The sequence below is a fragment of the Gemmobacter lutimaris genome, from assembly GCF_003570715.1.
Lineage (GTDB): Bacteria > Pseudomonadota > Alphaproteobacteria > Rhodobacterales > Rhodobacteraceae > Gemmobacter > Gemmobacter lutimaris.
The window spans coordinates 113,035-170,705 of sequence record NZ_QXXQ01000001.1; the positions used below are offsets into that span (position 1 = coordinate 113,035).

Below are 57,671 nucleotides of genomic sequence, written 5' to 3' on the forward strand. Positions count from 1 at the left end.
CTGCACCATCGACCCGGTGCCTTTGTGGGAAATCCGCGCAAAGCGCGTGATCCACGACCAGTTGGAACAGCAGCTTTACTTCGACCGGGCGCAGTTGCGCTTTGCCGGGGTGCCAGTGTTTTACCTGCCGCGCCTGCGGATGCCCGACCCGACGCTGGACCGTGCGACCGGGGTGATGATGCCCGACATCCGCACCACCTCGGGGCTGGGGACCGGGATCAAGGTTCCGTATTTCATCACGCTTGGCCCCTCGCGCGATCTGACAGTCACCCCTTATCTGACCACCAAGAACGGCCGCACACTGGAACTGCGCTACCGCGAGGCGTTCCGCACCGGCCGGATCGAGATCACCGGCGCCACCTCGCGCGACGACATCCTGCCGGGCGAGGCGCGCGGCTATCTCAACGCCAGCGGCGATTTCGCCCTGCCCCGCGATTTCCGGCTGACCTTTCAGGCCGAGGCGGTCAGCGATCCGGCCTATCTGCTGGATTACGGCATTTCCGACAAAGACCGGCTGGACAGCCGGATCGAGGTCACCCGGACCCGGCGCAACGAATATATCTCGGGCCGGTTCATCAACTTCCGGTCCATCCGCGACATCGACGGCGTGCCCGAAAGCAATGCGACCCTGCCCACACTGATCGGCGACTTCACCCTGCACCGGCGGTTTTCCGGCGGCCCGCTTGGGGGGGAGGCGGGCCTGATGTTCCAGACCCATTCGCATTACCGCACTTCGACGCTGGATTATGACACCGGCGCGGATACCGATACCATCGCCGACGGGCGCGACATGTCGCGCGCCTCGCTGCGGCTGGACTGGCGGCGCAACTGGGTCACCGGGCCGGGCATTGTTGCCTCGACCATGGCCGAGGTTTCGGCCGATCTTTACAACATCCGGCAGGACGCCACTTATGGCGGCACCCACAGCCGGTTGCATGGCGCGGCGGCGCTGGAGTTGCGCTGGCCATGGGTCGGTGGCACCCGTGACGGCGCAACCCATGTGATCGAGCCGGTGATGCAGCTTGTCTTCGCCAGCCGGGACGGCAGCAACATCCCGAACGAAGACAGCGCGCTGGTCGAGTTTGACGAAGGCAATCTGTTCGCACTGGACCGTTTCGCCGGTTCGGATGCACATGAAGATGGCGCGCGGCTGAACGTGGGCCTCAGCTGGACCCGTTATGCCCCCTCCGGGTGGAGCCTCGCTCTCGCCGGGGGGCGTGTCTTCCGGCGTGAGGATTTCGGTCAGTTCAGCACCGCCTCGGGCCTTGACGGCGTGACCTCCGACTGGCTTGCCACCGCGCAGGTCACCGTGCCGGGCGGGCTGTCGCTGACCAATCGCGCGCTGTTCGACGGTTCTTTCGGCATCACCAAGGCCGAATTCCGGCTCGACCTCGACCGCGAGAAATACGCGCTCAGCACCTCCTACATCTGGTTGCAGGCCGATGCGGCCGAAAACCGCACGGCGGACACGCAGGAGCTTTATCTCGACGGGCGCTATGCCCTGACCGATACATGGACCGGCAAGCTGAGCGGCCGCTATGACTTCGAGGCCGACCGCGCCACCCGTGCCGGTCTGGGGCTGGAGTTCCGCAACGAATGCCTTCTGGTCGATCTTTCCCTCTCGCGCCGCTTCACCTCCTCGACTAGTGTGAAGCCAACCACGGATTTCGGCCTTTCGGTCGATCTGCTTGGTTTCGGCGGCAGCGCCAAACCCGGCCCGGCCAAGAAATGCCGCGGCTGACCCTGCCCCCGGACCACCGGATCGCCCCGAAGGACCATAGCCAAGAGACTGCCCGAATGACCCGAGTTCTGCCCCTTCTGACCGCAAGCTTCCTCGTGCTGGCCACCGTTTCCGGCCCGGTGGCGGCGCAACAGAACCTGTTCGCCCCGCGGATCATCATCAATGACCGGGCGGTCACCGAATACGAATATCAGCAGCGCCTGCTGTTCATGCAGATCCTGCGCGCGCCGGGTGATCTGGAAAAAGAAGCGATGAAGGGCCTGATCGAGGACCGTCTGCGCCTGCAAGAGGCCAAGCGTCTGGGCGTCAAGCCGACCGAGGCCGAGGTGCGCAAGGGCATGGAGGAATTCGCCAGCCGTGCCAACCTGTCCGCCGACGAATTCCTGAAAGTGATCGGTCAGGCAGGGGTTGCGCCGGAAACCTTCCGCGATTTCGTGACCGCCGGCATGGTCTGGCGCGAGGTGGTGCGGGCGCGTTTCGCTGGCTCCACCAAGGTCACCGAGGCCGAGATCGACCGCGCGCTGGAATCCGAGACCCGCAAGACCGCACTGACCGTGGCGCTGTCGGAATTGATCATCCCCGCGCCGCCCGGACAGGAAGATGCGGCCATGGCGCAGGCCCGCCGCATTCAGGGACAGGTCAATACCGAGGGCGGTTTTTCCTCGGCGGTGGCGCGCTATTCCGCCGCCGCCTCGCGTGACCGCGGCGGGCGTCTGGCGCCGATGCCGCTGAGCAACCTGCCGCCGCAGATCGCCAGTGTGATCCTTGCGCTTGGCCCCGGTCAGGTTTCTGCCCCCATCGCCATTCCCGGCGGCGTTGCGCTGTTCCAGCTGCGCGACGTGACCGCCTCGAAAGAGGCCAGCCCCGCCATGGTGCAGGTCGAATATGCCCGCCTGCGCCTGCCGAAAACCGAAACGACCGCAGCCGAATTCGCACGCATCCGGGCCAATGCGGATGTCTGCAAGGATCTTTACACCCCGGCACGCGGCCTGCCGGAAGACCAGCTTCAGTTCGAAACGAAGCCGATGTCTGCGGTGCCTGCCGATCTGGGGCTGGAGCTTGCGCGGCTTGATCCCGGCGAAAGCGTGCTGCGCGATCTGGGCGGTGCCACCGAAATGGTGATGCTCTGCGGGCGCCAGCCGGTCAGCGAAACGCCGCCGGATCGCACGGCGATCCGCAACCAGATCCTCAACCGCAAGGTCGAGGCGCAGAGCGACCTTTATCTGGCCGAACTGCGCGCCAATGCCCTGATCCGCGAGCCCTGAGCCATGGCCGAACGGAAGCCGGTGGCGCTGAGCTGTGGCGAGCCTGCGGGCATCGGCCCGGAAATCGCGGTGAAGGCGCGTGGTCTTCTGGGCCGTGATCTGCCGTTCTTCTGGATCGGCGACCCCCGGCATCTGCCTGCGGGAACGGATTTCACGGAAATCGCCCGCCCGGCAGAAGCGACGGAAGTGCCGCCAGATCGGCTGCCGGTCCTGCCACTGGCCTTTGCCGCCCCGGCCACGCCCGGCGTGCTGAATCCTGCCAATGCCGCAGGCGTCATCGCCGCAATCCGGCGCGGGGTCGAATTGGTGCAGGCGGGCGAGGCTTCCGCGATCTGCACCGCACCGCTGCACAAGAAGGCGCTGAAGGATGGCGCGGGATTTGCCTTTCCGGGTCATACCGAATTTCTGGCCGATCTCGCAGGCGGCGCCGATGTGGTGATGATGCTGGCCGCCCCGGAATTACGGGTGGTGCCGGTCACCATCCATATCCCGCTGGCAGAGGTGCCCGTCGCGCTGACCTCTGATCTGCTGGAACGCGCGATCCGCATCACCCATGCCGGGCTGGTCCGCGATTTCGGCCTTTCCGCGCCACGTCTGGCAGTGGCGGGGCTGAACCCCCATGCGGGCGAAGGCGGCGCCATGGGGCATGAGGATGCGTCCGTGATCGCGCCGGTGGTTACCCGACTGGCGGCCGAGGGCATGGCGATCTTCGGCCCGCTGCCCGCCGACACCATGTTCCACCCCCGCGCCCGCGCCGCTTATGACGTGGCGATCTGCATGTATCACGATCAGGCATTGATCCCGATCAAGACCGTGAACTTTGACGGCGGGGTGAATGTGACGCTGGGCCTGCCCTTCGTGCGCACCTCGCCCGACCATGGCACCGCGCTGGACATTGCCGGACGGGGTATCGCCGAGCCGTCAAGCCTTGTGGCTGCGTTGCGCATGGCGCATGAGATGGCGACGGCGCGCGGGCGGTAAGCACCGGGGCGCTGCCCCGGACCCCGGGATATTTGGACCAAGATAAAAGCAGGAGCCGGTTTCATGGCGACAATCGACGGTTTGCCGCCGCTGCGCGAGGTCATCCGGGCGCATGATCTGGTGGCGAAGAAGCAGCTTGGGCAGAACTTTCTGCTGGACCTGAACCTGACCGCCAAGATCGCGCGGCAGGCGGGTGACCTTTCGGGCTGCGATGTGCTGGAGGTCGGGCCAGGCCCCGGCGGGCTGACGCGCGGGCTGCTGGCCGAAGGCGCGCGGCGGGTGCTGGCGGTGGAGAAGGACGCCCGCTGTCTGCCCGCGCTGGCCGAGATTCAGGCGGCCTATCCGGGCAAGCTGGATGTCATCAACGGCGATGCGCTGGAGGTCGATGTGCTGGCGCATCTGACCCCGCCGATCCGGGTGGTGGCGAACCTGCCCTATAATGTGGGGACCGAGTTGCTGATCCGCTGGCTGACGCCCGCGAACTGGCCGCCGTTCTGGGAAAGCCTGACGCTGATGTTCCAGAAGGAAGTGGCCGAGCGGATCGTGGCCAAGCCGAAAGGCGATCATTACGGGCGGCTCGCGCTTCTGGCGCAATGGCGCTGCGAGGCGAAGATCGTCCTGCATCTGCCGCCAGAGGCTTTTACCCCGGCGCCCAAGGTGCATTCGGCGGTGGTGCATCTGACCCGGCTGCCGGGGCCGCGCTTTCCGGCGGATGAGAAGATCCTGAGCCGGATCACAGCCATGGCCTTCAACCAGCGGCGCAAGATGCTTCGATCATCCCTCAAGGGGCTGGGACCGGACATCGAGGCGCGGCTGGAGGCGGCGGGGATTGCGCCCACCGCGCGGGCCGAGGAAATTTCGCTGGAAGGGTTCTGCGCACTCGCGCGCGAGATGGCAAAATGAAAACGGGGCCACGCGGCCCCGTTTCTTATTCTGCGGCTTCCGGCTTTTCGGCCTCTGCCTTGGGTTTCGGCGCGCGCGGCTTGCGCGGGGCCGTTGCCTTGCGTGGCTTGGGGGCCTCGGCGGCCTCCGCTGCTGGCGCCTCCGGCACGGGAGTTACCGGCGCGGCGGCGGCAGGCTCAGGCGTCGTTTCTACGGCGGCGGGAGCATCGGCCGTGGCTTCCACGGCTTCGTCCCTTGGCGCACGACGGTCATATTGCGGACGCGGGCCGCGACGATTGCGGTCGCCCTCGCGGCGCTGGTTCTGGCCGGATTGCGGCTGCCCCTCACGCTTCATTTCCGGCGTTTCGACCAGCGTACTTTCCTCGTCGGCGGTCAGCGTCATGGCTTCGGCCGGAACCTCGGGCTGGTCACCTGCCCCCGGATCGCGGTTGTCGTTCCGGTCACCACGATCCTGATGCCGCGGATTGCCACCGGACTGGCCGTTGTTCTGGCCGCCGCCCTGGTGGTTGTTGTGGTTCTGATATTGCTGCTGGCGCGCCTCCTGCTCGGCCGCCAGTTCGCGCTGTGCCTCGCTGAGCATACGCGTGTAATGCTCGGCGTGCTGAAGAAAGTTCTCGGCGGCAACACGGTCATTCGAGAGCTGCGCATCGCGTGCGAGAATGAGGTATTTCTCGATGATCTGTTGTGGCGTGCCGCGCACCTTGCCTTCGGGGCCGGAGCTGTCGAAGACACGGTTGATGATGTTGCCCATCGTGCGCGGGCGGTTCGATTTCGAACGCGAGCGGGATTTAGAGGATCTCATCTTGTCCTATGATCCGGTGGTCCGGTGTGACTGGCTGACTTGCCGCCTGCCACGCGAGGGAAATATCCCTCCGGAGGTATGCTGTCATGCTTTCAGCTTGAAAACGGGGAGCGAACCTGTCGCCCCGCCGCTGTTCTTGGAGTAACCATGGGACGGGTCGCCTGACAAGCGGTAATTTCGCAGAAAATTGGGGAAAACTGCGTTTTTCGGCCAAAATGGCCGGAACTCGCCTGTCAGGTCGCAGCGATGGCTGCCACGATACGGTCACGCCCGTCCAGATCGGGCAGGATTCGCGGGTTCTCATACCCGCCTGCGACAAAAAGTCCGGCAACGGCAGGGCCTTGGGTCGGCCCGATTTCCACCATGAGCCGCCCGCCGGGGGCAAGATGCGCTCCGGCACCGGCCGCAATGGCGCGATACGCGTCCAGCCCGTCGCCACCGGGCGTCAGGGCCAGATGCGGCTCCCAGTCGCGGACCTCGGGGGAAAGCCCGGCCATTTCATCGGCAGCGATATAAGGCGGGTTGGAGACGATCAGGTCGAACCGTCCGGTGACAGGGGCGAACCAGTTTCCATGCAGGAAAGTGGCGCGGCCGGTCAGGCCCAGAGTGGCCGCATTGCCTTGCGCAACCTCCAGCGCGGCATCCGACAGATCGGTTGCCACGCCGGTTGCTTCCGGCCGTTCCGCCAGCAGCGTCAGCAGGATCGCGCCCGAGCCAGTGCCAAGATCCAGCACACGGGCGAAGGGGGCAGACAGCGCCTCGGCCACGAGGGTTTCGGTTTCAGGGCGCGGGTCCAGCACGTCGCGGGTGACACGGAAACTGCGGCCCCAGAACTGCCGCCGCCCGGTGATCTGGCTGACCGGCTGACGGGCGAGCCGCGCGGTCAGGGCCTGTTCCAGCACCATCGCCGCCGCTTCGGGCAGCGGGTCATGCAACGCCAGCATCACCCGGTCGGGTGCGGTTCCAAGGGCATGGGCCAGCAAGAGCCGGGCATCGCGCGCGGCGTCGGGCAGACCGGCGGCCGTCAGACGGGAGACGGCCTCGCGGTAGGACTGCGCGGCGGTCACGCTTCCATCTCCGCCAGCTTGGCCGCCTGATCGTGGGAAATCAGCGCAGCGATCACTTCGCCAAGATCGCCCTGCATGATCTGTGGCAGGGCGTAAAGCGTCAGGTTGATGCGATGGTCGGTCATCCGTCCCTGCGGGAAGTTGTAGGTGCGGATGCGCTCGGAACGGTCGCCCGAGCCCACCTGCGCCTTGCGATCGGCGGCGCGGGCCGAAGCGGCCTTGTCACGTTCCATCTCGAACAACCGGGCGCGCAACACCTGCATCGCAATCGCGCGGTTCTGGTGCTGTGACTTCTCCGACGAGGTGACGACGATGCCACTGGGAATATGGGTGATGCGCACCGCCGAGTCGGTGGTGTTGACGTGCTGGCCGCCTGCCCCGCTGGCGCGCATCGTGTCGATGCGGATGTCGGTGGCGGGAATGTCGATGTCTACGTCTTCCGCCTCGGGCAGAACGGCGACGGTGGCGGCGGAAGTATGGATGCGGCCGCCCGCCTCGGTTTCCGGCACGCGCTGCACGCGATGGGTGCCCGCCTCGTATTTCAGCCGGGCAAAGACACCCTCGCCCTGCACATGGGCGGTGAATTCCTTCAGCCCGCCAAGGTCCGAGACCTGCTGTTCCAGCACCTCGAAGCGCCAGCCCATGCGTTCGGCATAGCGTTGATACATCCGGGCCAGATCACCGGCGAACAGGCTCGCCTCCTCGCCGCCGGTGCCGGGGCGGATTTCAAGGATCGCCGGGCGCGCATCGGCGGCGTCCTTCGGCAGAAGCGCCAGTCGCAGCGCCTGCTCCATCACGGGGATGCGGTCTTTCAGGCGCGGAAGCTCTTCCTCGGCCAGCGCGCGCATTTCGGGGTCGGCCAGCATGGCCTCGGCCTCGGCCAGATCGGCCAAAGCACTGCGATAGGCCACGATTTCCGCCACCACAGGCTTCAGATCGGCATATTCGCGGCTGAGCGCGGCAATCTCGGCCGGGGCGGCGCCCTGTCCGAGCTTCGCTTCCAGATATTCGAAGCGGCGGGTGATCTGGTCGAGTTTTTCGAAGGGAACCATGCGACCGATGTGGCGCGAAGGCCGCGCGCGGTCAAGAGGCGGATGGGGGCAGCGCGGCCAGCCAGCGTTCGGCGCGCGCCCGGTTCACCCCCATGTCGGAATAGCCAAACCTCGCCCGCGACCAGAGCCGCAGGCTGGCGCCTGCCGGGGTGGCGAAGGTTTCCACCGTGATGACATCGGGAAAGCCCCAGAAGGCCGAACGCTGCACAAAGGTCATGCGTCCTTCCGCCGGGCCACCCGCGATCAGGGTAGTGCGCGGCTCGGCCAGCGCCACGGCTTGCAGCCTTTCGGCCAGTGCCTCGGGGGTCAGGCCGGGGAACACCGTGGCGGCAATCTCGCCGCCCTCGGGTCGCACCCGCACGTCATTCGGCTTGCCGGTGCGCAAAGGTTCGGCAAGGCTGACATGCCAGTCCGCCGGATCAAGCGGCGCGAACCGCACCGCGAGCGCGAGGCACAGCACAGCCAACAGCGGCAGGCCGAAGGTGACGGCGAGGATCAGTTTCATCGCCGGATCTTGGCCCAATGGTGCAGGCAGAGGATTTCGTAGGCGACATGCGCGCCTGCAATGGCCGTAGCCCCGGTGGTGTCATAGGGCGGCGAGACCTCGACCACATCGCCCCCGACGAGGTTCACCCCCGCAAGATCGCGCAGGATCGCCGCCGCCTGCCAGCTTGCCAGCCCGCCCCAGACCGGGGTGCCGGTGCCGGGCGCGAAGGCCGGGTCCAGCGCGTCGATGTCGAAGGTCAGGTAGACCGGATGGTCGCCGACGATCGCCTTCACCTTCTCGACGATCCGCGCCACACCGATTTCATGGCATTCGCGCGCGTCGATGACATTCATCCCCAGATAATCGTCGCAGAAGGTGCGAATGCCGATCTGGACCGAGCGTTTCGGGTCCACGATGCCGGTCTTGACCGCCTTATACATCATGGTGCCGTGGTCGATGCGGGTCAGATCGTCATCGGCCCAGAGGTCGGAATGGGCGTCGAAATGGATCACGCTCATCGGGCCGAATTTCTCGGCATAGGCCTTGAGGATCGGCCATGTGATGAAATGATCGCCGCCCAGCGTGATGCTGGCCGCACCTGCCTTCAGGATGGTGCGGATGTGATCGGTCAGCCGGTCGGGGAAATCCGCGACCTTGGCATAGTCGAAGGCGAGATCGCCGTAGTCGATCACCGCCAGATCCTCCAGCGGGTCGGTGCCCCAGCCCTGCGGCGGGTCATAGGGTTGCAGGCTCGACGCCTCGCGGATGGCGCGGGGGCCGAAACGGGTGCCTGTGCGATGCGTCACCGCCTGATCGAAGGGCACGCCGGTCACGGCAACATCCACCCCCGTCAGATCCTTGGTATAGGTCCGGCGCAGAAAGCTGGTGGCGCCGGCAAAGGCATTTTCAAAGGCATAGCCGCGCGGGCTTTTGCGGGTGAAGGCGGTATCGACTTCGTTCTTGGCATCTTCAAGGGCCATGGAACGCTCCTCGGGTCTGAAGGTCGTCATTCTGGTCATCGGAGACGCGCCGGATCCGGGTGCGGCGAGATTGCCGCCCCGGTCGCCAAAGTCAAGCCTTGCGGCGGGATTTGATCATTTTGCGGTAGCCCGAAGCATCCAGGCCGCCTTTTCATGCGCGGCGCAACGTCCGGTCAGCAGATCGGCCGTGACCGGGTCATTGCCCTTTTCGGCCGCCGCAATCACCTTGCGCATCCTCTTTGCCACCGCCTCGTGATCCGAGGCCAGATCCTCGATCATCTCATGCGCCGAGGGCAGCTTGGCCGGGTCGGTGATGATCGAACCCTTGGCCATGGCATCCAGCTGGAACGGCGCCAGACGCCCCAGCGCGCGCATCCGTTCGGCCAGATCATCGGCTGCCGTGAACAGGTCGTTATACTGTTCCTCGGTCAGCAGATGGATCGGATGGAACAGCGGGCCTTCCACATTCCAGTGATAGGCATGGGATTTGAACAGCAGCCGGTAGGTATCGGCCACGGCCTGCGACAGCCCCTCGGAAATGGCCAGCACATTCACAACCCCGGTGTCGATCCGGTCGGCCTGTGGGACGGTGTCCAGAACATCGGTCATGGCAGTCTCCTTTCCTGATGGCCGGGGCGGGATGCCCCGGCGGTCAGTCAGGCAACGTGCATCGCCGCCCGCGGGTTCCGCTCAACCCAGTTTCACGCCTTCGCGCACCAGATCGTCGGCCACCTGCCGGATGGCACGTTCCAGCGTATCGCCCACCATCCCGACATCCGCCGCCGTCAGGGTCAGCGGAGGCGACATCACGTTCAGATGGCCCAGCGGGCGCACCATCAGGCCCATCGCCTCGCAGGTGTCGGCAATCCGGGTGCCCACGTCCAGATCCTCGGGCAGCAGCGCCCTTGTCGCCTTGTCGGCAACATTCTCGACGCAGATCATCAGCTTGCGGCCGCGCACCTGCCCGACCATGGGCAGCGCCTCCAGCGCCTTCATCCGCGCTTCGAACAGCGCCCCCACGCGGGTGGCATTGCCCAACAGATCTTCACGCTCGATGATCTCGATGTTCTTCAGCGCGGCGGCACAGGCGACGGGATGCCCGGAATAGGTGAAGCCACTGGTGAACCAGCGCGCGCCATCCGCCGCCATCGCCTGCCAGATCCGGTCGGAAAAGATCAGCGCCCCAAGCGGCAGATAGCCCGAGGTCAGCCCCTTGGCGCAGGTGATCATGTCGGGCTGGATGCCGAATTCGGCCTCGCTGGCGAACCAGTGGCCCAGACGTCCGAAGGCAGTGACCACCTCGTCGGCGACAAACAGGATGTCATGCTGGCGACAGATCGCGGCCATGCGTTGAAGATACCCCTCTGGCGGCACGATCACCCCGCCCGAGGCCTGAATCGGTTCAGCGAAGAAACCGCCGACCTTCTCGGGGCCGATCTCGGCCAACTTCGCTTCGAATTCCGCCACCAGCCAGTCGCAGAAGGCTGCCTCGTCCATGCCATCCGGCGCGCGATAGGGGTTCGGCGCGGTCAGGTGATGGATGCCGGTTTCCTGATACCGGAAGAAAGGCACGCGGTCGCCGGGGCGCTTGCCCACCGATTGCGAGATATAGGTCGACCCGTGATAGCTGTAATCCCGCGCAATCACCTGCGTCTTTTCCGGCCGCCCCATCGCGGTCTGGTAGTAATGCACCATGCGATAGGCCGTATCGACGGCGGCCGAGCCTGAGGTGGTGAAATGCACCCGGTTCAGATCGCCCGGCGCAAGGCTGGCAAGCTTCGCCGCCAGCAGCGCCGCCGGTTCATTGGTGGTATCGACAAACGTGTTGGAAAAGGCGAGCCGCGTCACCTGATCGGCGATCGCCTCGGCCATCTCGCGTCGGCCAAGACCGATATTGGTGCACCACATGCCGCCGATCGCGTCGAAATAGCGCCGCCCCCCGGCATCCCACAGCCAACAGCCCTCGCCCCGCGACATCACCAGCGCGCCCTTCTCCTCGAACGGGCCAAAGTTGGTCCAGGGGTGCAGGTGATGGGCCTTGTCCATCGCCTGCACATCCTGCGGGCTGGGGGTATTGCGGGGGAAATCGGCGGTCATCACTCGCTCCGTTGCGGTTGTCGTCGGAACCCAGTGTAGCATTTTGATCAAAATTCGACCAGCCAGAGCCGCCTACCAAAGGCTGCGGTCACATAGATATGGTGGTCTAAAGGTTGATCCACCGCGATATGGCGAAGCAGCCCGCCTGAGAGTGATTCGGCTAACCCCGCCGGTCTGCCAGACGGCGCTCCGCCATCAGCGCCGACACCTCCGCATCCGGCATCGCGGACGCGGCATAATCAAAGCGGCCCTCCGTCAGGATCTGTCTGGCGGCGGCCTGAACCGCGCCAAAGCCCGCGCGGAACAGCGACCCGCCCAGACTGATGCGCTTCACCCCGCTCTCGGCCAGTTCCGCCACAGTGAAACGCGCGCCGGTCAGGCCCATCACCACATTGACGGGCCGGTCAACTGACGCACAGACCCTGCGTATGGAGGCCAGATCGCGCTGGCCGGGCGCGAACAGCACATCGGCGCCCGCATCGGCAAAGGCTTGCAGCCGCGCGATGGTATCATCCAGATCTGGGCGTCCCCACAGAAAGTTCTCTGCCCGCGCGGTCAACAGAAAGGGCTGCCCCCGCACCGCCTCGGCCGCGGCGCGCACACGTTCCACCGCGTGTTCAAACGGAAAGATCGGGTCTGCACTGTCGCCGGTCGCATCTTCGATGGAACCGCCCGCCAGCCCCGCCGCAAGCGCCAGCCGCAGCGTTTCGGCGCAGTCCTCCGGCGCCGGCCCAAAGCCATCCTCCAGATCGGCACTGACCGGCAGGTCGGTCGCCGCCGCGATTTCGGCCGCATTCTGCAAAACACCCCTGCGGCTGAGCGCCCCGGCGGAATCGCGCAGGCCATGGGCATAGGCGTAACCCGCGCTGGTGGTTGCCAGTGCCGCAAAGCCCGCAGCTGTCAGCAGACGGGCCGAGCCCGCATCCCAGGCATTTGCGACCACAAAAGCACCGGGCGCCTCATGCAGCGCCCGGAACCGTTCAAACTTTGCCAGTTGATCCACGAGACATCTCCCTTTTCAGGAAGTCTGGCTCAACGAGAACAAAATGGAAACTTCTATTTCGCAGGCAGCGCGGTTTCCACCAGGCGGGCAAAGAAGCTGGCCCCGACCGGCGCCGCCTCGTCGTTGAAATCAAAGGCCGGATGATGCAGCCCCGCGCCCGGCCCGGTCCCCAGGAACAGATAGGCCCCCGGCCGCGCCTCCAGCATATAGCTGAAATCCTCGGACCCCATCTCGCGCCCGGCCTCGGCATTCACCAGCGAAGGGCCGACGACCTCGCGCGCGACCGAGGCCGCGAAATCGGCCTGATCGGCATGGTTGATCGTGGGCGGATAGCCCCAGTCATAATCAATCCGCGCGGTGACGTTGAAGGCCGCTGCCTGCCCTTCGATAATCTCGTAGATCCGCTTCTTCAGCAGCGCCCGCACCTCGGGCTTGAAGCAGCGAATGGTGGCGGCGAACATCGCCTCTTCCGGCACGATGTTGCTGGCCGTCCCGGCATGGATCATGGTGACAGACAGCACCGCCTCATCCATCGCAAAGATGTTGCGCGACAGGATGGTCTGCAACCCCTGCACCATCGAGACCACAGCCGGAATCGGGTCAATGCATTCATGCGGGGTCGCCGCATGGCCGCCGCGCCCGGTGACATGGACGACAGCAGTATCGACCGAGGCCATCAGCGCGCCGCGCGTGGTCTGGAACTGGCCGAAGGGCAGGCCCGGCGCGTTATGGATGCCATAGACCTCGGCGATGTCGAAAGTGTCCATCACCCCTTCCTGCACCATGACATTGCCACCGCCGCCATCCTCCTCGGCCGGCTGGAACAACAACGCCACCCGCCCAGAAAACCGCCGCGTCTCGCACAGGTATTTTGCCGCGCCCAGCAGCATGGTCACATGGCCATCATGGCCGCAGGCATGCATCTTGCCCGGCACTTTCGAGGCATATTCCGCCCCGGTCGCCTCGTCGATGGGCAGCGCATCCATATCGGCGCGCAGCCCGATGGTCCGCCCTGCCCCCTGGCCGTTGATGATGGCCACGACACCGGAGGTCGCAATCCCTTCGTGAATTTCATCCACCCCCATCTCGCGCAGGCGTTCCACGATGAAGGCCGCGGTTTCATGACACTGGAATTCCAGTTCAGGATACTGATGGAGATGCCTCCGCCACCCCTTCATCTCGTCTGCGAAATCGGCAATGCGGTTCAGGACTGGCATGAGGTGGACTCCCGGCACGTTTCAGGTCTAAGCCCGGAGGGAAGCCGAAAACCGGAGCCTCCGCAATGCCCAAGCGCCCCCTGCCCCGACCGGAAAGCGACGCCCTCGTGCATGACGCTACGGCAGGTATGCCCCGCCTGCTGGAGATCATGGCCCGCCTGCGTGCGCCTGACGGCTGCCCCTGGGACCGCGAGCAAGACTTCGCCACCATCGCCCCCTATACGCTGGAAGAGGCGCATGAGGTCGCTGATGCCATCGCGCGCGAAGCGTGGGACGAGCTGCGCCTTGAACTGGGCGATCTGCTGTTCCAGTCGGTCTATCACGCGCAACTGGCGGAAGACGCGGGGCTTTTCGCCTTCGAGGATGTAGTTTCGGCGATTTCCGACAAGATGGTTGCCCGGCATCCCCATGTCTTTGGCGACGAAAGCAACGCGAAAAGCGCCGAACAGCAGACGGCGGATTGGGAACGGGTCAAGGCCGCCGAACGCGGCCCGGCCCGCACGCTGGACGGTGTTGCCATGGCACTTCCGGCGCTGACGCGGGCGGTGAAGCTGCAAAAACGCGCGGCGCGGGTGGGGTTTGACTGGCCCTCGACCGCCGAAGTCGTGGACAAGATCGTCGAGGAGGCGCAGGAACTGACCGAGGCCCGCGACCGGCTGACCGAGGCCGAGGTCTTCGAGGAATTCGGCGATCTGATGTTCGTCGTCGCCAATCTGGCACGACACCTCAAGATCGACCCCGAGGCCGCATTGCGCGCCGCCAATGCAAAATTCACCCGCCGTTTCGGCCGGATCGAGGATTGGCTGTCCGAAGCAGGCCGCAGCCCCGCCGACAGCGACCTCGCGGAAATGGACGCGCTGTGGAACCGCGCCAAGGCCGAGGAAAAGGCGCGAGGCACGGGCCAGGCGCCAAATTCGTTGTGAACGAATTGCAAATTTCTTTTGGAAGAAATTTGCCCGCCCAATTCTGACTCGTTCAGTCAGGCATTGACCCGAGTGAAAGACTCGGGTTATCACAGCGCCAGAATTTTTGACAAAAGAGGTCAACAATGAAGCGCGCCCTGCTGGCTCTCGCCCTCAGCTCGACCGCCCTGCCCGCCCTTGCGGAAGAGGTGAACATCTATTCCCACCGTCAGCCCGAGCTGATCCAGCCGCTGCTGGATGCCTTCACCGCAGAGACCGGCATCGAAGCCAATGTGGCCTTCGTGGACAAGGGCATGGTGGAGCGTCTGGTGGCCGAAGGCGACCGCTCGCCCGCCGATCTGGTGCTGACAGTGGACATCGCCCGACTGAGCCAGGTGGTCGAGGCCGGTGTGACCCAGCCTGTTGCATCCGACGTGCTGAACGCCAATATCCCGGCCGAATTCCGCGACAAGGACAATCACTGGTTCGGCCTGACCAGCCGCGCCCGCATCGTCTATGCCTCGAAAGAGCGGGTGAAGGACGGCGAAGTCACCACCTACGAGGATCTGGCCGATCCGAAGTGGAAAGGCCGCATCTGCTCGCGCTCGGGGACGAATGATTACAATATCGCGCTGCTTTCGGCTTATATCGCCCATCACGGCAGCGAAGCCGCGACCCAATGGGCCGAAGGGCTGAAGGCCAATCTGGCGCGCAAGCCAACCGGCAATGACCGCGATCAGGTCAAGGGCATCTGGGCGGGCGAATGCGACATTTCGATCGGCAATACCTATTACATGGGGCAGATGCTGGCCGACCCGGAGCAGCAGGAATGGGCCAATTCCGTCCGCATCGTCTTCCCCGTGTTTGAAGGCGGCGCCACGCATATGAACATCTCGGGCGTTGCCATGACCAAGGCCGCCCCGAACCATGATGCGGCACTGAAGCTGATGGAATGGCTGTCGTCGGACGAGGCGCAGCGCATCTATGCCGAAACCAACAACGAATTCCCGGTAAAGCCGGGGGTGCCCGCATCGGAACTTGTGGCAAGCTGGGGCACCTTCACCCCCGATGGCCTGTCGCTGACCGACATCGCCGGGCACCGCGCCGAGGCGCTGAAGATCATGGAACAGGTCGATTTCGACGGCTGACCACCCCTTCACCATATCTCTTTGGGAACGGGCGCTCTTCGGGCGCCCGTTTTTTATCATCTGGTCAAACACACATTTCCGACATACAACCGTCGAGAATTTGCGTTCAAGTCGTCGATACCAGAGCTAGGTTCGAGGGCGATGCCAGAACGTGGACGATGCCCACGCGCCGTGTTCCGGCAAGGCAGACAGGAGAGGCAGATGGCACAGACCCCGCGCAAGATCATCATCGACACCGATCCGGGGCAAGACGATGCCGTGGCGATCCTTCTGGCGCTGGCCAGCCCGGCGGAAGTGGAGGTTCTGGGCATCTGCGCCGTGGCAGGCAATGTGCCGCTGGCGCTGACCGCCCGCAATGCGCGCATCGTCTGTGAACTTGCGGGCCAGCCCGGCGTGAAAGTCTTTGCCGGGTGTGACCGGCCGCTCAGCCGCAAATTGGTGACGGCCGAATATGTGCATGGCGCGACCGGGCTGGACGGGCCGCAACTGCCCGATCCCGTGATGCCCCTGCAGGACGAACATGCCGTCGATTTCATCATCGAGACCCTGCGGAGCGAACCCGCAGGCACGGTCACGCTTTGCCCGCTTGGCCCACTGACCAATATCGCCACCGCCCTGCAACGCGCGCCCGACATCGCGCCGCGCATTCAGGAAATCGTGCTGATGGGCGGCGCCTATTTCGAGGTGGGCAATGTCACCCCGGCGGCCGAGTTCAATATCTATGTCGATCCGCAGGCCGCCGACATCGTGTTCCGCTCTGGCGTGCCGCTGACCGTCATGCCGCTCGATGTCACCCACAAGGCGCTGACCACCCGCCCCCGGATCGAGGCGTTCCGCAGCATGGGCACCGAACCGGGTCGCATGGTTGCCGAATGGACCGATTTCTTCGAACGCTTCGATGTGCAGAAATACGGCAGCGAAGGCGCCCCGCTGCACGACCCCTGCGTCATCGCCTGGCTGATCCGGCCCGAACTGTTCACCGGGCGGCACATCAATGTCGAGATCGAAACGCAGTCTGAACTGACGCTGGGCATGACGGTCGCCGACTGGTGGGGCGTAACTGACCGCAAGCCCAATGCGCTGTTCATCGGCGATCTGGATGCCGATGGCTTCTACGCGCTGCTGACCGAGCGTATCGCGCGGCTTTAACCCAGTGGCAGAACCACGGTGAAGGTGCTGCCCTGCCCCTTTTCACTTTCGATCCTGAGCCGTCCGCGATGACGGTTGATGATATGTTTGACGATGGCCAACCCCAGCCCGGTGCCGCCCTTCTCGCGCGAGCGGTGGGTATCGACCCGGTAGAAGCGTTCGGTCAGGCGCGGCAGGTGCTGCGCCTCGATCCCTTCACCCCGGTCGCGCACCGCCACGGAAACTGCACCGGAAGGCGCACCGGGAAACGGTGCCTCGCGGCCGATGGATACGGTGACCAGCTTGCCGGGCGTGCCATATTTCACCGCATTTTCAACGAGGTTGTGAAACACTTGGGTCAACTGGTCGGCATCGGCCCGCAGCTTCACCGGCACCTCGCCGCCCGTCAGTTCCAGCGCCACCCCCGCCTGTTCCGCCATCGGGCGCAGCGTGGTCAGCACGCTAGCCAACAGGCCCGACAGATCGACCAATCCCTCGGGGCGCATGCGTTCCTGCGATTCCACCCGGCTGAGCGACAGAAGATCGCGCACCAGCCGCCGCATGCGTTCCGCCTCGCGCGCCATGATGCCCAGAAACCGCTCGCGGGCGACTTCGTCATTCTTGGCCGGGCCCTGCAAGGTTTCGATGAATCCCAGAAGCGCGGTCAGCGGGGTGCGCAATTCATGGCTGACATTGGCCACGAAATCACGGCGCAACTGGCTGATCAGCTCTTGCTCGGTCACGTCGAAGAAGCTGCACAAGGCCCCGCCGCCGGGTGTCGGCCCGACTGTCACGTCATAGACCACCTCATGCGCACCGGGGCTGAGATTGCAGCGCAGGTTCTGCTTTTCGCCACCCTGCATGACCGTTTCGATGGCGGCCACCAATGCGGGCTGGCGCAGGCTCAGGCCAAAATGGCGCCCGACAGCCTGCGGCCCCAGCAAGGCAAGCGCCCGTGCATTGGCCACGCCGATCCGCATGTCAGGGCCGACATGCAGCATCGGCAGCGGCACCGCCTGCATGAACGCCTCGCGTTCCGCCACGATCCGCGCCATTTCTCCGTTCATGTCCTGCATCCGCCCCGGCCGCTTCGGTCGCAGCAGGCTTATCGCCCTCCGGCCCATGCCGCAACAGAAAGACCAGAAAGATGACCGAACAGCCCCCCGACATTCCACAGAACGTGCTGGTCATCGACTGCCCGGAGGCGATTGCCATTGCCGAATCCCTTGATCCGCCGCCGATGATCCTGTCGATCACCTTCCGGCAGCTCAGCAAGCCGCTGCTGGCCCTGTCCGCACCGGATTGCATCGCGCTGCCGCTGTTCTGTGCCGGCTTCGATGCCGTGCAGGCGATCGAACTGTTGACCGCACTGGGATATTCCGGCCGGATCTGCGCTTTTGCCCCCGATCTGCCCCAGCCCGATCTTGTTGCCGCCGAACTGACCGCGCTGGCCGGAGGCCATCCGGTCAGCGTGATCACCCCCGGAAGCAGCAGACATCAAAGGTCGCGCTGATAGATCCAGTCGTGGTCCGGGTCATTCTGGAACCGCCATTTGCGCAAGGGGCCCGCCATGACGTTCAGGTAATACATCTCATAGCCATAGGGCGCGCCGCAGGGGTGATGACCACGGGGCACCAGCGTCACATCGTGGTTCTTCACCGCCATGGTCTCGTCCAGACTGCCATCCTCGGTATAGACCCGCTGGACGCCGAATCCCTGCGCCGGGTTCAGACGCATGTAATAGGTTTCTTCCAGATAGGTCATCCGGGGGTAATCATCCTCGTCATGGCGGTGGCTGGGATAGCTGGACCAGTTGCCCGCAGGGGTGAAAACCTCGGTCACCAGCAGGCTGTCAGCCACATCGTGCATTTCCATGGCGATATTGTTCACGAAGCGCGAATTGGTGCCCTTACCGCGCCGGGTCAGTTCGATTCCCTCGGGGCCAAGGCGTCGCGCCGGATGGTTTCCCTGTCCCGGAGCGGAACAGACCGCCAGCGTGCAGGCCGTAACCGCCTCCGCCGCCCAGTCACTTCCGTTCGGCACATAAAGACAATGCGGAGCGGTTTTTTCAAAGACATCCATCCGCGCGCCCATCACGCCCCAGTCCTGCCCGGCCGCCATTACCTGCGCCTTGCCCTCGACCAGCACGAGGATCACCTCGCGTCCCCCCGTCGCCTCGGCCACGCGATCACCCGGCTCCAGCCGGTAAAGGCCAAAGCCGACATAGCCCCAGCCCGCGCTGTCAGGGGTCACGTCATGCACCTTGCCCCGTGTTCCCTGCGGCCGCACCAGAAGATCGCCCATCCTTCGCCCCTTCATCTGTTCCAAAATATCCTCGGGGGTGCGGGGGGCAAACAGCCCCCCGCCTTCGCCGCCGTCACATCAGCCCGGTCGCCCGCGCCAGCCGTTTCAGCGTCGCCAGACCCAGCGTCTGATACATCAGCGGGTTGCAGCGCCGCGGGTCCTGCTCGGCTTCGATCACGATCCAGCCGTCATATCCTGCGGCTTTCAGAATCCGCATCAGCGGCGCGAAGTCCACCCCGCCTTCCTGATCCCCCGGCACGGTGAAAGCCCCGGCCCGCACCGCCTGCAAGAAGCTCATCCCCTCCGCCTGCGCCCGATGCACCACATCGGGGCGGATGTTCTTGGCGTGGAAATGCCGGACCCGGCCGATATGTCGGCAGAGCAGCGCCTCGGGATCGCCGCCGCCAAAGGCGCAGTGCCCCGCATCGAACAGAAGCTGCACATGCGGCCCGGTCGCAGCCATCAGCGCGTCTATGTCTTCGGGGGTTTCGATGATGGTGCCCATGTGGTGGTGATAGACCAGCGTCACCCCTTCGCTGGCCAGATAGGCCGCGAAAGCCTCAAGCTTCTGACCGAAGTCGCGCATCTGCCCCTCGGTCAGGACGGGCCGGTGCTGCATCGGCCGGTCCGGCTCGCAATGGATCGCATGCGTCGTTTCACAGACGATGCAGACCTTGCAGCCATTATGCTTGAGCTTTGCCAGATGGCCCTGCACCGCCGCGATTTCCTCGTCCACAGGGCGCCGCAGCAGTTCCGAGGAATACCAGCCCGAGACGAAACGCAGTCCGTAGCCCGCCAGCAGCGCACGCAGGGCCTCGGGGTCGTCGGGCCAGCGATGGCCGTTCTCGATCCCGTCAAAGCCGATCTGGCGTCCGGCCTCGTCAAGGATCAGGGCCGTTGGAATATGCGCGCCGATGCTGGGATCGTAGTCATTGGCCCAGGCGATCGGATTGGTGCCAAAGCGGATCATGACCGCGCCCTCAGTTCGTCAGCCGCGCAAGGGCTGTGTTTGCGATATAGCGTGCATAGGCTGCGGGCAGGTTGTCATGGTCGCCCACTTCCGGCACCGCCACCTCCCAGAAATGCCCGTGTTCGCCCGCGCTGGTTTCCATCCCGGTGCCGGGAAAATCCTGTGCCGTCGTGTCGATCACGATGACGGTGGGCCTGTCCCTACCACGCGCCGCAACGACCTGTGCCCGCAGCTCCGCCATGTCGCGCGCCTTGACCGCATGCGCCCCCATGCTCGCCGCATGGGCCACATAGTCGATCTGCGGCTGATCCTCGATGGTGCAGTCCGCATACATGTTGTTGAACGGCGCCCCGCCACAACCCAGCGTTTGCAGGCGGTTGATGCAGCCGTAGCCCCGGTTGTCGGTCAGCACCACGGTAAAGGGGATGCGCCGCATCACCGCTGTCGCAAGTTCCGCATTGGCCATCATATAGCTGCCATCGCCCACGAAGCAGATCACCTCACGCTCGGGCTGTGCGAGTTTCAGCCCCATGGCCCCCGCCACCTCATAGCCCATGCAGCTATAGCCGTATTCCATGTGATAGCCACCCTGCGACGGCTGCCACAGCAGTTTCAGCGCGCCGGGCATGGTGCCCGCCGCGCAAAGCGCAACGGTCGCGGCGGTGCTGACGTCCTGAACCGCGCCGATCACCTGTGCATCGTTCGGCATCTGGCCTGCCGTGACCGGGGCCTTGCAATGGGCATCGACAGCGCGCAACCAGTCGGCCCGCGCCGCCGTATCGGCCGTGGCCTGATAATCACCCAGCCGCGCCGTCAGCGCCTCCAGCGCCACTTTCGCATCGGCAACCAGACTGGCCGCCCCATGTTTGGCCGCGTCATAGCCATGCACATTGATTGAAACCAGCCGCGCGTCGGGCGCAAAAAGCGTGCGTGAGCCAGTGGTGAAATCCTGCAACCGCGTGCCGATGCCAATGACCAGATCCGCCGCCCGCAATGCGGCATTTGCGGCGGCCGAGCCATCGACACCCGCGGCGCCAAAATTCATCGGATGTGCCTGTGCCAGGGCCGATTTGCCCGCCTGAGTCTCGGTCACCGCGATGCCATGCCGCATAGCAAAATTGCCAAGTGCCGCCTCGGCGCCGGAATAGATCACCCCGCCGCCGCAGATGATTGCCGGGCGTCTGGCTGCAAGGATCATCCCGGCCACGTCCGCCAGTTCCCGCGCATCGGGGGCAGGACGCCGGATGAGCCAGACCTTTGGCGTGAAGAAAGCTTCAGGCCAGTCGAAAGCCTCGGCCTGAACATCCTGACAGAAGGACAGGCATACCGGGCCGCAATCAGCGGGATCGGTCATCACCCGCAAGGCGCGGGGCAGCGCGGTCAGCAGATGTTCCGGGCGCAGGATCCGGTCGAAATAGCGCACCACCGGGCGGAAGCAATCATTCGCGCTGACCGTGCCGTCATCGAAATCCTCGACCTGCTGCAAGACCGGATCGGGGCGGCGGTTTGCAAAGACATCCCCCGCCACAAACAGAACCGGCAGCCGGTTCACATGCGCCAGCGCCGCTGCCGTCACCATATTCGTGGCCCCCGGCCCGATGGACGAGGTGACGGCCATTGCCTGACGCCGCGCCCGCCCCTTGGCAAAGGCGATGGCGGCATGCGCCATGGTCTGCTCGTTCTGGCCGCGCCATGTCGGGAAAGGGGTATTGCCGCAAAGATCGCCCTGCGCGCCTTGCTGCAAAGCCTCGCCCAGACCCGCGACATTGCCATGACCGAAGATGGCCCACATCCCCTCGATGAACCGCGTGCCCTCGGGCGTCATCTGCACACCCAGCCATTTCACCATGGCCTGCGCGGCGGTCAGACGGAGTGTCCTGCTCATGCCGCATCTCCCTTGCCCGCGCGAGCCGCATCCCAGACACGGCAAAGATCCTCGTATTTCGCCACCATCCCGGCAACAGCCTCTGCATCGCCGATCTCGGCTTTCAGCCATGCCCGCGCCACATCGGCAAAGATCGTCCGGCCCACCGCGAAACCGCGCACCAGATCGTGCCGGGCGGCAAGGGCAAAGCTTTCGGCAAGCTGATCCGCCGGCGCATCCAGACCCAGAACGACAATTCCGCGCACATGGGGGTCGTTCCCGGTGATCGCCGCACAGGCGTTTTCCCATGCGGCAGCGGTGGTGAAGGGTTCCAGCTTCCACCAGTCCGGGTAGATCCCGATCTCATAAAACCGCCGGATCAAGGTGGCCGAGGTCATGTCATCCACCGGACCAACTTTGGAGGGAATGATTTCAAGCAACATTTCCAGCCGGTTGCGACGGCAGGCATGGAAAAGCCGCGTCACAGTCGCCTCCTGTTCGGCGCGTATGTCAGCCGGGTCGTCGGGGTGGCAGAAGCAAAGAACCTTCACCACCTGTTCCAGCGGCCATTCAGACAACCCGCCGTAATCCGGGCCGATCTCGGGCTCCAGCGTCAGGGGGCGCGAACCGGGCCATTCCACCGGCCGCCCCGTCCACAGCCCCGACCCGGCGGCGGCATAAAGCGCCTGCCGACCGAGGCGCCCGTCGCAAAGGATGCCATAGCCCGGCCGCCCGGCCTGAACGGCTTTCGCAGCCTCCAGACACAGAAGCTTGAACGCGCCGATCTTTTCGGGCGTCGCGCCTTCCATCGCCTCCAGTTGCATACGGTGGTCGAAGGCAAAGACCCGCATGGTGGACCAGTCGCCGTGCCGGTTGGTCGCCCAATGCACCTGCTCCAGCGCCGCATCCTTGCGCAGCGCCTTTTCCCGCACCCCGCGTCTGAGGAAGTAATCCAGTTCGTCAAGGCTGGGATAAGCCGGGGTGCAGCCATGGCGGCTGACCGCGAAGGCCCCGCAGGCATTGGCATATTTCAGCGCCACCGGCCAGCTTTCGTCATCCAGCCAACCTTTCAGCAAACCGGACATGAAACCGTCGCCGGCGCCCAGCACGTTGAACACTTCGATCGGAAAACCCGGTCCCGCCTCCCCCTCGTCCAGAGTGTCGGGAATGGCCCCGGTGAAAGCCACAGCCCCCGCCGCCCCGCGCTTGCAGACCAGCGTGGCGGCAGAAACCGCGCGCACCGCCCGCAGCGCGGCGACAGTATCGGTCGTGCCGCCCGCGATGTGAAACTCCTCCTCGGTGCCCACGATCAGGTCGAACAGATGCAGCGTAGACTGCAGTTTGGCGGTCACCGCCGCGCTGGCGATGAAGCGGTTTTCGCCATCGCCATGGCCCGAAAGCCCCCAGAGGTTCGGACGATAGTCGATGTCCAGTGCGGTCTGCGCACCACTTTTGCGCGCCAGATCCAGCGCCTTCAGCACGGCCGCCTCTGTCTGCGGATGGCTGAGATGCGTGCCGGTCGCCACGACAGAACGGGCTTCGGCGATAAGGGCCGGGTCGATGTCATCCTCGCACAGCGCCATATCGGCACAGTTCTCGCGGTAGAAAATCAGCGGAAACTGGCTGTCATCGCGGATGCCCAACAGGACCAGCGCGGTCAGCCGTTCGGGATCGGTTTTCACCCCGCGCACATCGACGCCCTCGCGCGCCAGCTCCTCGCGGATGAAGCGGCCCATGTGTTCATCACCGACACGGGTGATCAGCGCCGACTTCAGCCCCAGACGCGCCGTGCCTGCCGCCATGTTGCAGGGGCTGCCGCCGATATATTTCTGGAACGACCCCATGTCCTCCAGCCGTCCACCGACCTGCGCGCCGTAAAGATCGACCGACGACCGGCCGATGGTGATGACGTCAAGCGCCTTCATCCGCCCCTCCCCCATACCGCGCCGAAAAGGTGCGGCGCCCTCGATATGGAATATTTATTCCATTTTCAGGATTGAAGGAAGCTTTATTTTTACACCCCGCTCCGGGCCGTTCCCACCGCCACCGCCAGAGAGAGAGCCAGCGCAAGCGTCGCCGACAGCGACCGGAACGCACCGAAATCCACCTCGGAAACCGCAAGGCAGACATCGGCACCTTCGGCCAGCGGACTCACGGCTCCATCGGTAATTGCGACGACGGCCAGACCGCGCGCGCGCGCCTCTTCGGCCAACGCCAAAGTCTCGACGGAATAGGGTGCGAAGGATATTGCGATCAGCGCATCCCCCGGGCGCAGCGCAAAGCGATGATCCAACTTGCCCGCCCCGTCATGCAGCATGGCCGACACCGCCATTTTCTCAAACACATAGGCCAGATAACTCGCAACCGGATAGGCACGGCGAAACCCGGCCAGATGCACCGTTCCGGCTGCGGACAGCACATCCACCGCCTGCGCCAGCGCCTGCTCATCCACAGATTTTGCCAAGGATTCAAGGCTTTGCCGCCCAGAATCAATGAATTCCGCCAACAGGGCAGTCGGGCTGCCCGCCCCGCTGTCCCGCAGGGTTTTCAACCGGGTCGCATAATCCGGCCACCCCGGCGCATAGGCATCGCGAAACAGCCGCTGCATTTCGGAAAACCCCGAAAAGCCAAGGATCTGGCAAAAACGCATCAGGGCCGATGGCGGCACATCGGCGCCCGCTGCCAGTTCCGCCACCGTTGATACGGCGATGCGATCGACATTGGCTGCGATATGATCAGCACATTGGCGCAGCCGTTTGGGCAGCTCCGCGCTGATCATCGCCAGCCGCTCGCGGAACTCCTCGACACTGGCGGGCGCGGTTGAGGACGGCTCGGACATCGACATGGCACACTCCCTGACGGACCCATATTCAGGTTAATGATATGGAACATATATTCCAAAATGATGCAAATAACACCCCTTCACATCGCCCCCTTATATCCTGGTGCAAATATCCTTTGGTGTGAGGCTGCGGGCCGAGCGGGTGAAAAGCCCCTTGTGCAAAGAAAAACGGCGCGAGGGTTACTCCCTCGCGCCGTTCGGTTTCATGCCCCGGCAAAGCCGCTTACATCGCCACCCGGCGCTGGTCGTCGCGGCGCGCTGTCAGTTCTTCGGACACAAGGAACGCCAGTTCCAGAGATTGCGAGGCATTCAGACGCGGGTCGCAGGCGGTGTGGTAACGGTCGCTCAGGTTCTCGTCCGTCACGGCACGCAGGCCGCCGGTGCATTCGGTCACATCCTGGCCCGTCATTTCGAAATGCACGCCGCCGGGGATGGTGCCCTCGGCCTTGTGGATGGCGAAGAACTCGCGCACCTCGCGCAGCACCGAATCGAATGGCCGGGTCTTGTAGCCCGAGGCCGCCTTGATGGTGTTGCCGTGCATCGGGTCGCAGGACCAGACGACATTGGCGCCTTCTTCCTGAACGGCCTTGATCAGGCGCGGCAGATGCTCGCCCACCTTGCCGGCGCCGAAGCGCGCGATCAGGGTCAGGCGACCGGCCTCGTTGGCCGGGTTCAGCTTGGCCATCAGCACCTTCAGATCCTCGGCGGTGGTCGAGGGGCCGCATTTCAGCCCGATCGGGTTCAGCACGCCGCGGCAGAATTCGACATGCGCGCCATCGGGCTGGCGGGTGCGGTCGCCGATCCAGATCATATGGCCGGACCCGGCCACGTTCTGCCCGGTGATCGAATCGACGCGGCAGAGCGCCTCTTCATATTCCAGCAGCAGCGCCTCGTGGCTGGTGTAGAAGTCTACCCGGCTCAGCTCGTGCGCGGTGTCAGAGTTCACCCCGGCTGCATTCATGAAATCGAGCGCGTCGGAAATGCGGTTCGACAGTTCGCGGTAACGCTCCGCCTTGTCATGTTCGGCAAAGCCCAGCGTCCAGCTGTGAACGCGGTGGATGTCGGCGAAGCCGCCGGTCGAGAAGGCGCGCAGCAGGTTCAGGCTGGCCGCCGCCTGGGTATAGGCTTGCAGCATCCGCGACGGATCGGGCACACGGGCATCGGCGGTGAAGTCAAAGCCGTTGATAATGTCGCCGCGGTAGCTCGGCAGTTCCACCCCGCCCGCCACTTCGGTCGGCGCCGAACGCGGCTTGGCGAACTGGCCCGCCATGCGGCCAACCTTGATGACCGGCACCTTGGCGCCATAGGTCAGCACCACGGCCATTTGCAGCATGACGCGGAACGTGTCGCGGATATTGTCGGCGCTGAATTCGGCGAAGCTTTCGGCGCAGTCACCGCCTTGCAGAAGGAAGGCCTTGCCTTCGGCGGCAAGGGCAAGCTGCTTGCGCAGACGACGGGCCTCGCCCGCAAAGACGAGGGGCGGATATTTCGCAAGCTGCGCCTCGACGGCGTTCAATGCGGCCTGATCCGGATAGTCCGGCATCTGGACCCGCGGCTTTGCGCGCCAATCCGATTTTTGCCAGCCCTTCGTCATGGGGTGTCTCCGTGCGTTAGCGGTAATCCGACTGCCTATAAGGAGTCGCGTCGGAAATGCAAAGAGCCAAGGACGGATCGCCCCTTGAAGGGGGGCATGTTTCCTGCCTAGATGTGCCGAAATCGACGCAAACGGGTCGCATCATGTCCAGCCTGCCGCGCAAAGCCACGACTGTCGCCAAAGACACGGCCCCGCGCCGCTTCATTTTTCTGTTGCTGGACCGCTTTACCATGCTGTCCTTCGCTGGCGCCATCGAGCCGCTGCGCATCGCCAATCGCGTGGCGGGGCGGCAGGTTTACTCGTGGAAACTCGCCGGGGAAGGCGGTGTGGAGGCGACCTGTTCCAATGGCGCGTCCTTCAAGCTGGATATGGGTCTGGACGAGATCGACCGCGAGGATACCGTTCTGGTCTGCGGCGGCATTGACGTCAGCCGCGCCACCACGCGCGGCGTCACCGGCTGGCTGCGGCGCGAGGCGCGGCGTGGCGTGGTGATGGGGGGGCTTTGCACCGGCGCCTATTCACTCGCCAAAGCAGGCTTGCTGGAAGGGCGGAAGGCCACGATCCACTGGGAAAACCAGGATGGATTCCTTGAGGAATTCGAAGAGGTCAAGCTGACGAAATCGGTCTTCGTAATCGACGGCAACCGGCTGTCCACCGCGGGCGGCACCGCCTCCATCGACCTCATGCTGAAGCTGATCGCTGCCGACCATGGCGAAGATCTGGCCAATACCGTGGCCGACCAGCTGATCTACAGCTCGATCCGCACCGATCAGGATACGCAGCGCCTGTCGATCCCGACCCGAATCGGCGTGCGGCATCCGAAGCTCAGTCAGGTCATCCAGAAGATGGAAAACAATATCGAAGACCCGATGAGCCCCGCCGATCTGGCCGAGGAGGTGGGCATGTCCACCCGGCAGCTGGAACGGTTGTTCCGCCGCTACCTCAACCGTAGCCCGAAGCGGTATTACATGGAGCTTCGGCTGCAAAAGGCGCGCAACCTGCTGATGCAGACCGATATGAGCGTGATTAACGTGGCGCTGGCCTGCGGCTTTGCCAGCCCGTCGCATTTCTCGAAATGCTATCGCAGCCACTACAACACCACCCCCTACCGCGAGCGCGGCACCCAGAGCGGCATGCCTGGTATCGGCACCCGGCTGTCGATCTGACGTGTGATCAGGGCGCCATCCGATACAGCGCCCCGTCATCAACCGACAGGAACCAGATCGCGCCGTCCGGCCCCTCGGCCACATCGCGCACCCGGCCGGTTTCGTCGGCTGCGATCTGTTCCTCGGCATAGCCCGTCGCGGCGGGCGTATCTGGGTCAAGGCGGCTGAGGAAACCACTGTTCAGGCTGCCGGTGAACAGGTCGCCCGCCCAGTCAGGCACCAGCGCACCGGAATAGACCAGCAGGCCCGAAGGTGCGATGGACGGGTCCCAGTAATGCAGCGGCTGCTCCATCCCGTCTTTCGCGGCGCCTTCGCCGATCGGCAGGAAGTTGTAGTTCACCCCGTAGGTGATGACCGGCCAGCCATAATTGCGGCCCTTGCGCACCTCGTTCACCTCGTCTCCGCCGCGTGCGCCATGCTCTACCGTCAGCAGGCGGCCATCAGGCGTCAGGGTGGCGCCTTGTGCATTGCGATGACCAAGGGAATAGACACCGGGTTTCCAGCCGGGGATTGAGGTCGCGGGGCTGCCGTCACGGTTCAGGTGGATGACCTTGCCCGCCACCAGCGCCGGATCTTGCGCGGCCATGCCCTTCGGTCCGGTGCCCCGGTCGCCGGTGGTCAGGAAGATCGTGCCATCCGCAGCCTCAACCAGACGCGATCCGAAATGTCGCCCGCCGCGATGGCCCTCGCCGACGAACAGGGTCTCAAATCCGTCCAGCCGGGTTTCATCGGCCGAGAGCCGCCCGCGACCGACTGCGGTAGCAGCACCACCGGGAACGGGTGCCGCGAAACTGAGCCAGATTTCGCGGCTTTGCGCGAAATCGCGCGGCACCATGACATCCAGCAGCCCGCCCTGCCCGTTTGCAAAGACCTTTGGCAGGCCGCCGAGGGCCTGCCGCACCGCTCCGCGCAGCAGGGACAGCCGACCGGCACGCTCGGTGACCAGCACCGCTCCGTCGGGCAGAAAGCCGATGGCCCAGGGTTCCTCGAATCCCGCCGCCACCTCCGAGATCCCCATGACACCTGCCGAAGTCTGCACTTCGCCCGCTTCCGCCGGTCCGGCCAGCCCGGCCACAACCGCCATCAGGATATGCCGCATCGTCCTCTCCTGTCTGTTGCAGGCAAGGTAGGGCGCTGCGTGGCGATTTCCAGCAGATCGCCCGATCACTTCGGCGAAATGACGAAATCCCGATATTTGTGCTTGCGAGGTTGCGCCGGGGCGGCAATCTGACACCGGTTTGCGCGAAGGATCGGCAGACGCCCCGGAATTGGGCGCTTTCCTTTTGTCCGACCGCATTCTAGCCTTGGACACAGACAAGTCCGACATGGGAGTCAAAAATGAAAAAACTGCTGCTTGCCACTGCGGCGACCGCCCTTTTCGCCGGGGCTGCCTCGGCCGAAGAAATCAAACTCGGCATCCTGCTGGGCTTCACCGGCCCACTGGAATCCACGGTGCCGAACATGGCCAATGGCGCCGAACTGGCGATGAAGGAAGTGTCCGAATCCGGCAAGCTTCTGGACGGTGCAACCGTTACTCCGGTGCGCGGCGATTCGACCTGCGTTGACGCGGCGGCGGCCCAGTCCTCGGCCGAGCGTCTGGTGACCTCGGACAAGGTTTCGGGCATCGTCGGCGGCGACTGCTCGGGCGTGACCGGCGCCGTTCTGCAAAACGTAGCCCGCCCCAACGGCATCGGCATGATCTCGCCTTCGGCGACCTCGCCCGCGCTTTCGGCAGCCGAGGATGACGGCCTGTTCTTCCGCACGGCACCTTCGGACGCCCGTCAGGGCGAGGTGATGGCCGACATCATCGCGGAACGCGGCGTGAAGGAAGCTGCCGTCACCTATACCAACAATGATTACGGCAAGGGTGTTGCCGACAGCTTCCAGAAAGCCTTCGAGGCCAAGGGCGGCAAGGTTACCCTTTCGGCCGCGCATGAAGACGGCAAGGCCGACTATTCGGCCGAGGTTGCGGCGCTGGCTGCGGCTGGCGGCGAAATTCTCGTCGTTGCGGGCTATGTGGATCAGGGTGGCAAGGGCATGATCCAGGCTTCGGTCGACAGCGGCGCCTTCTCGACCTTCTACCTGCCCGACGGCATGTATGGTGAAAGCCTGATCCAGGCCATTGGCGCCCCGCTGAACGGGTCGTATGGCGACGTGCCCGGCACCGACAGCGAAGGTGCGGCCAAATATCACGAACTGGCCAAGGCGGCCGGCTTCGATGGTGGCGGCGCCTTCTCGCCGGAAAGCTATGACGCGGCGGCGCTGATCATGCTGGCCATGCAGGCAGCCGGTTCGACCGACTCGAAAGAATGGTCACAGAAAGTCATGGATCTGGCCAACGCGCCGGGCGAGGTGATCCTGCCGGGCGAACTGGGCAAGGCGCTGGACCTGATCAAGGAAGGCAAAGACATCGACTATGTTGGCGCAACTGCTGTCGAACTGGTCGGTCCGGGTGAATCCGCGGGCAACTTCCGCGAATACACCGTCACCGACGGCGCCTTCCACACCGACAAGTTCCGCTGATCGCGGTCGGATGACAGCATAAGGCACGGCCCGGGCGTCCCCCGGGCCGTTGCGCTAACACATGTGCCGCAGGGCTATCGGGGATCAACCCCGAAGCGCAATCCCGGCACCTTGGGGGAAGATAACGGATGATCGTTGTCGAGAATCTGCACAAACACTTCGGCGGTTTTCACGCCGTTGACGGCGCCTCGCTGGAAATCCGAAAGGGTTCCATCACCGGGCTGATCGGGCCGAACGGCGCGGGCAAGACCACGCTGTTCAACGTCATCGCCGGAAGATACCAGCCGACCTCGGGCCGCGTCCTGATGGCAGGCGAAGACATCACCGGCCTGCCGCCGCACGAGCTGTTCGGCAAGGGCCTGCTGCGCACCTTCCAGATCGCGCATGAATTCGGCTCGATGACCGTGCGCGAGAACCTGATGATGGTGCCCGCGCTGCAATCGGGCGAGCGGCTGTGGAACGCATGGTTCCGCCGCGGCGCCGTGGCGGCCGAGGAGGCACGCATCCGCGACAAGGCCGACGAGGTGCTGGAGTTCCTGACCATCAGCCATCTGGCCGACCAGAAGGCCAGCCAGATCTCCGGCGGGCAGAAGAAGCTGCTGGAACTGGGCCGCACCATGATGGTGGATGCGAAGATCGTGTTCCTTGACGAGGTGGGCGCAGGCGTGAACCGCACACTGCTGAACACCATCGGCGACGCCATTGTGCGGCTCAATCAGGAACGCGGCTACACCTTCTGCGTCATCGAACATGACATGGATTTCATTGCCCGCCTCTGCGACCCGGTCATCGTGATGGCCGAGGGCAAGGTGCTGGCACAAGGCACGGTTGACGAAGTGAAGAACGACGAACGGGTGATCGAGGCCTATCTGGGCACCGGCCTGAAAAACAAGGTGAAGGAGGAAGCCGCCCATGGCTGAGCCTTTCCTGATCGGCGACGGGATGACCGGCGGCTATGGCGCGGCCGACATTCTGCACAACTGCACCATTGCGGTGGAAAAGGGCCAGATCGCGGTGATCGTGGGTCCGAACGGCGCAGGCAAGTCCACCGCCATGAAGGCGGTCTTCGGCATGCTGAAGCTGCGCGGAGGCCGTGTGGTGCTGGATGGCGAGGATATCACTACGCTCACCCCGCAGGCGCGGGTCCACAAGGGCATGGGCTTCGTTCCGCAGACCCACAACATCTTCACCTCGATGACGGTGGAGGAAAATCTGGAAATGGGCGCCTTCATCCGCGAGGACGATTTCGCCGATACCATGGCACAGGTCTATGACCTGTTCCCCATCCTGAAGGAAAAGCGCCATCAGGCGGCGGGCGAGCTTTCGGGCGGCCAGCGGCAGCAGGTGGCGGTTGGGCGGGCACTGATGACGCGGCCCAAGGTGCTGATGCTGGATGAACCCACGGCCGGCGTCTCGCCCATCGTGATGGATGAACTGTTCGACCGGATCATCGAGATCGCCCGCACCGGCATTTCCATCCTGATGGTGGAACAGAACGCCCGGCAGGCGCTGGAGATCGCGGACAAGGGCTATGTCCTTGTGCAGGGCGCCAACCGCTTCACCGACACCGGCAAGGCCCTGATGGCCGACCCGGAGGTCCGCCGTTCCTTCCTCGGGGGCTGAGCCATGGATATTCTCAACGCCCTCGTGGCTTTCCTCAACTTCGTGTTCATTCCGGGTCTTGCCTATGGCAGCCAGCTTGCGCTGGGTGCACTTGGCGTGACGCTGATCTACGGCATCCTGCGGTTTTCCAACTTCGCCCATGGCGACACCATGGCCTTCGGCACCATGGTCACCATCCTCGTGACCTGGTGGTTTCAATCCATCGGTATCGGCTTTGGCCCGCTGCCCACCGCCCTGCTTGCCCTGCCCTTCGGCATCGCCGCGACAGCGGCGCTCCTGCTGCTGACAGATCGGGCTGTCTATCGCTTCTACCGCAAGCAGAAGGCGGCGCCGACCATTCTGGTGATCGTCTCGCTGGGCGTGATGTTCGTGATGAACGGCATCGTGCGCCTGATCATCGGGGTGGAAGACCAGAGCTTTGCCGATGGTGCGCGTTTCCTGATCACGGCGGGCGATTTCAAAACCATGACCGGATTGACCGAAGGTCTGGCCATCAAGACCACGCAGGCCGTGACCGTGGTGACCGCCGGGCTGACCGTGGCCTTCCTGTTCTGGTTCCTGCAAAAGACCCGCACCGGCAAATCCATGCGCGCCTTTTCCGATAACGAGGATCTGGCGCTGCTGTCGGGCATCAACCCCGACCGCGTGGTGCAGGTGACCTGGATTCTGGCCGCCGCCATGGCGACCATTGCAGGCGTGCTTTATGGCCTCGACAAGAGCTTCAAACCCTTCACTTATTTCCAGCTTCTGCTGCCGATCTTCGCCGCCGCCATCGTCGGCGGTCTGGGCAGCCCGCTGGGGGCCATTGCCGGAGGCTTCGTCATCGCCTTTTCCGAGGTGATGGTAACCTATGCCTGGAAAAAGGTAGCCACCTATCTTCTGCCTGACAGCATGGCGCCGGACGGCCTGCTGCAACTGATGTCCACCGATTACAAATTCGCGGTCAGCTTCTCGATCCTCATTCTGGTGCTGATCTTCATGCCCACGGGCCTGTTCAAGGGGAAATCGGTCTGATGTCGAAGAACCTCTATCTCTTTGCGGGCGTCGTCGCGCTGTATCTGTTCACCGGGTTGGTGCTGACCAGCTGGAACCAGACGCTGCTGATCCTGAACTTCGCGCTGGTTTCGTCGATCATGGCGCTGGGGGTGAACATCCAGTGGGGCTATGCGGGCCTGTTCAACACCGGCGTCATGGGCTTTGCCGCGCTGGGCGGTCTGGCGGTGGTTCTGGTAAACTCGCGCCCTGTGCCCGAGGCATGGTCGGCAGGCGGTTTCGGCATCCTTGCCGGGCTGGCGCTGGGGGCGATCACCATTGCCGCCACCATCTTCCTGCGCCGCCGCATGCCAAAGGGCCGCGCCCGCAGCCTTGCCACGCTGGCGCTGCTGGTCGGCGGCTTCTTCCTGTTCCGCGCGGTCTTTGATCCTGCTGTTTCGGCGGTGGAAGCGATCAATCCGACGATCCAGGGCAATCTTGGTGGCCTTGGCCTGCCTGTCCTGCTGGCATGGCCTGCGGGCGGGCTGCTGGCGGCGCTGGCCGCCTGGGGCATCGGGAAGACGGCACTGGGCCTGCGGTCCGACTATCTGGCCATCGCCACGCTGGGTATCGCTGAAATCATCGTCGCGGTGATGAAGAACGAGGACTGGATGGCGCGCGGCGTCAAGATGATGGACCTGAAGGAACGTCCCTGGCCGGTGCCTTACGAGGTCAACCTGCAACAGAATCCGCGCTTCCTTGAAATGGCGGCGAATTGGGGTTTCGACCCGGTTTCGGCCTCGTCGGTCGTGGTGAAGCTTTGCTATATGGTGATGATCCTGATCGTTCTGGGCCTTTTGATCTGGCTGTCGGAACGCGCGCTCAACAGCCCATGGGGCCGGATGATGCGCGCCATCCGCGACAACGAAGACGCCGCCCGCGCCATGGGCAAGGATGTGACGAAGAAGCATCTGCACATCTTCATCCTCGGCAGCGCGGTCATCGGCATCGCGGGCGCCATGCTGACCTCGATGGACGGCATCCTGAACCCCGGCACCTACCAGCCGCTGCGCTTCACCTTCCTGATCTGGGTGATGGTGATCGTGGGCGGTTCGGGCAACAACTGGGGGGCACTGCTGGGCGGCCTGCTGGTCGGCTGGCTCTGGCTGATCGTGGAAACACTTGGCCCGCTGGTCATGGGCGGCATCACCGCAGGAATGGCCCCCGGCCCGCTGAAATCGCATCTGGTGGACAGCGCACAACACATGCGGCTCTTGACCATGGGGGTGATCCTACTGCTGGTGCTGCGCTTCAGCCCGCGCGGCCTGATCCCCGAGAAGTGAGCCAAAGCAATACGAACCGGCAAGGGGCGCCCTCGGGCGCCCCTTTGCTTTTCGAGAATCTCCAGATATTTGCGACATATTCACGTCGCAAAACCGCATGCCCCTTTGCCCTGCCCCGGCCATTCTGGCGCAAACCCGCAGGGAGTCTCTCCATGAAAACCCATACCCGCGTTCTGGTCATCGGCGGCGGCGTCGTCGGCTGTTCGGTCCTTTACCACCTCACCAAGCTTGGCTGGTCCGATGTCATGCTGGTCGAAAGATCGGAACTGACCTCGGGCTCCACATGGCACGCGGCCGGGGGCTTTCACACGCTGAACGGCGACACCAACATGGCGGCGCTGCAAGGCTATACCATTCGCCTCTATAAGGAACTGGAGCAGATCACCGGCATGTCCTGCGGCCTGCATCATGTCGGCGGCATCACGCTGGCCGACAATGCGGCGCGGTTCGAACAGTTGAAGGCCGAACGCGCCAAGCACCGTTACATGGGGCTGGATACCGAAATCCTCGGCCCGGCCGAGATCGAGAAATTCACCGACGGGATGGTGAACCTCGAAGGCATCATCGGCGCGCTCTACGATCCGCTGGATGGCCATCTTGACCCGTCGGGCACCACCCATGCCTATGCCAAGGCCGCGCGGATGGGCGGGGCCGAAATCGTTCTGCACAACCGCGTGCTGGAAACCAACCCGCGCCCCGATGGGTCATGGGAGGTCGTCACCGAAAAGGGCACGATCATCGCCGAACATGTGGTGAATGCCGGCGGTCTGTGGGCGCGCGAGATTGGCGCGATGGCAGGCGTCTACCTGCCGCTCCTGCCGATGGCGCACCAATACCTTGTCACCGACGACATTCCCGAAATCATGGACATCCTGAAATCGGGCCGTGAATTCCCGCATGTGATGGACCCCGGCGGCGAAAGCTATCTGCGGCAGGAAGGCCGGGGCCTTTGCATCGGTTTCTATGAAAAACCGTGTGAGCCGTGGAGCGTGGACGGCACGCCGTGGAATTTCGGCCATGAACTCCTGAACGAGCAATGGGACAAGATCGAGGACAGCGTGGCCTTCGCCTATCGCCGCTTCCCGGTGCTGGAACGCTCGGGCGTGAAGCGGGTAATCCATGGCCCCTTCACCTTTGCCCCCGATGGCAACCCGCTGATCGGGCCGGTGCCGGGCTTGCGCAACTACTGGTCCGCCTGCGCGGTGATGGCAGGCTTCAGCCAGGGCGGTGGCATGGGCCTTGCGCTGGCGCAATGGATGATCGAAGGCGAGGTCGAACGCGACCCGCGCGGCTTTGACGTGGCCCGCTTCGGCAACTGGACCTCGCCGGGCTATACCGTGCCGAAGGTCATCGAAAACTATCAGATGCGTTTCAACGTGTCTTACCCGAACGAGGAACGTCCCGCCGCACGTCCTTTCCGCACCACGCCGATGTATGACATCTTCGACGGTATGAATGCGGTCTGGGGCCAGCAATACGGGCTGGAAGTGGTGAACTACCACGCCCTGCCGGGCGAACCTCGGCTGGAAACGCCGACCTTCAAACGCTCGAACGCCTGGGAGGCGACGCGTCAGGAGGTGCTGGCAGTGCGCGAGGGCGTCGGCATCAACGAGGTGCAGAATTTCGGAAAATATCTGGTGAAAGGCCCGAAGGCGCGCGCCTGGCTCGACCGGATCATGGCGGGCGCGATCCCGAAACCGGGACGGCTGTCGCTGACGCCGATGCTGGCGGAAAGCGGCAAGATCATCGGCGATTTCACCGTCTCCTGCCTGTCGGAAACCGAATTCCAACTGACCGCCAGCTATGGCGCGCAGGGCTGGCACGGCCGCTGGTTCGAACAGCATCTGGAAGAGGGCGTGACGGTCGAGAATATCTCGGACGCACGCTCGGGCTTCCAGATCGCCGGGCCGAAGGCACGCGAGTTGCTGGCCCGTGTCACCCGTGCCGATGTCAGCGCCGAGGCCTTCCGCTTCATGGATGTGAAGCGCATGACCATCGGCATGGCCAATTGCATCGTGCAGCGCGTCAGCTACACCGCCGATCTGGGGTTCGAAATCTATACCGACCACATGTCGGTGCGGCACCTCTGGCACACGCTCTGGTCGGCCGGGCAGGATCTGGGCCTGCGGCCCTTCGGCATGCGGGCGATGATGTCGCTGCGGCTGGACAAATGGTTCGGAAGCTGGGGGCGCGAGTTCAGCCCCGATTATACCCCCGCCGAAACCGGGCTTGACCGTTTCATGCGCTGGAACAAGGAGTTCATCGGCAAAGCCGCCGCGCTGGCCGAAAAGGAGGCCGGACCGAAGCGCCGTCTGGTCAGCTTCATCGTCGATGCAGCGGATGCCGATGTGGTGGCATGGGAGCCGATCTGGCTGGAAGGCGCAGTGGTGGGTTTCTGCACCTCGGGCGGGTTCAGCCACTGGACGGGCAAGTCGGTCGCTATGGGATTCCTCCCTGCCGAGAAGGTGCAGGACGGCCTCGCCTGCGAGATCGAGATCCTTGGCGAGCGCCGCCCCGCCACGGTGCATCTGGCGCCGCTGTGGGATGCAGACGGGGCGCGTATGCGCGGCTGACCCACCACGCCGCGCTTGACAGGCGCACGCAAAATCCTTCGAAGGATTTTGCAAATTTCTTCCTCAAGAAATTTGCCCCCGGTCCCGACCGGGGGGGGTTCTGTCAAGGAGGGCTGAATGGTGCTGACGACCGTGATCCTTGCTGCCGGGGCCTCCAGCCGGATGCGCGGCGACGACAAGCTGCTGGAAGTGGTAGAGGGTCAGCCCCTGCTGCGGCGGATCGCGACCGCCGCACTGACTTGCGGTGGGCCGGTGCGCGTGGTGCTGCCGCCCGACCGGCCGGACCGCCACGGGGCGCTTGCCGGGCTGGACCTGCACCTTATCATCGCCAATGACGCCGCCCGCGGCATGTCGGCCTCGATCCGCGCAGGCATCACCGGGCTGGACGGGCCGGTGATGATCCTGCCCGCCGATATGCCAGAGCTGGCCGCCGGAGCGTTGACCGAGATGCAGGCTGCGCATCGGGCGGCCCCCGATGCGATCCTGCGCGGCGCGAGTGGTGACACCCCCGGCCATCCGGTGATCTTTCCGGTCGATCTTCTGCCGGATCTCGCCAGATTGACGGGTGACGAAGGTGCACGCGCGGTGATCGCCGCACATCGCGGGCGGCTGCGGCTGGTGCAGCTGCCCGGACGTGCCGCGCTGACCGATCTGGACACGCCCGAGGACTGGGCGCGCTGGCGGCAGGGGCGCTGACGCCCCTACCCGCTCAGGCCATCAACAGCACCCGCGCCTCATGCGCGCGCAGGCTGCGCCGCGCCGCAAGGAAGGGCCGGTAGCGGCCTGCTGCCAGTTCGGGGAACAGTGCCAGCAGTTCGTTGCGCTGTGCGTCGTCCATCCCGGCCAACGTCATGTCACCCGGCTGGAAGCTTTCGCTCCAGGCACCATCCGCGCGCACGATTTCATGCCGGTCGAACATCAGGTGAATGTAGCTGACCCCTTCCGGCATCGCCCGTTCCACCCCCGGCAGTGCGGTCAGATGGGTTGCGGCCACCAGCACCTCATGCTCGCCGAACAGCATTTCGGCGCGATAGCCCGTGAACAGCATGCGATGCTGCGGGCTGACCAGCATGTCGCGCTGCGGCAGGTCGGGCGCCAGCGCCCCTGTGGCGATGCGCACCGGGGCGAAGTTGGGATGTGCCCGCAACTCTGCTGCGGACAAGTCGCGCCGCCCGATCCAGCGGATCGGCTGATAGCCGCTGTCACGGGTCAGCACCTGATCGCCTTCCTCCAACTGTTCCACCGGCACCTCGCCGCGCGCCGTCACGATCAGGCTTCCCGGTGTGAAGCAGGGGATCACCTTTTCGATGTCGGTGAAGGTCATCGTGCCGATGACGGCGCCGGTATTGTCGAGGAACTGGACCGTGCCGTTTTCGGGATTGCCGCTATCATAGATGATATTGGTCAGATCCTTGCCCCAGGCACTGAGGTCAAGCGTATCGAAATCGTCCCCGCCGCTGCCGCCATCGACCACGGCGCCGACCCCCGCCCCCGATCCCAGCGTGATCGTATCGCGGTCGTCACCGCCCGCGACGGTATCGGCCCCGGCATCCATCTGGATGTCGTCGTTGCCTGCCCCGCCATCCAGCACATCGTTGCCGCTACCGCCGCTCAGGGTGTCGTCGTCATCGCCCCCGTAAAGCGCATCATTGCCGGTGCCGCCATCCAGCTGGTCGGCGCCCGCATCGCCATACAGCGTATCGTCGCCCTGATCGCCCGACAGCGTGTCGTCGCCATCGTCACCAGACACGAGGTCATTGTCGATGCCACCGAACAACAGGTCATTGCCCGTGCCGCCTGCCAGAGTATCGGCGTCATCCTGACCATAGATCGTATCGTTGCCGCTGCCGCCTGACAGGCTGTCGGCATTGTTCAGCGGATCGGGGTCGATGTCGTCTGTCAGTTCATACTGGCTGGCGAGGGCGTAATCCGGGTTAGCGGGGCTCAACCCGCCATAGATCAGGTCATCGCCTTCATCGCCTGCGATGGTGTCGCCACCTTCGTTGCCCTCCAGCGTGTCATTGCCAAGACCGCCATAAACGATGTCGTCATCGAATCCGGCATCAACGCTGTCATTGCCGTCGCCACCGTAGACCGTGTCGTTGTCATCGCCGGTCAGGATCGTGTCATTGCCTGCCCCGCCCAGAACGCTGTCGCGGTCGTTGTTCGGATCGGTGTCCGCCGGATAGGATAGCAGCGGATTGGTTGGATGGATGAAGCCCGTGTCAGGGCTGCCGGTGCCGGGTGCGGTGCGGGTGTTGATGTAGTCGTCGCCATCGCCACCATCAACCGTATCGCTGCCGGAATGGCCGATCAGCGTATCGTTCCCGACCCCGCCAGACAGCACGTCATCGCCATCCTCGCCATTGAGCGAGTCATTGCCATCGCCCCCCGACAGGCTGTCATTACCGGTGCCGCCCATGAGCGTATCATCGCCCGCTTCGCCCAGCAGCGTATCGTCACCCCCGTCACCGCTGAGCGAGTCATTCCCGTCACCGCCATAGACGGTATCATTGTCAGCGCCGCCCGCGATGACGTCATTGCCGCCGAAGCCGGTGATGGAATCGTTGCCTGCTCCGCCATAGATCGTGTCATTCCCGGCATCCGGGCCGCCGTCGATGCGGTCATCGCCGTCGCCGCCATGCACGAGGTCATTACCCTCGCCCGCCGAGATCGTGTCATTGCCCGCATCGCCGGAAAGGCTGTCGTCGCCCGTTCCACCGAACAGGTAATCAGCGCCATCATCCCCTGACAGGCTGTCATCTCCGGCATCGCCGGTCAGCGTGTCCGCCCCGTCGCCGCCATAGACAACGTCATTGCCATCGCCCGCGCCCAGCATGTCGTTGCCGGTGCCGCCATAGACCAGATCGTCGCCGGTGCCAGAATAGACCGTGTCATTCCCCGCGCCGGTATCCACCGTGTCATTCCCGGCATCGTCATTCACCGGGTTGACCTGATCGTCACCATCGCCGCCGGTGATGACATCATTGCCATCGGCGCCGAACAGCGTGTCATTGCCGGTGCCGCCATCCAGCACGTCGTCGCCCGCGCCACCGTCGAGAAGGTCATTGCCCTCCTCGCCGTAAAGCGCGTCATTGTCGGCCCCACCGTTCAGCGTATCATCGCCGAGACCGCCATAAATCGTATCCTCACCAACGTCGCCAAGCAGAGAATCCGATCCGTCCCCGCCCAGCAGCGCGTCATTGCCATCGCCACCATAGACGGTATCGTTTCCGCCACCGCCTGACAGGCTGTCATTGCCCGCCTCACCGTAAACGAGGTCTGCGCCATCTCCCGCCAGAACGGTATCGTCGCCCGCCCCGGCCTGCACAACATCGTCGGCGTTGCCATACTGGTTGTCATTGGCGTCAATCATGTCGCCTTCGGGATCGCCGCTGTAGGTCGCGTCGATCAGATCGTTGCCGGTCGTGCCCTCCACGATAAAATCGGGCGGAAAGACCTGCGTGCCGTCCACGAAGACGTTTTCGATATTGTAGAACTGGAGCGTTTCGCCCGAGGTGTAATGCACCACACCGTTCTCGGGGTTCAGCAGATCCCAGACGATATGGTCGATGCCCGTGACATGCAGCGTGTCATTGTCGGTGCCGGTGGTGACTGCCTCGCCACCATCGACATAATCGCCCGCGCCGCCGTAGAAGCTATCGGCATCTTCCTCGCCCAGCATGGTGTCATTGCCGGTGCCACCATAAATGGTGTCGTTGCCATCCGAGCCTTGCAGCCGGTCGTCACCCTCGTCGCCATAGACGATGTCATTGCCGCCCGAGCCGGTGACGCTGTCGTTCCCTGCGCCACCATAGACGGTATCGGTGCCATAGCCGCCATAGACCTCGTCATTGCCGTCGCCGCCAAAGACCGAATCATCATCGGCGCCGCCATAGACGGAATCGTTGCCAAGCCCGCCATAGACCACATCGTTCCCGGCGTCACCGCGCAGGAAATCGTCGCCATCGCCAGCATCGACATAATCATTGCCGGCATCGCCCTGCATGTAGTCGTTGCCAGCACCGCCTTCGAGGCTGTCATTGCCGCCGCCGCCATAGATGGCATCATTGTCGTCGCCACCATAAACGCTGTCCGCGCCTTCCCCGGCGAAGATCTGGTCATTGCCCGCGTCGCCGGTGAAATAGTCATTGCCGGAGCCGCCGGTGATGAAATCGTCCCCGGCGAAGCCAAGCACCGTGGTGCCGGCGGTCGTGGCCGAAGCATCGACATAATCATTGGCATTGGAAGCCCAAAGCACCTCGATTTCCGAATAGGTGCCGCTGGTTCCCGAGGGGAAGCCGAAATTGGCCGTCTCATTCCCCGTATAGGTGACATTGGCCCCTTCGGTGCCAAGGTTTTGCAGCCAGACCACATCGCGGTCGCCCGGATCCTCGCCGCCCACAATGGTTTCGGTGCCCGCGTTGGAGTAGACTGTGAACGTATCCCAGCCGTCACCGCCATACATCGTATCGGCGCCGGTGCCATAGGCGCCGCCGGTGGCGAAACTGTCATTGCCAGCCCCGCCATAGCTCAGGTCATCGCCCGCCCCGCCGTTCAGGAAATCGTTGCCGGTTTCCCCGTAAAGCGTGTCGTTCCCGGCGCTGCCCTGCAATTCGTCATTGCCGGTGCCGCCGTAAACCGTGTCATTTCCTGCGCCTGCGACGATCAGATCATCGCCACCATAGCCATAGATGGTGTCGTTCACCCCGTCGGTGCCGTCGATCTGGTCACCGTTCAGGTCCGTATAGCCGACATTCATCACATCATTGCCAGCGGTGCCATCCACCGGCCCCGCGAAGACGATGCTTTCGATCTGGCTGAAGGTCAGCGTGCCGCCCGAAACCAGGTCAATGGTGCCTGCCTCGTTGTTGCCACCACCGTAAGTGATGACAGATCCGGCCTCGACCACCAGAACGTCATTGTCATTGCCGGTCTCGCCGCCGGTGATGGTATCGCCCGCGCCGCCCCAGATCGTGTCGGCATCGGCACCGCCCGACAGCGCGTCATTGCCCGCGCCGCCATAAATGACATCATTGCCCGCGCCGCCATCGACCGTATCATTGCCGGTGCCGCCATCCACCGTATCATTGCCGGTGCCCGCGACCAGCGAGTCATTGCCGTCGCCCCCGCTGACAGAGTCGTTGCCCGCCCCCGCATCAATCGTGTCATTGCCCGCCCCGGCGAGGATCGAATCATTCCCCGCCCCGGTCGCCACGCTGTCGTTGCCGACACCGCCATAAACCGTGTCGTTGCCGGAACCGAGCGTGAAGGTTTCGATCTCGCTGAAACTCGCCGTCCCCCCGCTGGAGGACAGCGTGCCCGCCTCGGCCCCCGAGAAAGTCAGCGTCACATTGGAGGTCAGGGCAGACCCGTCGATGCTGTCGCCCGCCGTCTCGGTGGTTTCGCCGCCGGTGATCGTGTCATTGCCATAGCTGCCGGACAGGACGAACCTGTCATCCCCCGCGCCGCCGCTTTGCACATCGGCGCCGCCGCCGCCCGTGATTGTATCGTTGCCAGTGCCGCCATAAAGGCTCTCGGCGCCCGAACCGCCGGTGATGCTGTCATTCCCAGCACCGCCGTCGAGGATATGCGTGGTAGTGCTGGCGGCTGCGTTGATCGTGTCATTGCTGCCGCTGCCATAAACATTCTCGATTTCCGAGAAACTCACCGTGCCGCCCGACAGGCTGACGGTCCCATTCTCGTTGCCCGAGAAGGTCACATTCACCCCGGTAGTGACCAGCGTAGCGTCCAGCGCATCGCCGGTCGTTTCGCCGGTCTCGCCACCGACAATGGTATCGGCGTCGCTGCCGCTGCCGATGTTCAGATAGAAACGATCATCGCCAGCGCCACCGACAAGGCTGTCGTTACCCGTGCCACCGAACAACGTGTCGTTGCCAGCATCGCCGAAAACCGTGTCGTTGCCCGCATCGCCCTGAAGGTAATCATTGCCATCGTCGCCATGGATCAGGTCGTTGCCATTGCCGCCATAGACGCTGTCATTGCCTTCATCGCCGTAAAGCCGGTCATCGCCATCACCACCGGAGATGGAGTCATTCCCGGTGCCGCCATAGACGATGTCATTTCCCACGCCTGAGGTAACGGTATCGTTGCCCGCACCAGCATAAACGAGGTCGGCGTTGCCGGTGGTGCCCTGCACACCCAGACCGTCATTGTTGTCGATCCGGTCGCCATCCGGGTCGCCGACATAGGCGCTGTTGATGTTGTCATTGCCCGAAGTGCCCGAGACGATCCCGTCTTTCGTAACCGCCGTCGAGGTGTGGATGGTGACGAAGCCGACATCGGTATTCCCCATCCCGTCGGACACGGTATAGGAAAATGGCTCGTCCCCGGTGGTGCCGTTCGAGAAGACGGTAACAGTGCCATCCGCGTTCAGCCGCACCTGCTGCCCCGACGGCAGCGTGATCGTCTGCCCCGCGACGACATTCTGGCCGTTCAGCTGCGTGATGCTCAGCGTCGAGCCGGAGGGATGCTCGTCATTGGCCAGAATGTCATAGGTGCGCGACGAATTGGTCAGCATATTGACCGTATCGTCATTGGCCAGCGTATAGGTCTGCACGCTGTCGCCCATGATGAGCAGATTGGAATCGTAGATCGCATCGCCGCCATCGGCGACCCCGATCTTGATGGTGTTCACCTGCCCCGCATTCACCGGCGCCTTGATCGACAGCACATAGGTCAGGCCGTCCATCTCGGTGTTGTATTGGTCGGCGGTGTTGTCGCGGTAAAGGTTTTCATTGTTGCCCGCGTTGACCGTGTCGATGGCCACATTGCCCGAGGTCGAGACGCTGATGGGCGCAAAGACACCGTTCACCCAGACGCCAAAAGCATCGTTCACGCCGCCGCTGACATATTCCGGGTATTCTTCGGACGAGAACACGAACTGCATCGTGATCATGTCGCCGTCGGGGATGAAACTGGCCTGAAGGATCGAGCCGTCGAAGGTGCTGACGCCAGAGACGGCATTCAACTGCGCGTCGCCATCAATCCCGCCGGTCACATCGGTGCCGGTGTTGGTGTTGACGTTTGTGTTGGTGGTGCCCGAGCTGTTGGTGAAATCGGCCGCATTGCCGGTAGACAGGATCACCCCGGTATCGGTGGGCGATACCCCGGCGATGGTGGTCAGCGCGCCGGTATAAGTGGCCGAGGATCCAGCGGCACCGCTATAGGTGGCCGTGCCGCCGACAAGCTGGACGCCATTGCCGAAAATGGCATTGAACATCTGCTCCGCCGTTGCGGCGGTATTGATCGAAAGTTCGTTTGCAATGGCCATGGCGTCACTCGTTCACAGCTTGAGGGGAGGAAGGCCGGAGGGCAAAGGTCGCAGAATGGCTGCCACCCCCGCGCCGCGCCGACAGGGGGCAACGCAAGACCAACAACCTTCCGGGGCACAGAAGACCCATCATCCCGATCCACTTCACAAATCATGGCCTCGTCACCGCCCGGCAGGCGGAACACAGACCTCTACAGGATCGGGTTACGCGCCGATCATGGCTGAATAGTGGTTCAGGATGGACACTTTATTGACGCGATCCCCGCGAAACGGGGCAAAATAATGACACTGTATTTAAAAATAAATTCAATCACTTGTGACCTGACCTTCGTTTCTCCGCCGGAAACATGGCACAAGTGTTAACGTAGCCCGCGCCACTGTGCGAAATGCAGAAAAGGGGCCCAAAAGGCCCCTTTTCGCAACAAACACCACTTGTAACGCTGACTTATTTCACCAGAAGACGCGCCTCGTGCTTCTTCAGCGTGCGCCGGGCGGCGCCATATGCTTCGCGGCCGGTATCGGATTTCAGATCCGGAAAGATCTCGAAAATCTCGTTGCGCTGGGCATTGCCCATGCCGTTCAGCGTGTAGTCACCCGGCTGGAAGCTCTCGGTCCAGGCTCCGTTCGACAGCACGACTTCGTGGCGGTCGAACATGAAGTGGATATAGGTCGTGCCCATGCTGTCCACCTCGTGCACGCCGCGCCCGGCCACCAGATGCTTGGCCGCCACCAGAACCTCATGCTCGTCGAAGTAAAGCGCTGTGCGATCATTGGCCACCAGAACACGGTGGTTCGGGCTGACCATCATGTCACGCTCCGGCAGGCCGTTGCCAAGGCTGCCCTTGCGGATCAGGATCGGCTTCAGATGCGGGTTCAGCGACAGGTCGGTCCAGTTCAGCGCCTTCTGGCCCACCCAGCGGATCTGCTGAATGCCATTGTCGCGGGTGATCACCCGGTCGCCGGCCTTCAACTCTTCCACCGGCACCTCGCCGCGCGGCGTGGCGATCAGCGTGCCGGGGGTGAAGCAAGGGATGACATTCTCGATATTGGTGAAGGTCAGCGTGCCGGTGACATTACCGTCGCCATCGAGGAAATCGACCGTGCCGTTTTCCGGGTTGTCGGCGGCATAATGCACCACCAGCGGCCCGGCGCTGCTGAGGTCGAGCGTATCGTAGTCGTCGCCGCCCTCGTTTCCGTCGATCACATCACCGATGCCATCCTCGGCCGAACCGATGACAAAGGTATCGCGGTCGTCGCCACCGGACATTTCATCGGCACCATGGCTGGCCAGCAGGGTATCATTACCCTCGTCGCCGAAAACGGTGTCTTCGTCGATGCCACCGTCCAGAACGTCGTTCCCGACACCGCCATAGATGACATCATCGTCATCCATGCCGTAAATGGTGTCATTGCCCAGATCGCCATAGATCGTATCCATGCCGTTGTCGGGGCGCAGATCCGTCGCGTCGGGAATGTTGATCTCATCCGGGAATCTCGGGTCCAGCCCGCCATAGGCAAGGTCATCGCCATTGCCGAGGTCGATCAGGTCCGATCCCTCGCCGCCGATCACGGTATCGTCGTCGCGGCCGCCATAGATGGTATCGGCGTCAATGCCACCGTCGATCAGATCGTTCTCGTCGCCGCCATAGATCAGGTCTGCGTCGTCGCCGGTGCGGATCGTGTCATCACCGTCGCCGCCATAGACGGTATCCAGATCATTAAAGGGATTGGCGTCATCCGGGTAGAGCCCCGGATACCCCATATCGGGCCGGGGGATGCCGGTGGCCGAAGTGTCGATCAGGTCATTGCCCTGACCGCCATTGACGAAATCATTGCCGTTGCCGCCATAGACGCTGTCGTCGCCATCCCAGCCGATGACGGAATCGTCGCCCGGCCCGCCATAGACCACATCATTGCCGGTTCCGGCATAGACCGAGTCGTCACCGACGCCGGAATAGACGGTATCGTCGCCGTCGCCCGCGCGCACACGGTCGTCATTCGGGTCATCGCCCGGAATGATCGCGTCATTCGCGTCGATCCGGTCACCATCCGGGTCGCCGGTATAGGAGGTGTCGATCAGGTCATTGCCGGGGGTGCCATCAACCCAGCCGTCCCGCGGCGGTGCGGCCACGTTGACGGTCACCGTGGCGGTATCGGTCAGCCCGTCCGGATCGGTGATCGTATATTCAAAGCTCGCATCGCCCGAGAAACCGGCGTTCGGCGTAAAGGTGATGGTACCATCGCCGTTCACCGTCACGGTGCCATCCGGCGAGGTGCCAGCCGACACGACCGACAGGCTGTCGCCATCCACATCGGTATCATTGGCCAGAACCGCGATCACGACCGGCGTGCCCGCATCGGTGCTGGCGTTGTCGTTCACGGCGTCCGGCGCATCATTCACCGGATTGACCGTCACCGTGACGGTCGAGGTCGCGGTATTGCCGTCGGGATCGCGGATTTCATAGGTGATGGTGTCGGTGCCGTTGAAATCGGGATTGGGCACATAATGCAATGTGCCGTCGCCGTTTACCGAAACCGTGCCATTGGGGGCCGCGCCGCCCGTCACCGTCAGGGTCTGGCCCTGCGGATCGGTGTCATTGTCCAGAACCGGAATATCGACGGCAACATCCTCGTCGGTTTCCGCCACATCGGGGTTTGCCACCGGGTCTTGCGAGCCGTTGTCCACCGTGTCGGAAATCGAGAAATACTCCACCGATCCGGCGAAATGCTGGTCGATGTTGTTCAGCACATAGGGATCGGAATGGGCCTGGCCTGCACCGATCATCCAGGGCTGGTTGATGCCTTCACTGCTCTGGTCCATGGTCAGGCCGGCAGGCACATCATCCGTGAAGCTGGTGCCCTGGGTCAGGTTTTCCAGATCCAGACGGCCGCCGTTCGCCTCGTCCCAGGAATACGTCAGCTTGATCTCGTCACCCGGCGACGAAAAGCCCGGCGTCGTGGTGAACACGGTCGAGCTGGTATCGGTCTCATGGGTGATGACCACGCTGCCATCGCCCAGAAGTTCGACCTTGTAGCCACCGGGGGTTTCGCCCGTGCTGTCACGCGACAGGATGGTCTGGGTATCCGCAACCAGATTTTCCGACGAGGTGAACTGTATCTCCAGTGTGCCGCGATCCATCTGGAACGTCGGATCGGCATAAATCTTCACCAGATCATTCTGGCCGTCCAGAACCGCCTGGGTTCCGTTCGAGGCGGCACCGTTCAGATAGATCCCGTCCTGCGCCCCGTTGCCGAGAGCCGAGTCGCGGGCGTGGCTGTCCGTATCCTCGAAATTGTAGAGCGCGAAAACCGGCATGGTCTTTTCCTCGTTTCAGCGCGGTCCGAATGACCCCGCCGGATCCAATCCGCCCTTGCGGGCATGTGACCGGCACAACCCACGAGGGCGTGCCGCGAAGCCAACCGTGCAGAGCATGGAGAGAGAAAAGCGCCTGAAATCCGGCAAGACGATGCGGCACGCAAAACGCGTGTCACGACAATGTGTCAATGCGAAGCTTGGCAGCTCTTTTCACAACTCCTGCGTCAGATGACGCGCACCCTTTACGGCCGCCCCCACGGCCAAAGTCCTTCCCAGAAAGACACCCTATGGATACCGCTTGTTAGGCTTCCCGGAAAGTAAATTCTCCACATTTTCGCCGCTTAGCGCCGGATACTGACACATAGACGCCCGGAGCGTGCCCCATTTCAGCCACATTTGAAGTTCGATTGTGCACGATTCCGCAGCTTTCAAGATTTTGCAGAACACGTCAAAACCAGCATGTTTCTTGAAAGTTTCAGCACATGCCGGGGGAGGCGAGCCGGATCAAAGTGACAAGCTCTGGTGCGGAAATGGAAACAATGGCTTTTCTTCCCCCAACGCGAATAATGGCCAGACTTTTGCCATGGTGGTTAATTCTCCGTTCCCCCAGAAGAACCAATTCGGCATGCTGACCATGATAAAACCGCCTCAAGCGACGGTCATTTCGCCAGAAAACCGAATCACACGCAGAATCAGGGCAAAAAAAAGGCCGAACCGGGAAAGCCGCACACCCTGCGCGAGAATCGGCACAAACCGGCGATCAAAGCCGGTGCCGACAGGTAGCCCGCGCTGCACGGACAGAATACGCGATATTGGTCAGGATCGGGACGGCGCGGCAGCGCCGGTCTGGTGCGGGCGGTGGGACTCGAACCCACACACCTTGCGGTAAGGGTGTTTGAGACCCTCGCGTCTACCATTCCGCCACACCCGCATCGACACCCGATCTATGGGGCGGCGGCGGGGCTGTCAAGCGCGGCTGCATGCGGCATCAAAGCTGCCAGGCGGCGAAGGTGTCGCATTGCCCTATGTCGCCCGAGCGATAGCCGCGCAGGAACCAGCGCGAGCGCTGTTCCGAGGTGCCATGCGTAAAGGTATGCGGCATCGGACGGCGCCCGGCATTGCGTTGCAGCGTGTCGTCGCCGATCTGCTTGGCCGCATTCACCGCCTCCTCGACATCGCCTTCCTCCAACGAGCCGAACCGCTCTTGTGCCTCGCGCGCCCAGATGCCCGACAGGCAATCGGCCTGAAGCTCGATCCGCACCGAAATCGCGTTGCTTTCTGCCTCGCTGGATTGCGCCCGCACCTGATTGGCACGGTTCAGGATGCCGATTTCGTTCTGCACATGATGCGCCACCTCATGCGCCACCACATAGGCCGCAGCGAAATCGCCGCCCGCGCCCAGTTGCCGCGACATCGTGGTGAAGAAATCGGTGTCCAGATAGACCTTGCGGTCGGTCGGGCAGTAGAACGGGCCGGTCGCGCCGCTGGCGTCGCCGCAGGGCGAAGGCGTCACGCCCTTGAACAGCACCAGAACCGGCGGCCGGTAATTCTTGCCGACCTGTTCGGGAAAGACATGGCCCCAGACCTCTTCGGTATCGGCCAGCGTGACCGAGACGAACTGGCCAGCCGCCTTGTCGGCGGGGCTAAGCTCGGCCTGCGTCGTCTGGCCCTGCGGCGCAGAGCCCGCCCCCTCCAGCAGCGGGGTCACGTCGATGCCGAAGAAATAGCCGATCAGCAGAACGGCAATCACGCCGACACCGCCCACTGCGCCGCCCGCGCTGCGGATGCCCCGCCGGTCCTCGATGTTGCGGCTGCCGCGACGGCCCTTCCATTCCATGCGAAACTCCCTGACCCGATACTGGCCTGCTACACTCAGGCGCAGATTACCCCGATGCGGCCGCATCGCAAGCGGCTTGACCTTGTCCCCCGGCCGTGATGAACCCCAACGGGCAACAGGCGGGGCGGGTTCCGATGATCAGGCGGCTATATGACTGGACCATGGCGCTGGCCGGTCATCGCCACGCCCTGCTGGCGCTGGCGGCCGTGGCCTTCGTCGAAAGCTCGGTCTTTCCGATCCCGCCGGACATCCTGCTGATCCCGATGATCCTTGCCGCGCCGCAACGCGCCTTCCTTTATGCGCTGGTTGCCACCATCGCCTCGGTTCTGGGCGGCTTGGCGGGCTACGGGATCGGCTATTTCCTGTTCGACACGGTGGGCGAGCCGGTGCTGGCCTTCTACGGCATGACCGCCGAGTTCGAGAAGTTCAGCGAAAGCTACAATGCCTGGGGCGCCTGGGCGGTGCTGATCGCGGGGATGACGCCTTTTCCATACAAGGTCATCACCATTCTGTCTGGCGCCACCCAACTGTCGCTGCCTGTCTTCATTGTGGCCAGCATCGTGGCAAGGGGTCTGCGCTTTGTCATCGTGGCGGCGCTGCTGTGGAAATTCGGCGCACCGATCCGTGATTTCATCGAACGGCGTCTGGGGCTTATGTTCGCCCTCGCGCTCGTGCTGCTGATCGGCGGTTTCATCGCCGTGAAATACCTCGCCTGACCCCGGAAGGAGACGCCATGACCTATTCCCGCTTTCTGGTGCTGATCGCCGCCGGAGGCTCGGCCGCGCTCTTGCTCGGGGCTCTGGCGTTCCAGTTCATCGGTGGCATGGCCCCCTGCCCGCTATGCCTGTGGCAACGCTGGCCGCATGTGGCAGCGGTTCTGATCGGGTTGCTTGCCCTGGCGTTCGGCGCGCGGGTTCTGGGCTGGCTGGGGGCGCTGGCCGCGCTGACCTCGGCCGGGATCGGCGTGTTTCATGTGGGCGTGGAGCAGAAATGGTGGGACGGGCTGGCAAGCTGTTCCTCCGGCTCGATCACCGGCCTCAGTGGTGCCGATCTGCTGAACACCGACATCGCAGTCGGCGCGGTGGTGCGTTGCGACGAAATCGCGTGGAGCCTGTTCGGTATTTCCATGGCGGGCTGGAACGTGATCATCTCGGTGATGCTGGCGCTGATCTGGGTCGCGGCGGCGCGGCGGCGCTGACGGATCAGGGGGCTGTCTGCCCCCTCGCCCCTGCGGGGCTCACCCCCGAGGATATTTCTGCCAAGATAAAAGCAGGTCAGCCGAACAGGCGGCCGTGTTCCTGAATGGCAAAACGGTCGGTCATGCCGGCAACGTAATCGGCGACGATGCGGGCCAGTTGCTTGTCATCGGTCGCGGCCTCGATGTCACTCAGCCATTCCTCGGGCAGCAGCTCGGGGCGGCGCAGGAACAGCGGGAACAGATCGTCCAGCATCGCCGTCACCTCGGTCCGCATCTTCACAACCGACGGGGCGCGATACATGCGGTGGAACAGGAAGCTGCGCACGGCCTTCAATTCCTGATACAGCGGTTTCGAAAAGCGGATGATGGTGGTGCCCATATGGCGAATATCGTCCACCGACTTCGGCTGCGCGGCTTCCAGCCGGTTCTGCGCGACATGGATCACATCTTCGACCATGCGGCCGAAGACACGGCGCAGCGCCTCGTGCCGGCGGCGCATCTTTTCAAGGCCGGGGTAAAGGCGGTCCACCTCCTCGAAGGCGGGGGCGGTTACGGGAAGCTCCATCAGGTCTTCCTCGGTGAACAGACCCGAGCGCAGCCCGTCATGCAGGTCGTGGTGGCTATAGGCCACGTCATCGGCGATGGCCGCCACCTGCGCCTCGGCGCTGGCATGGGTATCCAGTTCCAGATCCCAGTCGGCATTGACCTCGGCCAGCGCATAGGGCAGCGGGCCTTCATGCTTTTTGTCGGCAAACGGGCCAGTTACCGGGCCGTTGTGCTTGGCGATGCCTTCAAGGCTTTCCCAGGTCAGGTTCAGCCCGTCGAAACCGGCGTAATGCCGTTCAAGCTTCGTCACGATGCGCAGGGCCTGGGCGTTGTGGTCAAAACCGCCATAAGGCTCCATCAGCCGCGCCAGCGCATCTTCGCCGGTATGGCCGAAGGGGGTATGGCCAAGGTCATGCGCCAGCGCCACGCATTCCGCCAGATCGGTGTTCAGCCCCAGCACACCCGAAATCGTGCGCGCGACCTGCGCCACCTCGATCGAATGGGTAAGGCGCGTGCGGTAGTAATCGCCCTCGTGTTCGATGAACACCTGGGTCTTGTGCTTCAGCCGACGGAAGGCCGAGGAATGGATGATCCGGTCGCGGTCGCGCTGGAAGGGCGAGCGGAAGGTGGACATGCCCTCGTCATGGCGCCGCCCGCGCGAGGCTTCGGGCAGGCAGGCGTAGGGGGCGAGGATCTGGGTCATGGTCGCGGGTCTTTGGCTGCGGGTCTTTGGGCGGCAAGCGGGCTTGTCCGCTTCATGTGCTGCCCCTATATGATGAAAGCCCCATGAAGGATATGGAAATTCCGCAGATGGACCTTCAGCTTCCCGCAGATGCGGCCCTGCCGCGTGTCACCGACCGGGCCTTTGCCCGTCTGGCCGAGATCGCCGAGATGACTGGCGAGCGCAAGGCACTGCGCGTCGCGGTCGAGGGCGGTGGCTGTTCGGGATTTCAATATGACATCCGGCTGGACGATGCGGCGGGGGACGATCTTGTGCTGGAAAAGGACGGCCAGCAGGTGCTGGTCGATCCGGTCTCGCTGCCCTTCCTGCAAAACGCGGTGGTGGATTTCACCGAAGAGCTGATCGGCGCGCGCTTCGTGATCGAAAATCCGAATGCCTCGTCCAGTTGCGGCTGCGGCACGTCCTTTTCGATCTGACCGGATCAGCGCGCCGGTGCGACGCGCTGGCTGTGGATCAGCCACAGACCGGACGCCACGACCAGCGCCGAACCGACCCAGAGATGCGCGCCGGTCACCTCGCCGAACAGGTGTTCCCCAAGCAGTACCATCCAGAGGAACTGGATATTTGCGATCTGCATCACGACGTAGGCGGGCAGCATGCGCAGGATCACGACCATCAGCCAGCGCGTGCCGATGATGAACAGCGTATAGGCCAGCAGCAGCGCCAGATCCGACAGGACCATGGGTTGCCAGACGAAGGGCGCCAGCAGCGCCCCGAGGATCAGGCAGGCGAGTTGCGCATAAAAGACCTGCGCCATGGAATGTGTGTGGCTTTTGCAGATCCGACGCGACAGCACGATGGAAGCAGAGCCGGAGAGGCTGGCTGCGAGGCCAATCCAGTGGCCCGTGGTAATGCCGCTGATGCCTTCGGGAAACAGGAACAGCATGCCTGCAAGGCCCAGCCCCAGCGCATACCAGATCGTCGGTGCCAGCCTTTCGCGCAGCACAAGGCCGGACAGAACTGCGCCGAAGATCGGCATGATTGCGATGAAGACAAAGATTTCCGCGAAAGGCAGAAAGCGAAGGGCATAGAAGAAGCCCGTCGTGCTGATCGCCCCCAGCGCCGAGCGCAACGCCACCAGACGCGGGCTGCCGGTGTGCAGGACGCGGTCCCCCTGCCCGGCTGCGACCGCCCCCAGACCCAGCAGAACCGCAATCAGCCCGGACAGCAGCATCAATTGCGGCGCGGCATAGGACGTGATCAGGTCCTTGGCGATCGCATCGGCGCTGACCGAAATCAGGGTGTTCACAACGACAAGTCCCGCACCGATCAGCGCGGTTTTCTGCAAGACGGGACGAAGACCAACCTCTGCCGTCATCAGGCCCCCTTCCTGACCGGGCCAGAAATGGCAACCGGCCGGGCGAAAATGGCGAAGAAGGTGGCAAAGTGGGGGCTTTCCGTCATACCGCGGTCAGCAACCTCCAGGGCTTCCGGGGACAATCGTGCAGCACAGGCCCGCCGCATCGCCCCGTAATCCGGCTCACGCCGCGCGCCCTGTGCCATCAAGGCCTGCGACCATTCACGCAAGGGGCTGATCAGGGGACGGAAAATGCTAAATCGCATGGGGCCAGCCAGATAATCATCGCCAAAGGCGGTTTCCCCAATACTCCCCATCAACCAGTGATTGACAAGAAAATTATGGTAGGCATCGGAAGAATCTTCGCAGGGGCCCGGCGCGATGCGGAACGACGTTGCCTCGCCCCGCAGGAAGCCCAGCCAGAGTGGCGGAAGGGCCTGCCCCGTATAGTGCAGTGCGATGCAGACCTCACCCAGAAGATCGCCGTTCTGTTCGAGCCAGGCCAGATTGCCCAGCATGTGCAGCGACTGAAGCGCCGGTTCCGGCAGGCTCAGCGGGCGGCGGCCATATTCTGACAGATAGAAGATCGCATGCAGAAGGTCATAGGCTGCGCGCGGATTGGGCAGGGCAAAGGTTTCGGGCCGCGCCATGAAGCGATGGAGCCGCGCATCAAGGCCCGGCAGATCGACAGTCTGACCGGCACGCGCCAGCAAAAACCGGCTTTCGGCGCGCTGAAGGTCGTTCACCTCCATCTCGATCCAGCCCTCTGCTGCGATGCGCGCGGCAAGACGCGCGGCCGTATCACCCGGCTGTCCCAGATCCTCCAGCCAGACGGCAAGACCCAGCAGCATGCGATAGTATTGCGGATGGAAGGCAAGCTGATCCTCCAGCCCGGCATGGAACGCCCCGTAGGCGGCCAGCGCAGCCTCTGGCGGGCGTTGGCCAAGCGCGCTCAGGATCATCAGCAGTTCCGCGTTTTCCTTCAGCCACCAGGCATCGCCCTGGCGCCTGCGACCATTGGCGAAGGTGGACAGAAGGGAAGTGAGCCCGCCATTTGCGCCCAAGGCAGGACGGGCCGCGCGACGCGCGGCAAGGCTTACGATGTTCGACATTCGCCCTCTCCGGCAGGGTGCCCGGCAGGAAAGCCCCCCTTCGGCGCCGGGCGAGGCGAGGAAGGGGGGCCGTCAGCTCAGTTCGAGCAGGGCATCAGTGCGACGCCCGCACCGGCCACCATGGTATCGCCCTCGATGTTCGAGCAGGGCATCAGGTCCGCGGCCTTGCCGGTCTCGACATTCGAGCAGGGCATCAGATCAACGCCGAAGCCGGTTTCGATGTTCGAGCAGGGCATCAGCGCGATGCCACCACCCATCAGCATCTCGGTGCCTTCGATGTTCGAGCAGGGCATCAGATCGGCGCCAAGGCCCATCGACATGTCGGCAACAGTCGCGGCTTCGGTGACTTCGGCGAATTTACGCAGTGCGCTCATGTTAAACCCCCGTGGTTTGAGCAGTGTTTGCCACCCGAGCGTTGCATCTAGTGATTGATTTTTCAAAGAAAATTGCATTCACAAGTTGTGTTCAACCTTATCCACAGACCGGCTTCGAAACAAGTGCCGGATTGCGTTAACCAATCGGGCGAAACTGTGACTTATCCACCTTCGCCTCAAGCGTGAACAATCCACAGACGGGCCCGCAAGACTCGATTCGCAAATATTAACAAAGCCTTAATATCACAAGCTTTCCCAACCTGCCCCGGTCGGCCCGTGCTGCGGGGTTGCGGTCAGCCGCGCCGCAGGCGATAGAGGTCTGGCCCGATGTCCGACAGCCGCGGAGGCCCGATGAAACTCGCCACTTTCAACATCAACGGCATCAAGGCCCGGATCGAGGCCCTGCCCCGCTGGCTGGAAAGCGCCCGTCCCGACGTGGTCGCGCTGCAAGAGATCAAGTCCGTGGACGAGGCTTTCCCGCGCGATGTGTTCGAGGATATGGGCTACCGCGTCGAAACCCATGGCCAGAAAAGCTTCAATGGTGTCGCCCTCCTGTCGCGCCTTCCGCTGGAGGATGTGACACGCGGCCTGCCCGGTGACGACAGCGACGAACAGGCCCGCTGGATCGAGGCGACCGTGATCGGCGAGAAACGCGCCGTGCGGCTGTGCGGGCTTTACCTGCCGAATGGCAACCCGGTCAGCTTCGATCCTGAAGGTGCGCCAGAAGCAACCGGCAAATACGGCTACAAGCTGGCATGGATGGAGCGGATGCGCGCGCGCGCCGCCGAACTTCTGGCAACGGAAGACCCCGTGGTGCTGGCGGGCGATTACAACATCATCCCACAGCCGGAAGACGCCGCCCGCCCCGAGACATGGGTGAAGGACGCGCTGTTCCTGCCCGAAAGCCGCGCGGCCTTCCGGCGGATCGTGAACCTCGGCTTCACCGAGGCTTTCCGCGCAAGGGTGACCGGGCCCGGTCATTACAGTTTCTGGGATTATCAGGCGGGGGCCTGGGAACGGAACAACGGTATCCGCATTGATCACCTGCTGCTGTCACCGCAAGCCGCCGATCTCTTGCGCGATGTGCAGATCGACCGGGCGGTGCGCGGGGGCGAGAAACCTTCGGATCACGTCCCGGTCTGGATCGACCTCGACGCCTGATCCTTGCGACAGGAGCCGCGATGACCACTGACCAAGGGCTGAGCCTCGCCCTGATCTGCGCGACGGTCCTGCTGTTCCTCAGCGGGCGGCTGCGCCACGACATCGTGGCGCTTTCCGCGCTGATCGCCGCCGTCGCACTGGGGCTGGTTCCGGCGGCCGAGGCTTTCGATGGCTTCGCGCAACCGGCCGTCATCACCGTCGCCTGCGTGCTGGTGCTGAGCCGCGCGCTACAGATTTCCGGCGCAGTTGACTGGCTTGCGCGCAATGCCCTGCCCGCTTCGGGCGGGCCGGTGCGCACGCTGCTGACGCTTTGCGGGCTGGGCGCCTTCCTGTCTGCCTTCATGAACAATGTTGGCGCGCTGGCGCTGCTGATGCCGGTCGCACTTCAGATTGCGCCACGCGCCGGGCTGAGCGCCGGTCAGGCACTGATGCCCCTGGCTTTTGGCACCGTGCTGGGGGGCACCGTCACGCTGATCGGCACACCGCCCAACCTGATCGTCGCGGGGTTCCGCGCCCGCACGGGCGATGCGCCTTTCGCGATGTTCGATTTCACCCCCGTAGGCTTGGCCGTCACGCTGGCAGGCATTGCCTTCATCACGTTGATCGGCTGGCGGCTGGTGCCGAAACGTCAGGGCAGCGCGGGGGAGGATTTCGATACCGGCGCCTATATGGCCGAACTGGCCGTTCCTGCCGAAGCCTCGGCCATTGGCATGACGCTGGCCGAGATCGAGGCGAAGCTTGCCGAGGCGGGCGGTCAGATCGTCGCGCTGGAACGGCGCGGCACATGGCTGACAGCCCCCCGTGCCAGCCGCAAGGTGATCGAGGGCGACCTGCTGGTGATGGAGGCCGATCTTGCCACGCTGATCGAGGCGGCACAGCCGCTGGGCCTGAAACTGGCGGAGCGCGACCCGGAACAGGAAACCCGCCGCAATGACGAGGTGCTGCTGCGCGAATATGTGGTGCGGCCCGACAGCGCACTGGCGGGGTCAACCCCGGCCGATCTGGGCCTGCGCTCGCGCTATGGCATCAACCTGCTTGCCGTCGCCCGCAGCGGCAAGCGCGCCGCGACCCGGCTGCGCGAATGGCGCATCCGCGCCGGGGACGTTCTGCTGCTGCAAGGGTCGGTCGAGGCCCTGTCAGGCTTCACCGCCCATGCGGGCTTCATTCCGCTGGCCGAACGCGACCTGCATCTGCCGCGTCCGCGCCAGGCCTTGCTGGCCTCGGGTATCATGGCCGCGGCAGTGGCGGCGGCGGCGCTGGGTCTGGCCCCCCCGGCCATCGCCTTCACCTGCGGTATGCTGGCGGTGATGATCACCCGGCTGGTGCCGCTGTCAGACATCTATGACAGCATCGACTGGTCAGTGATCGTTCTGCTGGCGGCCATGATGCCGGTGGCGGATGCGATGGATCGTTCAGGCACCGCGCAACTGATGGCGGAAACCCTGATGACCTATGTCGCGCAGGGGAATGCGGTGCTGGCACTGGGGCTGATCCTCGTCGTCACCATGACCCTGTCGGATGTGATGAACAATGCCGCAACGGCGGCGGTAATGTGTCCCATCGCACTGGGCGCGGCCGGGACGCTGGGGGTGAACCCGGATGCCTTCCTGATGGCGGTGGCCGTCGGGGCCTCCTGTTCCTTCCTGACCCCGATCGGGCACCAGAACAACACGCTGATCCTTGGCCCCGGTGGCTTCCGCTTTGGCGATTACTGGCGTCTGGGCCTGCCGCTGGAGGCGGTTGTGACCGCCGTGGCAATTCCGATGATCCTCTGGGCCTTCCCGCTTCAGGCGGTTGCGTCGAACCCGTGAACCCAGTCATAGCGGGCCAGACCCGCACCGGGCGCCACCTTGCCACCGATCCGCAGGCCAAGATGCGCCACCTCGCGCGTGATCCCCCGCAAGTGATAGGCGCGGGCATTGCTGTTGGCGGCCGCCACGATCTTCGCGCAACGTGGCGCGCGGGCGCGGGTATAGGCCGTCAGCGCCGCCTCGCCCGGCCCGTGCCGGGCCAGCAGATCAGCCAGCACCCAGGCATCCTCCAGCGCCATATTGGCCCCTTGCGCCAGAAATGGCAGTGTCGGATGCGCGGCATCGCCCAGAATGGCGGTAAATCCGCCGGGCAGCACGCGGCCCCAATGCTCGGCCACCGGGTGCCGGAACAGGCCCCAGAGCCACAGATCCTCCACCTGTTCAAGCCAACCGCGCACACGCGGTCCAAAGTCCTCAAAGGCCAGCCGCAGCGCCA

General features: G+C 63.9%; 46 protein-coding genes and 1 tRNA gene (2 of these 47 only partly in view). 21 read left to right on the forward strand and 26 right to left on the reverse strand.

The window, feature by feature from the left end; translation table 11 throughout:
- From D2N39_RS00520 to rsmA, 4 genes are all read left to right on the forward strand, one after another.
- On the forward strand, positions 1–1,741 hold the 3' portion of the coding sequence (locus D2N39_RS00520) for an LPS-assembly protein LptD (protein ID WP_119132834.1). The gene continues 422 nt to the left of window position 1, outside the view; 1,741 of the gene's 2,163 nt are visible here — the last part of the coding sequence; its start codon lies beyond the left edge, outside the window; it ends in the stop codon at positions 1,739–1,741.
- A 56-nt stretch (positions 1,742–1,797) separates the two neighbouring features.
- Positions 1,798–3,006, forward strand: a complete 1,209-nt coding sequence (locus D2N39_RS00525; RefSeq protein WP_158589754.1) for a peptidylprolyl isomerase — start codon at positions 1,798–1,800, stop codon at positions 3,004–3,006.
- 3 nt (positions 3,007–3,009) lie between these two features.
- Positions 3,010–3,987 carry a 4-hydroxythreonine-4-phosphate dehydrogenase PdxA gene (gene pdxA / locus D2N39_RS00530; RefSeq protein WP_119132838.1) on the forward strand — a complete coding sequence of 326 codons (978 nt, stop codon included), beginning with the start codon at positions 3,010–3,012 and terminating at the stop codon, positions 3,985–3,987.
- A 63-nt stretch (positions 3,988–4,050) separates the two neighbouring features.
- Complete coding sequence (gene rsmA, locus D2N39_RS00535; protein WP_119132840.1) at positions 4,051–4,890, forward strand: 16S rRNA (adenine(1518)-N(6)/adenine(1519)-N(6))-dimethyltransferase RsmA; 840 nt, start codon at positions 4,051–4,053, stop codon at positions 4,888–4,890.
- Between the two features lie 25 nt (positions 4,891–4,915).
- Here the strand turns inward: rsmA and D2N39_RS00540 are convergent, their stop codons facing one another.
- From D2N39_RS00540 to D2N39_RS00580, 9 genes are all read right to left on the reverse strand, one after another.
- Positions 4,916–5,692, reverse strand: coding sequence for a DUF4167 domain-containing protein (locus D2N39_RS00540; protein ID WP_119132842.1), 777 nt, complete (start codon positions 5,690–5,692; stop codon positions 4,916–4,918).
- Positions 5,693–5,925: 233 nt separating this feature from the next.
- Positions 5,926–6,759 carry a peptide chain release factor N(5)-glutamine methyltransferase gene (gene prmC, locus D2N39_RS00545; protein WP_119132844.1) on the reverse strand — a complete coding sequence of 278 codons (834 nt, stop codon included), beginning with the start codon at positions 6,757–6,759 and terminating at the stop codon, positions 5,926–5,928.
- Positions 6,756–7,811, reverse strand: coding sequence for a peptide chain release factor 1 (gene prfA, locus D2N39_RS00550; protein WP_119132846.1), 1,056 nt, complete (start codon positions 7,809–7,811; stop codon positions 6,756–6,758). The genes prmC and prfA overlap by 4 nt, the downstream gene beginning before the upstream one ends.
- Positions 7,812–7,842: 31 nt before the next feature.
- Positions 7,843–8,316 carry a DUF1499 domain-containing protein gene (locus D2N39_RS00555; RefSeq protein WP_119132848.1) on the reverse strand — a complete coding sequence of 158 codons (474 nt, stop codon included), beginning with the start codon at positions 8,314–8,316 and terminating at the stop codon, positions 7,843–7,845.
- The gene (gene speB / locus D2N39_RS00560) at positions 8,313–9,278 is read right to left on the reverse strand and encodes an agmatinase (protein WP_119132850.1); all 966 of its coding nucleotides are present in this window, start codon (positions 9,276–9,278) and stop codon (positions 8,313–8,315) included. Before speB ends, D2N39_RS00555 begins: the two co-directional genes overlap by 4 nt.
- A gap of 114 nt (positions 9,279–9,392) precedes the next feature.
- Positions 9,393–9,887 carry a Dps family protein gene (locus D2N39_RS00565; RefSeq protein ID WP_119132852.1) on the reverse strand — a complete coding sequence of 165 codons (495 nt, stop codon included), beginning with the start codon at positions 9,885–9,887 and terminating at the stop codon, positions 9,393–9,395.
- A gap of 81 nt (positions 9,888–9,968) precedes the next feature.
- Entirely contained in the window at positions 9,969–11,375 is a 1,407-nt protein-coding gene (locus D2N39_RS00570; protein ID WP_119132854.1) for an aminotransferase, read from the reverse strand.
- A gap of 160 nt (positions 11,376–11,535) precedes the next feature.
- Positions 11,536–12,378, reverse strand: a complete 843-nt coding sequence (locus D2N39_RS00575) for an isocitrate lyase/PEP mutase family protein (protein WP_119132856.1) — start codon at positions 12,376–12,378, stop codon at positions 11,536–11,538.
- Between the two features lie 53 nt (positions 12,379–12,431).
- Positions 12,432–13,595, reverse strand: a complete 1,164-nt coding sequence (locus D2N39_RS00580) for a M20 aminoacylase family protein (RefSeq protein WP_119132857.1) — start codon at positions 13,593–13,595, stop codon at positions 12,432–12,434.
- Between the two features lie 128 nt (positions 13,596–13,723).
- Here D2N39_RS00580 and mazG point away from each other — a divergent pair, with 128 nt between their 5' ends.
- The 3 genes from mazG (at position 13,724) to D2N39_RS00595 (ending at position 16,794) form a co-directional block, all read left to right on the forward strand.
- On the forward strand, positions 13,724–14,518 hold the full coding sequence (gene mazG / locus D2N39_RS00585) for a nucleoside triphosphate pyrophosphohydrolase (protein WP_233557038.1): 795 nt from the start codon (positions 13,724–13,726) through the stop codon (positions 14,516–14,518).
- 125 nt (positions 14,519–14,643) lie between these two features.
- Positions 14,644–15,645 carry a Fe(3+) ABC transporter substrate-binding protein gene (locus tag D2N39_RS00590; protein ID WP_119132861.1) on the forward strand — a complete coding sequence of 334 codons (1,002 nt, stop codon included), beginning with the start codon at positions 14,644–14,646 and terminating at the stop codon, positions 15,643–15,645.
- A 201-nt stretch (positions 15,646–15,846) separates the two neighbouring features.
- Positions 15,847–16,794, forward strand: coding sequence for a nucleoside hydrolase (locus D2N39_RS00595; RefSeq protein ID WP_119132863.1), 948 nt, complete (start codon positions 15,847–15,849; stop codon positions 16,792–16,794).
- On the opposite strand, the gene D2N39_RS00600 is transcribed toward D2N39_RS00595, so the two are convergent.
- Positions 16,791–17,840: a sensor histidine kinase gene (locus tag D2N39_RS00600; protein WP_233557015.1), complete on the reverse strand. Its 1,050-nt coding sequence runs from the start codon at positions 17,838–17,840 to the stop codon at positions 16,791–16,793. The two genes, D2N39_RS00595 and D2N39_RS00600, sit on opposite strands and share 4 nt — an antisense overlap.
- A gap of 80 nt (positions 17,841–17,920) precedes the next feature.
- Between D2N39_RS00600 and D2N39_RS00605 the strand changes: the two genes are divergently transcribed.
- Positions 17,921–18,286: a hypothetical protein gene (locus D2N39_RS00605; protein ID WP_119132867.1), complete on the forward strand. Its 366-nt coding sequence runs from the start codon at positions 17,921–17,923 to the stop codon at positions 18,284–18,286.
- Here D2N39_RS00605 and iolB read toward each other — a convergent pair.
- From iolB to D2N39_RS00635, 6 genes are all read right to left on the reverse strand, one after another.
- The gene (gene iolB, locus D2N39_RS00610) at positions 18,271–19,077 is read right to left on the reverse strand and encodes a 5-deoxy-glucuronate isomerase (protein ID WP_119132869.1); all 807 of its coding nucleotides are present in this window, start codon (positions 19,075–19,077) and stop codon (positions 18,271–18,273) included. The two genes, D2N39_RS00605 and iolB, sit on opposite strands and share 16 nt — an antisense overlap.
- A gap of 73 nt (positions 19,078–19,150) precedes the next feature.
- Positions 19,151–20,047, reverse strand: coding sequence for a myo-inosose-2 dehydratase (iolE, locus tag D2N39_RS00615; protein ID WP_119132870.1), 897 nt, complete (start codon positions 20,045–20,047; stop codon positions 19,151–19,153).
- A gap of 10 nt (positions 20,048–20,057) precedes the next feature.
- Positions 20,058–21,932 (reverse strand): 3D-(3,5/4)-trihydroxycyclohexane-1,2-dione acylhydrolase (decyclizing), encoded by a 1,875-nt coding sequence (gene iolD, locus D2N39_RS00620; RefSeq protein WP_119132872.1) that lies wholly within the window; start codon positions 21,930–21,932, stop codon positions 20,058–20,060.
- On the reverse strand, positions 21,929–23,836 hold the full coding sequence (locus D2N39_RS00625; protein ID WP_119132873.1) for a bifunctional 5-dehydro-2-deoxygluconokinase/5-dehydro-2-deoxyphosphogluconate aldolase: 1,908 nt from the start codon (positions 23,834–23,836) through the stop codon (positions 21,929–21,931). The genes iolD and D2N39_RS00625 overlap by 4 nt, the downstream gene beginning before the upstream one ends.
- Positions 23,837–23,925: 89 nt before the next feature.
- Positions 23,926–24,756: a MurR/RpiR family transcriptional regulator gene (locus tag D2N39_RS00630; protein WP_233557016.1), complete on the reverse strand. Its 831-nt coding sequence runs from the start codon at positions 24,754–24,756 to the stop codon at positions 23,926–23,928.
- 220 nt (positions 24,757–24,976) lie between these two features.
- Positions 24,977–26,347: a class II 3-deoxy-7-phosphoheptulonate synthase gene (locus D2N39_RS00635; RefSeq protein ID WP_119132875.1), complete on the reverse strand. Its 1,371-nt coding sequence runs from the start codon at positions 26,345–26,347 to the stop codon at positions 24,977–24,979.
- A 143-nt stretch (positions 26,348–26,490) separates the two neighbouring features.
- Here D2N39_RS00635 and D2N39_RS00640 point away from each other — a divergent pair, with 143 nt between their 5' ends.
- Positions 26,491–27,513, forward strand: coding sequence for a GlxA family transcriptional regulator (locus tag D2N39_RS00640; protein WP_119132877.1), 1,023 nt, complete (start codon positions 26,491–26,493; stop codon positions 27,511–27,513).
- 7 nt (positions 27,514–27,520) lie between these two features.
- Here the strand turns inward: D2N39_RS00640 and D2N39_RS00645 are convergent, their stop codons facing one another.
- Positions 27,521–28,612 carry a PQQ-dependent sugar dehydrogenase gene (locus D2N39_RS00645; RefSeq protein WP_119132879.1) on the reverse strand — a complete coding sequence of 364 codons (1,092 nt, stop codon included), beginning with the start codon at positions 28,610–28,612 and terminating at the stop codon, positions 27,521–27,523.
- Between the two features lie 239 nt (positions 28,613–28,851).
- On the opposite strand from D2N39_RS00645, the gene D2N39_RS00650 reads away from it, so the two are divergent.
- From D2N39_RS00650 to D2N39_RS00680, 7 genes are all read left to right on the forward strand, one after another.
- A complete protein-coding gene (locus D2N39_RS00650) occupies positions 28,852–30,036 on the forward strand; it encodes an ABC transporter substrate-binding protein (RefSeq protein WP_119132881.1) in 1,185 nt (394 codons plus the stop codon).
- Between the two features lie 128 nt (positions 30,037–30,164).
- A complete protein-coding gene (locus tag D2N39_RS00655; RefSeq protein ID WP_054303465.1) occupies positions 30,165–30,956 on the forward strand; it encodes an ABC transporter ATP-binding protein in 792 nt (263 codons plus the stop codon).
- Entirely contained in the window at positions 30,949–31,659 is a 711-nt protein-coding gene (locus tag D2N39_RS00660; protein WP_119132882.1) for an ABC transporter ATP-binding protein, read from the forward strand. The genes D2N39_RS00655 and D2N39_RS00660 overlap by 8 nt, the downstream gene beginning before the upstream one ends.
- Before the next feature lie 3 nt (positions 31,660–31,662).
- Positions 31,663–32,673, forward strand: a complete 1,011-nt coding sequence (locus D2N39_RS00665; protein ID WP_119132884.1) for a branched-chain amino acid ABC transporter permease — start codon at positions 31,663–31,665, stop codon at positions 32,671–32,673.
- A complete protein-coding gene (locus tag D2N39_RS00670) occupies positions 32,673–33,974 on the forward strand; it encodes a branched-chain amino acid ABC transporter permease (protein WP_119132886.1) in 1,302 nt (433 codons plus the stop codon). The genes D2N39_RS00665 and D2N39_RS00670 overlap by 1 nt, the downstream gene beginning before the upstream one ends.
- A 152-nt stretch (positions 33,975–34,126) precedes the next feature.
- Positions 34,127–36,547: a GcvT family protein gene (locus D2N39_RS00675; RefSeq protein WP_119132887.1), complete on the forward strand. Its 2,421-nt coding sequence runs from the start codon at positions 34,127–34,129 to the stop codon at positions 36,545–36,547.
- Between the two features lie 117 nt (positions 36,548–36,664).
- Positions 36,665–37,243: a nucleotidyltransferase family protein gene (locus tag D2N39_RS00680; protein ID WP_119132889.1), complete on the forward strand. Its 579-nt coding sequence runs from the start codon at positions 36,665–36,667 to the stop codon at positions 37,241–37,243.
- Positions 37,244–37,256: 13 nt separating this feature from the next.
- Here D2N39_RS00680 and D2N39_RS00685 read toward each other — a convergent pair whose 3' ends face one another.
- The 4 genes from D2N39_RS00685 to ypfJ form a co-directional block, all read right to left on the reverse strand.
- Positions 37,257–43,841 (reverse strand): Hint domain-containing protein, encoded by a 6,585-nt coding sequence (locus D2N39_RS00685; protein ID WP_119132890.1) that lies wholly within the window; start codon positions 43,839–43,841, stop codon positions 37,257–37,259.
- 445 nt (positions 43,842–44,286) lie between these two features.
- Positions 44,287–47,157, reverse strand: a complete 2,871-nt coding sequence (locus tag D2N39_RS00690; protein ID WP_119132892.1) for a Hint domain-containing protein — start codon at positions 47,155–47,157, stop codon at positions 44,287–44,289.
- Positions 47,158–48,004: 847 nt separating this feature from the next.
- Positions 48,005–48,088: transfer RNA gene (locus tag D2N39_RS00695), tRNA-Leu, on the reverse strand.
- 57 nt (positions 48,089–48,145) lie between these two features.
- Entirely contained in the window at positions 48,146–48,994 is an 849-nt protein-coding gene (gene ypfJ, locus D2N39_RS00700; RefSeq protein WP_119132894.1) for a KPN_02809 family neutral zinc metallopeptidase, read from the reverse strand.
- 134 nt (positions 48,995–49,128) lie between these two features.
- On the opposite strand from ypfJ, the gene D2N39_RS00705 reads away from it, so the two are divergent.
- Together D2N39_RS00705 and D2N39_RS00710 are read left to right on the forward strand one after the other, a co-directional pair.
- Positions 49,129–49,710: a YqaA family protein gene (locus tag D2N39_RS00705; protein ID WP_119133301.1), complete on the forward strand. Its 582-nt coding sequence runs from the start codon at positions 49,129–49,131 to the stop codon at positions 49,708–49,710.
- Positions 49,711–49,727: 17 nt separating this feature from the next.
- Complete coding sequence (locus D2N39_RS00710; protein WP_119132896.1) at positions 49,728–50,192, forward strand: disulfide bond formation protein B; 465 nt, start codon at positions 49,728–49,730, stop codon at positions 50,190–50,192.
- A 76-nt stretch (positions 50,193–50,268) separates the two neighbouring features.
- Here the strand turns inward: D2N39_RS00710 and D2N39_RS00715 are convergent, their stop codons facing one another.
- Positions 50,269–51,432 carry a deoxyguanosinetriphosphate triphosphohydrolase gene (locus tag D2N39_RS00715; RefSeq protein WP_119133302.1) on the reverse strand — a complete coding sequence of 388 codons (1,164 nt, stop codon included), beginning with the start codon at positions 51,430–51,432 and terminating at the stop codon, positions 50,269–50,271.
- Between the two features lie 116 nt (positions 51,433–51,548).
- Here D2N39_RS00715 and D2N39_RS00720 point away from each other — a divergent pair, with 116 nt between their 5' ends.
- Positions 51,549–51,896, forward strand: coding sequence for a HesB/IscA family protein (locus D2N39_RS00720; protein ID WP_054303703.1), 348 nt, complete (start codon positions 51,549–51,551; stop codon positions 51,894–51,896).
- Positions 51,897–51,901: 5 nt separating this feature from the next.
- On the opposite strand, the gene D2N39_RS00725 is transcribed toward D2N39_RS00720, so the two are convergent.
- The 3 genes from D2N39_RS00725 to D2N39_RS00735 form a co-directional block, all read right to left on the reverse strand.
- Positions 51,902–52,798, reverse strand: a complete 897-nt coding sequence (locus tag D2N39_RS00725; protein WP_119132898.1) for a DMT family transporter — start codon at positions 52,796–52,798, stop codon at positions 51,902–51,904.
- Positions 52,798–53,889 (reverse strand): DUF6902 family protein, encoded by a 1,092-nt coding sequence (locus tag D2N39_RS00730; RefSeq protein WP_119132900.1) that lies wholly within the window; start codon positions 53,887–53,889, stop codon positions 52,798–52,800. The genes D2N39_RS00725 and D2N39_RS00730 overlap by 1 nt, the downstream gene beginning before the upstream one ends.
- Before the next feature lie 77 nt (positions 53,890–53,966).
- Entirely contained in the window at positions 53,967–54,263 is a 297-nt protein-coding gene (locus D2N39_RS00735; protein ID WP_119132901.1) for a hypothetical protein, read from the reverse strand.
- 351 nt (positions 54,264–54,614) lie between these two features.
- Here D2N39_RS00735 and xth point away from each other — a divergent pair, with 351 nt between their 5' ends.
- Together xth and D2N39_RS00745 are read left to right on the forward strand one after the other, a co-directional pair.
- Positions 54,615–55,424 (forward strand): exodeoxyribonuclease III, encoded by an 810-nt coding sequence (xth, locus tag D2N39_RS00740; protein WP_119133303.1) that lies wholly within the window; start codon positions 54,615–54,617, stop codon positions 55,422–55,424.
- Between the two features lie 20 nt (positions 55,425–55,444).
- Positions 55,445–57,235: an SLC13 family permease gene (locus D2N39_RS00745; protein ID WP_119132903.1), complete on the forward strand. Its 1,791-nt coding sequence runs from the start codon at positions 55,445–55,447 to the stop codon at positions 57,233–57,235.
- Here D2N39_RS00745 and D2N39_RS00750 read toward each other — a convergent pair.
- Positions 57,211–57,671, reverse strand: partial view of an FAD-dependent monooxygenase gene (locus D2N39_RS00750; RefSeq protein WP_119132905.1) — the end only. It continues 724 nt past the right edge of the window; the window shows 461 of its 1,185 coding nt (coding positions 725–1,185); the start codon falls outside the window, past its right edge; its stop codon occupies positions 57,211–57,213. The genes D2N39_RS00745 and D2N39_RS00750 overlap by 25 nt on opposite strands.

Excerpts from the sequence above, each read along its gene's own strand:
- D2N39_RS00525 (WP_158589754.1), top strand. The coding sequence starts at position 1,798 with ATGACCCGAGTTCTGCCCCTTCTGACCGCAAGCTTCCTCGTGCTGGCC.
- pdxA (WP_119132838.1), top strand. The coding sequence starts at position 3,010 with ATGGCCGAACGGAAGCCGGTGGCGCTGAGCTGTGGCGAGCCTGCGGGC.
- rsmA (WP_119132840.1), top strand. The coding sequence starts at position 4,051 with ATGGCGACAATCGACGGTTTGCCGCCGCTGCGCGAGGTCATCCGGGCG.
- D2N39_RS00540 (WP_119132842.1), bottom strand. The coding sequence starts at position 5,692 with ATGAGATCCTCTAAATCCCGCTCGCGTTCGAAATCGAACCGCCCGCGC.
- prfA (WP_119132846.1), bottom strand. The coding sequence starts at position 7,811 with ATGGTTCCCTTCGAAAAACTCGACCAGATCACCCGCCGCTTCGAATAT.
- D2N39_RS00555 (WP_119132848.1), bottom strand. The coding sequence starts at position 8,316 with ATGAAACTGATCCTCGCCGTCACCTTCGGCCTGCCGCTGTTGGCTGTG.
- speB (WP_119132850.1), bottom strand. The coding sequence starts at position 9,278 with ATGGCCCTTGAAGATGCCAAGAACGAAGTCGATACCGCCTTCACCCGC.
- D2N39_RS00565 (WP_119132852.1), bottom strand. The coding sequence starts at position 9,887 with ATGACCGATGTTCTGGACACCGTCCCACAGGCCGACCGGATCGACACC.
- D2N39_RS00570 (WP_119132854.1), bottom strand. The coding sequence starts at position 11,375 with ATGACCGCCGATTTCCCCCGCAATACCCCCAGCCCGCAGGATGTGCAG.
- D2N39_RS00580 (WP_119132857.1), bottom strand. The coding sequence starts at position 13,595 with ATGCCAGTCCTGAACCGCATTGCCGATTTCGCAGACGAGATGAAGGGG.
- mazG (WP_233557038.1), top strand. The coding sequence starts at position 13,724 with ATGCCCCGCCTGCTGGAGATCATGGCCCGCCTGCGTGCGCCTGACGGC.
- D2N39_RS00590 (WP_119132861.1), top strand. The coding sequence starts at position 14,644 with ATGAAGCGCGCCCTGCTGGCTCTCGCCCTCAGCTCGACCGCCCTGCCC.
- D2N39_RS00595 (WP_119132863.1), top strand. The coding sequence starts at position 15,847 with ATGGCACAGACCCCGCGCAAGATCATCATCGACACCGATCCGGGGCAA.
- D2N39_RS00600 (WP_233557015.1), bottom strand. The coding sequence starts at position 17,840 with ATGAACGGAGAAATGGCGCGGATCGTGGCGGAACGCGAGGCGTTCATG.
- D2N39_RS00605 (WP_119132867.1), top strand. The coding sequence starts at position 17,921 with ATGACCGAACAGCCCCCCGACATTCCACAGAACGTGCTGGTCATCGAC.
- iolB (WP_119132869.1), bottom strand. The coding sequence starts at position 19,077 with ATGGGCGATCTTCTGGTGCGGCCGCAGGGAACACGGGGCAAGGTGCAT.
- iolE (WP_119132870.1), bottom strand. The coding sequence starts at position 20,047 with ATGATCCGCTTTGGCACCAATCCGATCGCCTGGGCCAATGACTACGAT.
- iolD (WP_119132872.1), bottom strand. The coding sequence starts at position 21,932 with ATGAGCAGGACACTCCGTCTGACCGCCGCGCAGGCCATGGTGAAATGG.
- D2N39_RS00625 (WP_119132873.1), bottom strand. The coding sequence starts at position 23,836 with ATGAAGGCGCTTGACGTCATCACCATCGGCCGGTCGTCGGTCGATCTT.
- D2N39_RS00630 (WP_233557016.1), bottom strand. The coding sequence starts at position 24,756 with ATGTCGATGTCCGAGCCGTCCTCAACCGCGCCCGCCAGTGTCGAGGAG.
- D2N39_RS00635 (WP_119132875.1), bottom strand. The coding sequence starts at position 26,347 with ATGACGAAGGGCTGGCAAAAATCGGATTGGCGCGCAAAGCCGCGGGTC.
- D2N39_RS00640 (WP_119132877.1), top strand. The coding sequence starts at position 26,491 with ATGTCCAGCCTGCCGCGCAAAGCCACGACTGTCGCCAAAGACACGGCC.
- D2N39_RS00645 (WP_119132879.1), bottom strand. The coding sequence starts at position 28,612 with ATGCGGCATATCCTGATGGCGGTTGTGGCCGGGCTGGCCGGACCGGCG.
- D2N39_RS00650 (WP_119132881.1), top strand. The coding sequence starts at position 28,852 with ATGAAAAAACTGCTGCTTGCCACTGCGGCGACCGCCCTTTTCGCCGGG.
- D2N39_RS00655 (WP_054303465.1), top strand. The coding sequence starts at position 30,165 with ATGATCGTTGTCGAGAATCTGCACAAACACTTCGGCGGTTTTCACGCC.
- D2N39_RS00660 (WP_119132882.1), top strand. The coding sequence starts at position 30,949 with ATGGCTGAGCCTTTCCTGATCGGCGACGGGATGACCGGCGGCTATGGC.
- D2N39_RS00665 (WP_119132884.1), top strand. The coding sequence starts at position 31,663 with ATGGATATTCTCAACGCCCTCGTGGCTTTCCTCAACTTCGTGTTCATT.
- D2N39_RS00670 (WP_119132886.1), top strand. The coding sequence starts at position 32,673 with ATGTCGAAGAACCTCTATCTCTTTGCGGGCGTCGTCGCGCTGTATCTG.
- D2N39_RS00675 (WP_119132887.1), top strand. The coding sequence starts at position 34,127 with ATGAAAACCCATACCCGCGTTCTGGTCATCGGCGGCGGCGTCGTCGGC.
- D2N39_RS00680 (WP_119132889.1), top strand. The coding sequence starts at position 36,665 with ATGGTGCTGACGACCGTGATCCTTGCTGCCGGGGCCTCCAGCCGGATG.
- D2N39_RS00685 (WP_119132890.1), bottom strand. The coding sequence starts at position 43,841 with ATGGCCATTGCAAACGAACTTTCGATCAATACCGCCGCAACGGCGGAG.
- D2N39_RS00690 (WP_119132892.1), bottom strand. The coding sequence starts at position 47,157 with ATGCCGGTTTTCGCGCTCTACAATTTCGAGGATACGGACAGCCACGCC.
- ypfJ (WP_119132894.1), bottom strand. The coding sequence starts at position 48,994 with ATGGAATGGAAGGGCCGTCGCGGCAGCCGCAACATCGAGGACCGGCGG.
- D2N39_RS00705 (WP_119133301.1), top strand. The coding sequence starts at position 49,129 with ATGATCAGGCGGCTATATGACTGGACCATGGCGCTGGCCGGTCATCGC.
- D2N39_RS00710 (WP_119132896.1), top strand. The coding sequence starts at position 49,728 with ATGACCTATTCCCGCTTTCTGGTGCTGATCGCCGCCGGAGGCTCGGCC.
- D2N39_RS00720 (WP_054303703.1), top strand. The coding sequence starts at position 51,549 with ATGGACCTTCAGCTTCCCGCAGATGCGGCCCTGCCGCGTGTCACCGAC.
- D2N39_RS00725 (WP_119132898.1), bottom strand. The coding sequence starts at position 52,798 with ATGACGGCAGAGGTTGGTCTTCGTCCCGTCTTGCAGAAAACCGCGCTG.
- D2N39_RS00730 (WP_119132900.1), bottom strand. The coding sequence starts at position 53,889 with ATGTCGAACATCGTAAGCCTTGCCGCGCGTCGCGCGGCCCGTCCTGCC.
- D2N39_RS00735 (WP_119132901.1), bottom strand. The coding sequence starts at position 54,263 with ATGAGCGCACTGCGTAAATTCGCCGAAGTCACCGAAGCCGCGACTGTT.
- xth (WP_119133303.1), top strand. The coding sequence starts at position 54,615 with ATGAAACTCGCCACTTTCAACATCAACGGCATCAAGGCCCGGATCGAG.
- D2N39_RS00745 (WP_119132903.1), top strand. The coding sequence starts at position 55,445 with ATGACCACTGACCAAGGGCTGAGCCTCGCCCTGATCTGCGCGACGGTC.